This window comes from Halomonas sp. BC2 (genome assembly GCF_002078115.1).
GTDB lineage: Bacteria > Pseudomonadota > Gammaproteobacteria > Pseudomonadales > Halomonadaceae > Vreelandella > Vreelandella stevensii.
Map to the genome: position 1 here is coordinate 197,243 of NZ_LFGT01000009.1, position 42,042 is coordinate 239,284.

Annotated in this window: 38 protein-coding genes, 1 other RNA gene and 2 pseudogenes (1 of these 41 running past the window's edge); 32 read left to right on the forward strand and 9 right to left on the reverse strand. The window is 60.4% G+C overall.

Annotated elements, in window-relative coordinates:
* Positions 1–655, forward strand: partial view of a Nif3-like dinuclear metal center hexameric protein gene (locus tag B7L71_RS07335; RefSeq protein ID WP_081137029.1) — the 3' portion only. The gene continues 107 nt to the left of window position 1, outside the view; the window shows 655 of its 762 coding nt (coding positions 108–762); its start codon lies beyond the left edge, outside the window; it ends in the stop codon at positions 653–655.
* 56 nt (positions 656–711) lie between these two features.
* Here the strand turns inward: B7L71_RS07335 and B7L71_RS07340 are convergent, their stop codons facing one another.
* On the reverse strand, positions 712–1,155 hold the full coding sequence (locus B7L71_RS07340) for a ZapG family protein (RefSeq protein ID WP_081137031.1): 444 nt from the start codon (positions 1,153–1,155) through the stop codon (positions 712–714).
* Between the two features lie 237 nt (positions 1,156–1,392).
* Here B7L71_RS07340 and zapE point away from each other — a divergent pair, with 237 nt between their 5' ends.
* From zapE to B7L71_RS07380, 8 genes are all read left to right on the forward strand, one after another.
* The gene (zapE, locus tag B7L71_RS07345) at positions 1,393–2,574 is read left to right on the forward strand and encodes a cell division protein ZapE (RefSeq protein WP_016913498.1); all 1,182 of its coding nucleotides are present in this window, start codon (positions 1,393–1,395) and stop codon (positions 2,572–2,574) included.
* A gap of 201 nt (positions 2,575–2,775) precedes the next feature.
* Positions 2,776–3,204: a 50S ribosomal protein L13 gene (gene rplM, locus B7L71_RS07350; RefSeq protein ID WP_016913499.1), complete on the forward strand. Its 429-nt coding sequence runs from the start codon at positions 2,776–2,778 to the stop codon at positions 3,202–3,204.
* A 13-nt stretch (positions 3,205–3,217) separates the two neighbouring features.
* Positions 3,218–3,607 (forward strand): 30S ribosomal protein S9, encoded by a 390-nt coding sequence (gene rpsI / locus B7L71_RS07355; protein ID WP_016913500.1) that lies wholly within the window; start codon positions 3,218–3,220, stop codon positions 3,605–3,607.
* A 208-nt stretch (positions 3,608–3,815) separates the two neighbouring features.
* On the forward strand, positions 3,816–4,406 hold the full coding sequence (gene petA / locus B7L71_RS07360) for a ubiquinol-cytochrome c reductase iron-sulfur subunit (protein WP_016913501.1): 591 nt from the start codon (positions 3,816–3,818) through the stop codon (positions 4,404–4,406).
* On the forward strand, positions 4,406–5,665 hold the full coding sequence (locus tag B7L71_RS07365; RefSeq protein ID WP_016913502.1) for a cytochrome b: 1,260 nt from the start codon (positions 4,406–4,408) through the stop codon (positions 5,663–5,665). The genes petA and B7L71_RS07365 overlap by 1 nt, the downstream gene beginning before the upstream one ends.
* Positions 5,665–6,432 carry a cytochrome c1 gene (locus B7L71_RS07370; RefSeq protein WP_016913503.1) on the forward strand — a complete coding sequence of 256 codons (768 nt, stop codon included), beginning with the start codon at positions 5,665–5,667 and terminating at the stop codon, positions 6,430–6,432. The genes B7L71_RS07365 and B7L71_RS07370 overlap by 1 nt, the downstream gene beginning before the upstream one ends.
* A gap of 149 nt (positions 6,433–6,581) precedes the next feature.
* Positions 6,582–7,208 (forward strand): stringent starvation protein SspA, encoded by a 627-nt coding sequence (gene sspA / locus B7L71_RS07375; protein ID WP_026001643.1) that lies wholly within the window; start codon positions 6,582–6,584, stop codon positions 7,206–7,208.
* A 59-nt stretch (positions 7,209–7,267) separates the two neighbouring features.
* Complete coding sequence (locus B7L71_RS07380; protein WP_039177413.1) at positions 7,268–7,738, forward strand: ClpXP protease specificity-enhancing factor; 471 nt, start codon at positions 7,268–7,270, stop codon at positions 7,736–7,738.
* A 90-nt stretch (positions 7,739–7,828) separates the two neighbouring features.
* On the opposite strand, the gene B7L71_RS07385 is transcribed toward B7L71_RS07380, so the two are convergent.
* The 4 genes from B7L71_RS07385 to B7L71_RS07400 are packed head-to-tail and all read right to left on the reverse strand — an operon-like array spanning position 7,829 to position 10,934.
* Positions 7,829–8,401 (reverse strand): BON domain-containing protein, encoded by a 573-nt coding sequence (locus tag B7L71_RS07385; RefSeq protein ID WP_016913506.1) that lies wholly within the window; start codon positions 8,399–8,401, stop codon positions 7,829–7,831.
* A gap of 46 nt (positions 8,402–8,447) precedes the next feature.
* Complete coding sequence (locus tag B7L71_RS07390) at positions 8,448–9,041, reverse strand: phosphoheptose isomerase (protein ID WP_016913507.1); 594 nt, start codon at positions 9,039–9,041, stop codon at positions 8,448–8,450.
* Between the two features lie 23 nt (positions 9,042–9,064).
* A complete protein-coding gene (locus B7L71_RS07395) occupies positions 9,065–9,436 on the reverse strand; it encodes a YraN family protein (RefSeq protein WP_016913508.1) in 372 nt (123 codons plus the stop codon).
* Complete coding sequence (locus B7L71_RS07400) at positions 9,426–10,934, reverse strand: penicillin-binding protein activator (RefSeq protein ID WP_016913509.1); 1,509 nt, start codon at positions 10,932–10,934, stop codon at positions 9,426–9,428. The genes B7L71_RS07395 and B7L71_RS07400 overlap by 11 nt, the downstream gene beginning before the upstream one ends.
* 112 nt (positions 10,935–11,046) lie before the next feature.
* Between B7L71_RS07400 and rsmI the strand changes: the two are divergent.
* From rsmI to lpxC, 17 genes and pseudogenes are all read left to right on the forward strand, one after another.
* Positions 11,047–11,903: pseudogene (rsmI, locus tag B7L71_RS07405) on the forward strand (16S rRNA (cytidine(1402)-2'-O)-methyltransferase).
* A 32-nt stretch (positions 11,904–11,935) separates the two neighbouring features.
* Positions 11,936–12,307: RNase P RNA component class A (rnpB, locus tag B7L71_RS07410), an RNA gene on the forward strand.
* A 52-nt stretch (positions 12,308–12,359) separates the two neighbouring features.
* Positions 12,360–13,316 carry a 16S rRNA (cytosine(1402)-N(4))-methyltransferase RsmH gene (gene rsmH, locus B7L71_RS07415; RefSeq protein WP_170919456.1) on the forward strand — a complete coding sequence of 319 codons (957 nt, stop codon included), beginning with the start codon at positions 12,360–12,362 and terminating at the stop codon, positions 13,314–13,316.
* A 2-nt stretch (positions 13,317–13,318) separates the two neighbouring features.
* Positions 13,319–13,654, forward strand: coding sequence for a cell division protein FtsL (gene ftsL, locus B7L71_RS07420; RefSeq protein WP_016913512.1), 336 nt, complete (start codon positions 13,319–13,321; stop codon positions 13,652–13,654).
* Entirely contained in the window at positions 13,651–15,357 is a 1,707-nt protein-coding gene (locus B7L71_RS07425; protein WP_081137046.1) for a peptidoglycan D,D-transpeptidase FtsI family protein, read from the forward strand. The genes ftsL and B7L71_RS07425 overlap by 4 nt, the downstream gene beginning before the upstream one ends.
* Before the next feature lie 16 nt (positions 15,358–15,373).
* Positions 15,374–16,864 carry a UDP-N-acetylmuramoyl-L-alanyl-D-glutamate--2,6-diaminopimelate ligase gene (locus tag B7L71_RS07430; RefSeq protein WP_081137048.1) on the forward strand — a complete coding sequence of 497 codons (1,491 nt, stop codon included), beginning with the start codon at positions 15,374–15,376 and terminating at the stop codon, positions 16,862–16,864.
* The gene (locus tag B7L71_RS07435) at positions 16,861–18,219 is read left to right on the forward strand and encodes a UDP-N-acetylmuramoyl-tripeptide--D-alanyl-D-alanine ligase (protein WP_081137050.1); all 1,359 of its coding nucleotides are present in this window, start codon (positions 16,861–16,863) and stop codon (positions 18,217–18,219) included. The genes B7L71_RS07430 and B7L71_RS07435 overlap by 4 nt, the downstream gene beginning before the upstream one ends.
* 9 nt (positions 18,220–18,228) lie before the next feature.
* Positions 18,229–19,311 (forward strand): phospho-N-acetylmuramoyl-pentapeptide-transferase, encoded by a 1,083-nt coding sequence (gene mraY, locus B7L71_RS07440; RefSeq protein WP_016913516.1) that lies wholly within the window; start codon positions 18,229–18,231, stop codon positions 19,309–19,311.
* 74 nt (positions 19,312–19,385) lie between these two features.
* Positions 19,386–20,765: a UDP-N-acetylmuramoyl-L-alanine--D-glutamate ligase gene (murD, locus tag B7L71_RS07445; RefSeq protein WP_081137052.1), complete on the forward strand. Its 1,380-nt coding sequence runs from the start codon at positions 19,386–19,388 to the stop codon at positions 20,763–20,765.
* Positions 20,766–20,776: 11 nt separating this feature from the next.
* Positions 20,777–21,958 carry a putative lipid II flippase FtsW gene (gene ftsW, locus B7L71_RS07450; protein WP_039177381.1) on the forward strand — a complete coding sequence of 394 codons (1,182 nt, stop codon included), beginning with the start codon at positions 20,777–20,779 and terminating at the stop codon, positions 21,956–21,958.
* A gap of 18 nt (positions 21,959–21,976) precedes the next feature.
* Complete coding sequence (murG, locus tag B7L71_RS07455) at positions 21,977–23,074, forward strand: undecaprenyldiphospho-muramoylpentapeptide beta-N-acetylglucosaminyltransferase (protein ID WP_283160407.1); 1,098 nt, start codon at positions 21,977–21,979, stop codon at positions 23,072–23,074.
* Between the two features lie 53 nt (positions 23,075–23,127).
* On the forward strand, positions 23,128–24,540 hold the full coding sequence (murC, locus tag B7L71_RS07460) for a UDP-N-acetylmuramate--L-alanine ligase (protein WP_139790082.1): 1,413 nt from the start codon (positions 23,128–23,130) through the stop codon (positions 24,538–24,540).
* Positions 24,537–25,475, forward strand: a complete 939-nt coding sequence (locus B7L71_RS07465; protein WP_081137055.1) for a D-alanine--D-alanine ligase — start codon at positions 24,537–24,539, stop codon at positions 25,473–25,475. Before murC ends, B7L71_RS07465 begins: the two co-directional genes overlap by 4 nt.
* A 22-nt stretch (positions 25,476–25,497) precedes the next feature.
* The gene (locus B7L71_RS07470; protein WP_081137057.1) at positions 25,498–26,220 is read left to right on the forward strand and encodes a cell division protein FtsQ/DivIB; all 723 of its coding nucleotides are present in this window, start codon (positions 25,498–25,500) and stop codon (positions 26,218–26,220) included.
* A 303-nt stretch (positions 26,221–26,523) separates the two neighbouring features.
* Positions 26,524–27,813, forward strand: a complete 1,290-nt coding sequence (gene ftsA / locus B7L71_RS07475; RefSeq protein WP_081137058.1) for a cell division protein FtsA — start codon at positions 26,524–26,526, stop codon at positions 27,811–27,813.
* A gap of 33 nt (positions 27,814–27,846) precedes the next feature.
* On the forward strand, positions 27,847–29,028 hold the full coding sequence (ftsZ, locus tag B7L71_RS07480; protein WP_039177365.1) for a cell division protein FtsZ: 1,182 nt from the start codon (positions 27,847–27,849) through the stop codon (positions 29,026–29,028).
* Between the two features lie 155 nt (positions 29,029–29,183).
* Positions 29,184–30,095, forward strand: a complete 912-nt coding sequence (gene lpxC, locus B7L71_RS07485; protein WP_081137060.1) for a UDP-3-O-acyl-N-acetylglucosamine deacetylase — start codon at positions 29,184–29,186, stop codon at positions 30,093–30,095.
* 125 nt (positions 30,096–30,220) lie between these two features.
* Here the strand turns inward: lpxC and B7L71_RS07490 are convergent, their stop codons facing one another.
* On the reverse strand, positions 30,221–30,682 hold the full coding sequence (locus tag B7L71_RS07490; RefSeq protein WP_081137062.1) for a DUF721 domain-containing protein: 462 nt from the start codon (positions 30,680–30,682) through the stop codon (positions 30,221–30,223).
* A 554-nt stretch (positions 30,683–31,236) separates the two neighbouring features.
* Between B7L71_RS07490 and secA the strand changes: the two genes are divergently transcribed.
* The 3 genes and pseudogenes from secA (at position 31,237) to B7L71_RS07510 (ending at position 36,255) form a co-directional block, all read left to right on the forward strand.
* Positions 31,237–33,960: a preprotein translocase subunit SecA gene (secA, locus tag B7L71_RS07500; RefSeq protein ID WP_081137065.1), complete on the forward strand. Its 2,724-nt coding sequence runs from the start codon at positions 31,237–31,239 to the stop codon at positions 33,958–33,960.
* Positions 33,961–33,990: 30 nt separating this feature from the next.
* Positions 33,991–35,220, forward strand: coding sequence for a bifunctional glutamate N-acetyltransferase/amino-acid acetyltransferase ArgJ (gene argJ / locus B7L71_RS07505; protein WP_081137067.1), 1,230 nt, complete (start codon positions 33,991–33,993; stop codon positions 35,218–35,220).
* A gap of 86 nt (positions 35,221–35,306) precedes the next feature.
* Positions 35,307–36,255, forward strand: a pseudogene (locus tag B7L71_RS07510) (Nudix family hydrolase).
* A 146-nt stretch (positions 36,256–36,401) separates the two neighbouring features.
* Here the strand turns inward: B7L71_RS07510 and B7L71_RS07515 are convergent.
* Together B7L71_RS07515 and B7L71_RS07520 are read right to left on the reverse strand one after the other, a co-directional pair.
* Positions 36,402–37,304: a carbon-nitrogen hydrolase gene (locus B7L71_RS07515; RefSeq protein ID WP_081137068.1), complete on the reverse strand. Its 903-nt coding sequence runs from the start codon at positions 37,302–37,304 to the stop codon at positions 36,402–36,404.
* 52 nt (positions 37,305–37,356) lie between these two features.
* Positions 37,357–38,427, reverse strand: coding sequence for an agmatine deiminase family protein (locus tag B7L71_RS07520; RefSeq protein ID WP_170919457.1), 1,071 nt, complete (start codon positions 38,425–38,427; stop codon positions 37,357–37,359).
* A gap of 198 nt (positions 38,428–38,625) precedes the next feature.
* On the opposite strand from B7L71_RS07520, the gene B7L71_RS07525 reads away from it, so the two are divergent.
* Both B7L71_RS07525 and B7L71_RS07530 read left to right on the forward strand, forming a co-directional pair.
* On the forward strand, positions 38,626–39,867 hold the full coding sequence (locus tag B7L71_RS07525; protein WP_081137070.1) for a lipoprotein-releasing ABC transporter permease subunit: 1,242 nt from the start codon (positions 38,626–38,628) through the stop codon (positions 39,865–39,867).
* A 10-nt stretch (positions 39,868–39,877) separates the two neighbouring features.
* A complete protein-coding gene (locus B7L71_RS07530; RefSeq protein WP_039177339.1) occupies positions 39,878–40,588 on the forward strand; it encodes an ABC transporter ATP-binding protein in 711 nt (236 codons plus the stop codon).
* An 11-nt stretch (positions 40,589–40,599) separates the two neighbouring features.
* On the opposite strand, the gene B7L71_RS07535 is transcribed toward B7L71_RS07530, so the two are convergent.
* The gene (locus B7L71_RS07535) at positions 40,600–41,151 is read right to left on the reverse strand and encodes a DUF2062 domain-containing protein (RefSeq protein ID WP_081137071.1); all 552 of its coding nucleotides are present in this window, start codon (positions 41,149–41,151) and stop codon (positions 40,600–40,602) included.
* Positions 41,152–41,246: 95 nt separating this feature from the next.
* Between B7L71_RS07535 and B7L71_RS07540 the strand changes: the two genes are divergently transcribed.
* Positions 41,247–42,042, forward strand: a 796-nt coding sequence (locus tag B7L71_RS07540) for a ComEC/Rec2 family competence protein (RefSeq protein ID WP_139790083.1), incomplete at its 3' end; no start/stop codon positions are given.

Genomic DNA, 42,042 nt, shown 5'->3' on the forward strand with positions numbered 1-42,042 from the left:
TCGGCGGGTCATGACCGGCGTGACGGCCTGCCAGGCGTTGCTCGACGAGGCGGTGGCCTGGCAGGCGGATCTGGTGCTGGTACATCACGGCTATTTCTGGAAGAACGAGCCAATAGCGATTACCGGGATGAAGCAGAAGCGCATCAAGACGCTGATGGACCACGACATGAGTTTGCTGGCGTATCACCTGCCGCTGGATGCCCATGCAGAGCTGGGCAATAACGCCGAATTGGCGCGGCGCCTGGGATGGAAGGTCGAGGGGTGTCTGGACGGCGAGCTGGGCGAAGGGTTGCTGTGGTCCGGGCGTCTGGTGACGCCGCAGCCGCTGACCACGTTGGCCGATCAATTGAGCCACACCCTTCAGCGTCAGGCGCTGGTCGTCGAGGCGCCGCTAGCGGAGCCGGTGGAGCGAATTGCCTGGTGCACGGGTGGGGCCCAGGACATGATCACGGCTGCCCACGAGGCGGGTGCTCAGGTCTTCGTATCAGGGGAGATTTCCGAACGCACTACGCATCTGGCGCGTGAGCTGGGTATTCACTACATCGCGGCAGGGCACCATGCTACCGAGCGTTATGGGGTGCAGGCCTTGGGCGAGTGGTTGGCGAGCCAGTTCGATGTCGAGCATCGTTTCGTGGATATCGACAACCCGGCCTGACTCGGAGAAAAGTGACGTGCGACCAGGGCGCTCAGGGGCGCCCTGGTGAGCGTAGATCAGTAGCGTGGAGGTTGCGCAAGCGTATCGCTGTCTGATTTCTGATGCTCTTTCAGCCCGAAGTCTTCGGAAAGCGTGCCGTTCTTGCCAGCCGCGTAATCGCGGGGCATGGCAAGGTCGGCATCGTTTTCTGCCGTGGCCGCTGCTTTGTGATGGGAGGCTTTGACGCTGGTGAGCTGCCATTGAGCCGCCTCGTCGGCGATCTGGGCTTCGATTTGGTCCGCCTCCTGACGAATGCTGTCAAGACGTTGCTGGATGCCCGTCAGGCTGCTGCCCATGGCTTTTTTAAGTTCCGCGATCTTGTGCTCGCGCTCCAGTAGCGTTTGCTTCAGCGCAGCCATGTCTTTCTCGCTCTTGCTGAACAGGCGATAGCAGGCAAGGCCAATGAGAAAGCCAACGACGAGACCTACAACGGCAAAAATGATTGGCGAGCTTGCTTCCACGGTATTCTCCCTGATAGTGGTGCGCGCCATGTCATCGATGGCATGGCGTCACCGATCGCATGGCTGCATGGTCAGCCCCATTATAGGCGCGTCACGGCTGGTTGGGTCAATCCGCTCATGCGCTTAGCGCTCAGTCGGCGTATAATTAGGCTCTTTTTATCGGTCAGGCCGGTGCTCGGCGGATGTGCAGGTGCGCGTCGATGCATACGCCTGGCTACGCGCTGCGGGAGCATTTTAATGTCATCAGTATCTGCACGTCAGGCGTCTGAACACCCCCATCGCTTGACGCCACTGGAGCGTTATCAGCAGGATTTGACGCGCAGTGACTTTCAATACGACCCGGCTCAGGAGCAGGCGGTCAAGCATCTTCAGCGTCTTTACGATGACCTGCTGTCGACCACCACCACCGTGCCCAAAGCAGTGGTCGCCAGTAAAGGCTTGAAGGCGAAGATGGCGGGGCTGCTGGGCAAGCGCAGCGAGCCAGACAAGCCCCCGGTGCCCCAGGTGAAGGGGCTCTACTTTTGGGGTGGGGTCGGACGTGGCAAGACCTACCTGGTGGATACGTTTTATGACGCCTTGCCCTTCCCTGAAAAAATGCGCACGCACTTTCATCGGTTCATGCAGCGGGTGCATAACGAGCTGACGCACTACAAGGGCGAGAAGAACCCGCTGACGCTGATTGCCGGCAAGTTTGCAACCGAAGCCAGGGTGATCTGCTTCGACGAATTTTTCGTCAAGGACATCACGGATGCCATGATCCTGGCCAATCTCATGGAGGCGCTGTTCGAGCGTGGTGTCGTGCTGGTGGCGACCTCCAATATCGTGCCCGACGATCTCTACAAGGATGGTCTGCAGCGCGCTCGGTTCCTGCCCGCCATCGAACTGGTCAATCGCCACTGTGACGTCGTGAATGTAGACTCCGGCATCGATTATCGGTTACGGGCGCTGGAGCGTGCGGAGATCTTCCATGCGCCGCTGGATGAGGCTGCCGACCAGGAGCTGGCGCGCAGCTTCAAGGAGATTGCCGGTCATGCGGGAGAAGAGGGCGCGCCGCTGGAAATCAACCATCGAGTATTGAAGACGCGTCGACTTCATGAGGATGTCGTCTGGTTCGAATTTGCCGAACTGTGCGATGGGCCGCGTAGCCAGAACGACTATATCGAGCTTGCTCGAGAGTTTCATAGCGTGCTGGTGGCCAATGTGCCGCGCATGGATGCCAAGAGCGACGATCAGGCGCGCCGCTTCATCAATATGGTGGACGAGTTTTATGATCGGGGCGTCAAGCTCTTGATGTCGGCAGAAGTGCCCGTCGAGTCGCTTTACAGTGATGGCAAGCTAACGTTTGAATTTCAGCGGACGCTGTCGCGCTTGCAGGAGATGCAGTCGCGGGAGTATCTGGCGCTGCCGCACAAACCCTGAGCGCCTCTGTTGCCTGAGTGCGATGCCAGGGGCGTGCGAGAAAAGTAAAGATGGCACTTAACTTGTCCACTCTCTTACTGTAGAATGCCGCCTCGCTGTACGTTGTAGCTGTTTTCTGGCTGCAACCAAAAAGAATAGGGATGGTGCTTCGCTACTGTATAGCGTTAGCTACCCAACACACTTAATCTGGTGATTTCATCCATGAAGACGTTCAGTGCTAAGCCGCAGTCCGTCCAGCGCGACTGGTATGTTGTCGACGCTACGGACAAAACGCTCGGTCGTCTGGCAACCGAGATTGCTCGCCGCCTGCGTGGCAAGCATAAGCCCGAATTTACCCCTCACGTTGATACCGGCGACTACATCGTTGTCATCAATGCCGAGAAAGTCCAGGTGACCGGTAACAAGGCGAAGGCCAAGACCTACTACCGCCACACTGGCTACCCGGGCGGTCTGCGCTCCATGACCTTCGACAAGATGCTGGATCACGCTCCCGAGCGCATCATCGAGTCTGCTGTCAAGGGCATGCTGCCGAAAGGCCCGCTGGGTCGCGCCATGTATTCCAAGTTGAAAGTGTACGCCGGTGCCGAGCATCCGCATGCTGCCCAGCAGCCGCTTGAACTGAACATCTGAGGAAATCTTCGCCATGACACAGCAGTATTACGGTACCGGGCGCCGCAAGACTTCCACCGCTCGTGTGTTCCTGAAGCCGGGCTCCGGCAAAATCACCGTCAACAACCGTGAGCTCGACGAGTACTTCGGTCGCGTTACCGGTCGCATGGTTGTTCGTCAGCCCCTCGAGCTGACCGAGACTCTCAACCAGTTCGACGTGTATGTGACCGTCGAAGGTGGTGGTGGCTCTTCACAAGCTGGCGCCATCCGTCACGGCATCACGCGTGCTCTGATGAACTACAACGAAGACCTGCGCCCGACTCTGCGCGCCGCTGGCTACGTCACCCGTGACGCACGTCAGGTAGAGCGTAAGAAAGTCGGTCTGCGCAAGGCGCGTCGTCGTCCGCAGTTCTCCAAGCGTTAATTTTACGCTATGCGGCAAAAACGCCCAGGTCCAGGACCTGGGCGTTTTTTATTGGAATATCAAAAAATTATAGTACCTGTACCACCATGGTCCGGGGCGGTTGTTCTTGTGCAGAGCGCTTTGTTTTTTTAACATAGAGCGTATTTGATATTCGTCGCCGCAAGACGCCTTTGCGGCGAAACGGGTAAGCTGATGGGAGAAACCAGAAATGGCAGATAACGGCGTAAACAAAGGCCGGCGCCGTTTCCTCGTGGGCGCCACCTCCGTTGTGGGGGCGGTGGGCGCTGTCGGGGTTGCGGTCCCCTTTGTGGCATCCTGGCAGCCTAGTGCCAGTGCGTTGGCGGCCGGTGCGCCGGTTCGAGCTAACTTTTCCAAGCTCGAACCGGGGCAGCGTGTCACCATCGAGTGGCGCGGGCGGCCGGTATGGATCATCAACCGTACGCCTGAGATGATTGAGCGTACAGAGAGTCTGGACCCGTCTCGCTTGCGGGACCCGGATTCCGAGGAGGAGCAGCAGCCTGCTTATATCACCGGTCCGTTGCGCTCTGTGCGCCCCGAGGTCGGTGTCATGGTTGGTGTATGTACCCACCTGGGTTGTTCTCCGCTGTACCGTCCCGAGCCCGAGGCCGCAGTCACAGACAACTGGCCGGGCGGTTTCTTCTGTCCTTGCCATGGTTCGTACTTCGATCTCGCCGGACGCGTCTTCAATAACGTACCTGCACCCACCAACCTTGAAGTGCCGCCCTATCGTTTCGAGGGTGAGGACATCATCGTTGGTGAAGACGAGGAGGCCGCGTAATGGGTAATCCTAATCGAGTCAAGGCTGAACGCGGCATCATGCGCTGGGTGGACGACCGCTTCCCCGCAACGCAAATGATGCAAGACCACCTCACCAAGTACTACGCACCGAAGAACTTCAACTTCCTCTACATCTTTGGTGTATTGGCGTTGCTGGTGCTGGTCAACCAGATTCTGACCGGTGTCTGGCTGACCATGAGCTACAACCCCACGGCGGAAGGCGCTTTCCGCTCCGTTGAGTACATCATGCGTGACGTCGAGTACGGCTGGATCATCCGCTATATGCACTCGACTGGCGCCTCTGCTTTCTTTGTCGTCATTTACATGCATATGTTCCGTGCATTGATGTACGGATCTTACAAGGCTCCGCGTGAGCTGGTCTGGATCTTCGGCATGGCCATCTATCTGCTGCTGATGGCAGAGGCCTTCATGGGTTATCTATTGCCCTGGGGTCAGATGTCCTACTGGGGTGCTCAGGTCATCATCTCGCTGTTCGCGACCATTCCCGGCATTGGCCCGGATCTGGCGCAGTGGATCCGCGGTGACTTCCTGATTTCCGGTATCACGTTGAACCGCTTCTTTGCCCTGCATGTGGTGGCGCTGCCTATCGTGATTCTGGCGCTGGTCGTGCTGCATATCATTGCCCTGCATGAAGTTGGCTCCAACAACCCTGATGGCATCGAGATCAAGGATAAGAAAGACGAAACCGGCAAACCGCTGGATGGCATTCCTTTCCATCCGTACTACACCGTGAAGGATCTGGTGGGTGTGGCGGTCTTCCTGTTCGTCTTTGCGGTGGTGCTGTTCTACTTCCCGGAAGGGGGTGGTTACTTCATCGAGCGTCCCAACTTCGAGCCAGCCAACCCGATGGTAACGCCTGATCACATTGCGCCGGTGTGGTACTTCACGCCGTTCTATGCCATCTTGCGGGCCATTACCTTCGACTTCCTGGGATTGCGTGCCGAGTTCCTGGGCGTGCTGGCCATGGGTGGCGCCATCGCCATTCTGTTCGTACTGCCCTGGTTGGATCGTAGCCCGGTCAAGTCCATGCGTTACAAAGGCTGGTTGTCACGTATTGCGCTCATCATCTTTGCGATCAGCTTTGTGATCCTGGGTGTTCTGGGTGCCATTCCGGCGACTCCGCTGCGTACGCTGGTGGCCCAGATCTGTACGGTGCTCTACTTCGCCTTCTTCATTCTGATGCCGGTGTACACCAGTATCGAGAAGACTAAACCCGTTCCTGAAAGGGTGACTGGCTAATGAAAAAGCAACTGTTCGCACTGATGTTCGCGCTGCTGCCTTTGATGGCGGTCGCAGCGCCAGGGCCCGACGTGCCTTACTCCATGACGCCGGATCTGCGTGACCAGGAGTCTCTGCAGCGTGGTATGCAGCTCTACGTCAACTACTGCATGGGATGTCACTCGCTGGAGCATCAGCGCTTCTCCCGTGCAGCAAATGATCTGGGCATGCCGCAGGACCTGGTCGAAGAGAACCTGATTTTCTCTTCATCGCTGGGTTACAACGACCTGATGCACATCGCCATGCTGCCGGAAGATGGTGAAAGCTGGTTCGGCGCTGCGCCGCCCGATCTGACGCTGCATGGTCGTCTGCGCGGTCCCGACTGGATCTACTCCTACCTGCTGAGCTTCTACCGTGACCCGAGCCGTCCACTGGGCGTCAATAACGCGGTATTTGATCTGGTGGCCATGCCCAACGTGCTGGAGCCGCTGCAGGGTGTTCAGGAGATGGTCTGCTCGGAAACCGACCAGCCGGTAGCAGGGCAGTCGCCCGACCCGCTGTCTGGCAAGTACCAGTCTTGTGAAGTGCTGCAAGTCACTCAGCCAGGTTCCATGGAGCCTGCCGAGTTCGAGGAAGCCGTCTATGACCTGACCAACTTCCTGGCCTACGTCGGTGAGCCTTCCAAGCTGCAGGCTCAGGCACTGGCGCCCAAGGTGCTGATCTTCATCTTTATCTTTGGTGTGATCGCCTACCTGCTCAAGCGTGAGTACTGGCGGGATGTTCACTAAGCATTAGCCTATGCTTGGTGGGCGGGGCGCACGGCGAAAGCCGTGCGCCCTTTGTTTGTTTATGTGCCCCCAGGGGCTTTGCGTCGCTTTACCATAAAAGGCGGCGGGCGTGTTACTATCGTCTATTGTTTTGATGCGAGGATGCTTTCATGGGTGTTGTGGCCAAGCGGTCGTCAATGATCTTTTACTCAGGTAATGATGATCATTTCAGTCATCGTGTACGCATTGTTCTGGCTGAAAAGGGAGTGGCGGTCGATATCGTCGATGTTGCTGAGGAACAGCCACCTGAAGAGTTAGCGGACCTCAACCCGTACAATAGTGTTCCCACGCTGCTGGATCGTGATCTGGTGCTCTATGAGTCCAAGGTCATGATGGAGTATCTGGATGAGCGCTTTCCTCATCCGCCGCTGTTGCCCGTCTACCCAGTGGCACGTGCTCAAAGTCGGCTGTGGATGCACCGTATCGAACGCGAATGGTGCCCGATGCTCGAGCTGATCCGCACGGGTGGCAAGAAAGAGGCAGACAAGGCGCGTAAAGAGCTGCGCGAAAGCCTGATCGGCATTTCGCCCATCTTCGAAGATATGCCGTATTTCATGAGCGAAGAGTTTACGCTGGTGGATTGCTGTCTGGCGCCCATCCTTTGGCGTCTGCCCGAGCTCAATATCGAGCTGCCGGAGAAGCAGGTGAAGCCGCTGCTGAACTACATGTCGCGCGTATTCGAGCGTGAAGCGTTCAAGGCCTCCTTGAACGAGCGTGAAAAAGAGATGCGCGCCTGAATTCATATGGCCCCTAGCCTGATGGGCAGGGGCCTCACTTGTCAGGAGGAGGGAGACTTATGAAGTCGAGCCGTCCCTATCTCGCCCGAGCCTTGTACGAATGGCTTCTGGATAACGACCTAACGCCTTACCTGGTGGTGGATGCTACGCAGCCGGGCGTAGAAGTGCCGCGCCAGTTCGTTCAGAACGGTCAGATCGTACTCAATGCCGCGCCAACGGCGGTACGCGATCTGTTCATGGAGAACCAGGCAATTGGTTTCAGCGCTCGCTTTGGGGGTCAGCCCATGCAGGTGATGATCCCCATCCCTGCGTTGATCGCTATCTACGCTCGTGAAAACGGGGCAGGCATGGTCTTTGGCCATGAGCCGGAACTGGATGCCGACGAGCTAGAGGGGGGTGAGGAGTCCTCAGCTGATGAAGCTGCACGACCCGAGCTGACCTTGACGGAAGCACCTTCCAAAGAGGCGTCGGATGCATCGACTGCGTCTGAAAAGCCCAAGAAGAAACCGGCTCTCAGAGTGGTCAAGTAGCCGGGCTTTTAGCCTGATTATGGCTAAATGGTTATATTAAAAAAGCCTCGCCAGTCACGCTGGCGAGGCTTTTTGTTGCCAGGACGAAGCTCAGTTCAGGTAATCGAAGACCTTGACGATGCGCTGAATGCCGGCCACGCCGGACGCAGCATTGACGATTCGGTCGGCTTCCTCACGAGTGACCATGCCCATCAGGTACACGGTGGCATTCTCGGTGGTGACTTTCAGCTTGGAAGAGTCGATCTGATCATTGGTGGCAAGGTGGCTGATGACATTGGTGGTCAACCAGGTGTCGGCCAGACGCTGGCTGGCGGGCAGGTTGGCGGCAATGGTCAGTTCGTTGTGCAGCTGATTGACGCCGCGCAGGTTGGAGGCCACGTTGCCTGCCATGCTTTTCAGCTCGTCGCTGGGTACCTGCCCAACCAGAAGCAGGGTGCCGTTGTAGCTATGGGCGCGAATCCGCGCATCACCCAGCCGAGCATCGGCGCGTGACAGGGAGCGCTCCGCTTCGCGTTCGATGGTGGCATCCACGGCTTGGACATCGCTGCTGCGCTGGCCGTAGTTGGAGGGGTTGGAGCCGCTGTTGTTGGCACAGCCGCTGAGCAGCACCGCGCCGCACAGCGTAGCGACCAGAAGGGAGCGAGAAGCAAAACGTAGGGCCATTGAGATGACTCCTTTATCGATATATTCCGTTGACCTGAATGCGCTGTCAGGCAGCGCCGCCAAACAGCTGTTCGTCAATTAAATCACACAGGCAGTGAATCACCAGCAAGTGGACTTCCTGGATGCGAGCCGTCGAGGTGGCGGGGACGCGAATTTCACAGTCGTCCTGGCCGAGCAGCGACGCCATGTTGCCACCGTCACGGCCTGTCAGAGCCACCACCGTCATGTCGCGATCATGGGCGGCCTGGATGGCTTGCACGATATTGGCTGAGTTGCCGCTGGTCGAGATGGCCAGCAGGACATCGCCCGGTTGCCCCAGCGCACGAATCTGTTTGGAAAATACTTCGTTGTAGCTGTAGTCGTTGGCGATGGAGGTAAGCGTCGACGTATCGGTAGTCAACGCCAGCGCAGGCAGGCTGGGGCGCTCGCGTTCGAAGCGGTTGAGCAGTTCTGAAGAGAAGTGCTGGCTGTCGCCTGCGCTGCCGCCATTGCCGCAGGCCAGGATCTTGCCTTCATTGACCAGGCACTGAACCATCATTTGGCTGGCCACTTCGATAAACGGTGGTAGCACCTCGCTGGCATAGGTTTTGGTGTCAATGCTGGCATTGAAGTGGTTGAGAATGCGAGATTGAAAGTCCATCAGGGCTTCCCGGTTATAGAGTATTAATAAGCGTCAAATGCCGCTTGTTCCCATTCGAACGTCAGCGCGGGCGGCATGCCTGTGATCGCTAGAATATCAAAGCGGCAGGGGCAGTCGAGGTCGTGCCTTGCAAGATAGAGCATGGCGGCGCGTACCAGTCGGCGACGTTTCTGTGCCGTCACGGTCTCCAGCGGGTGCCCGTGCTCCGTGGTGGCGCGATGTTTGACCTCGATAAACACCAAAGTATCCCGATCATACATCACCAGGTCCAGTTCGCCGCCCTTCACATGGTGGTTGCTGCTCACCAGTCGAAGGCCTTGCTCCTGCAGCCATTGAGCGGCGATTCGCTCAATGGCTGCTCCTCGGTAGCGTGCGCTTTGCGGGCTACGGCTCATTGCCCAAGAGGCCTGGGATCAGGATGGGGGCGGGAGTGCCGTTCTGGAATTTTGCCCAAGGGAGTTCACGGTGAATGCGGCCGTCGCTGGCCAATGACATGCGACCGGTGCTGCCGTTAAGGCCATTGATGTCCGAGAGGTCCGACATGCGTTTGGCCAGCTCGTAGGCATCGACGCCCATGGCCATGAGGCGGAACATGGAGGCGTCGGACTCGTCGCGCAGCTGCTGGTAGGTAGCGTAGAAAGGCAGGACTTCTTCTCCGCCGACAGCCGCATCAGGAATCTGCCAGGGGATGTCCATGAACATGACGTCGTTGAGGTCCTGGTCCAGACGAGTCTGTCGGCGGCCTTCATGCAGGTGCGAGGTGGCGTAGATCGGCAGGTCAGGGGCGTAATAGTAATCCATGGTGGGCGGTACCTGGCGTGCATAGTCAGGTAGGGCGAGCAGGAACAGGGCGTCGATGTTACCCAGACGAGCCCGTTCGCCGCTGACATTCAGCGCTGTTTGTACCGCATTGGACACCGGGCTGCTCGGGTTGTAGCGCACGGCATTGGTGACTTCTCCGCCCAGACGCTGGTACTCGTTCCAGAAGGCTTCGCCTACTCGGCGGCCCCAGTCATTATCCGGCACCATGACGGCTACCTGGCGGTGCCCGTCCTGATAAGCACGGCGAGCTGCCTGGCGCGCTTCGTCTTCCGCTGACAGCCCATACTGCAGCAGGCGCTGGGCCTGGTTACTAGAGTTGTGCCCGTAGTTGAGCGCCAGCGTAGGAAGTGGAACGCTGTCGCGCTCCTCCAACTGGGTCACCTGCTCCTTGTCGAGTGGGCCGATCAGCAGCTGTGCGTTCATCTGCTCGGCACGGCTGTAGATTTCATCCAGAGAGTACTGAGAGGCGTCGATGAAGGTCAGCTGTACGCCATCATTACTAATTTCATTGTGGCGACGCATGGCCGTGGTCAGCGTGCTGGCCACGCTGCTCAGAGGGCCGGATTCCGGCAGGGCCACGGCAATGCGTCGCACATCGGTGCCTTCCAGCTCCGGCAGTGCGACCTGTACCTCGTCAGGACGCTGATCCAGCGCTTCCTGGGCCCATTGACGGCGCTCTGCCAGCGTTTGCTGCTGGTTGGCTTGCATGGGCAGCTCATCATCCAGCACTTGCGTGGCGCGCAGGACCGCTTGCGGGTCGTTCATGCCGCGGGCCAGTTCCGAAAACAGCATGGCCCAGCGTAAACGGTCAGTATCGCCCAGCTGGGCTTCGTCGATGCTGCTGGCGGCTTCGAAGGCACTTTCTCGCTGGCCCTGGCGGGCCAGGATGTTGGCCGCTTCCAGGCGCGTTTGGGCAGCCTGTTCGGGAGCCTGCTGCTCTGCCTGGCTGAGCAGTCGTCCTGCGTCCTGATCGGGGGCTCGGTCAACGACGCTGGGCGGCTGCATGGCACACCCGGTGATGAGAAGTGCCATGAAGGCAGTGGCCAACAGGCCACGAAGTGACTGTTTCATGTATCCTTCCTTAGTTTCCATTTGCGCTGTCGCGGCCTATGAGCAGGTTGATCTCACGTTGAGTAAGCATAGCGCACCGTCAGGGCAAGCTATTAATAAATCGGGAGTCACGATGACACACCAACCTCCGGGCACATTGTACGTGGTTGCTACGCCAATTGGGAATTTGGACGATCTGTCGCCTCGCGCCGCTCGGATACTTGCCAGTGTGGCGCGCATCGCCGCCGAGGATACGCGCCATAGCGGACGTTTGTTGGCCCATCTGGGGGTCAATACCCCCATGATATCACTGCATGAGCATAACGAAGTGCAGCGCGTGGATAGCCTGGATCGTTATCTTGTGGCAGGGGAAGACATCGCTCTGATCAGTGATGCCGGCACGCCGCTGATCTGTGATCCGGGATTCGTGCTGGTGCGCGAGCTGCGTGCGCGTGGGCGTCATGTGGTGCCCTTGCCCGGTCCTTGTGCCTTGATCGCGGCGCTGTCGGCGGCTGGCCTGCCCACGGATCGCTTCACCTTTGGCGGTTTTTTGCCTGCCAAGTCCAGTGGCAGGCGCCAGGCGCTGGAGCGGTGGGTGGCCCGGGAGGAGACGCTGGTGTTTTACGAGTCGCCTCATCGTATCCTGGCGACGTTGGAGGCGCTGGCAGAGCAGATGCCCGAGCGCAGCGTGGTGCTGGCCAGGGAGCTGACCAAGACTTTCGAGACGTTTTTGCAGGGAACGCCTGCGCAGCTGCTGGAACAGATGGAGCAGGATGCCAATCAGACGCGTGGTGAGTTCGTGATCGTCATTGCCGGAGCGGCGCCCGTCGAGCAGGGTGACGAGCAGGCTGTAGAGGCGGATGCTCTGCTGGCGGCGCTATTGGCCGAGGGTATAGGGGTCAAGCAGGGAGCGGCGGTGGCGGCGCGATTGATGGGGGGCGCAAGCAGCACTGGTATGCCAGATTGCAGGCAATCAAAGGCGAGCATTGAGGCCAGGGCGGGGCGCTGGTATGCTTGCCGCCGGAGTTGGCCAGACAGTCGCCGCTAATATGCTCGCAAGAGCCGTTGGGGGAGGAAAGTCCGGGCTCCATAGGGCAGAGTGCCAGGTAACGCCTGGGCGGCGAGAGCCGACGGAAAGTGCAGCAGAGAGTAGACCGCCTAAGCTTCTGACATCAACCTCAGGAGCCGGTAAGGGTGAAAGGGTGCGGTAAGAGCGCACCGCGCGCCTGGCAACAGTGCGTGGCATGGTAAACCCCACTCGGAGCAAGACCAAATAGGGACCCAATGGCGTGGCCCGCGCTGGGTCCGGGTAGGTTGCTTGAGCGCTGTGGTGACGCAGCGCCTAGAGGAATGACTGTCCACGACAGAACCCGGCTTATCGGCCGACTCCCCATTTCCATGAAAGGCGTGCTGGGCACGCCTTCCCAAATCTTGTGTGAGAGTAACATGCCTTCTGCCGACGCCGATCAGGTCGCTTCCCGTTTTCGTCACACCAGTGTGTTATTGGACGGGGCCGTCGATGCGTTGATCCATGATCCCGACGGTGTCTATCTGGACGGCACGTTCGGCCGCGGGGGGCACTCGCGTCTCATCCTGTCGCGGTTGAGTGAACAGGGCCGCTTGTTGGCCATGGACCGCGACCCACAGGCCATTGCCGCCGCTGCGGAAATCACCGACTCGCGTTTTGAGATCACTCGGCGTGAATTTGCGCGGTTGGCGGAATTCGCCCAAGAGCAGGGCGTCCATGGTCGGTTGTCGGGCATCCTGCTGGATATCGGCGTGTCGTCGCCGCAGTTGGACGATCCCGAGCGTGGTTTCAGCTTCATGCGCAATGGCCCGTTGGACATGCGCATGGACCCCACGCAAGGCGAGAGTGCAGCAAGCTTTCTGGCCCGTGCCAGCGAATCCGAGATAGCCAGCGTCTTCAAGACCTACGGCGAAGAGCGCTACGCCAAGCGGCTGGCCAATGCGGTGGTCAAGCGGCGCGTTGAGCAACCCTTTACCCATACCGTGGATCTGGCCGAGGTCCTCAAGGCAGCCCACCCCGCCTGGGAGAAGGGCCGACATCCGGCAACCAAAGCGTTTCAGGGGCTGCGCATTTACCTCAACGGCGAACTGGAGCAGCTGGATAGCGCGTTGGACGCAGCCCTGGAGGCCTTGGCGCCGGGGGGGCATCTGGTGGTCATCAGCTTTCATTCGCTGGAAGACCGCCGTGTCAAACGCTTCATCCGCCACCATGTCCGGGGAGATACCCACTTGCCGCGCGGCGTTCCCATCCGTGATGATCAGTTGAATCGCCGTCTCGAGGCCTTGGGCAAGGGGAGCCGTCCCAGCGATGAAGAGGTGGATGCCAATCCCCGGGCCCGCAGTGCCGTCATGCGTGCCGCCCGTAAGCGAGCGTGATCATGAGTCTCGAGCGCTTCGAACGATGGCTATCCACGTTGCAGGCCGAGTGGCCATTTCAAGTGCGCCTGCGTCTCTGGCCGCTGGTGTTGATCGCGCTGTTTGTATTATGCCTGTTGACCGCCTTGTCGGTGGTGATGACCACCCACATGACTCGGGTACAGTTTGCCGAGTTGCAGCGTCTGGAGCAGGAGAAGAATCAGCTGCAAACCGAGTGGGGGCAGCTGTTATTGGAAGAGGGTGCCTGGTCGACACCGGCACGCATCGAGCAAATTGCCACGGAACGGCTAGAAATGCGTATTCCAGACGTCAACGATGTTGAGGTTATTCGTCCATGAGACGCGAAGGTCGGGGAGGGAAGTCCCGTCAATATCCCATTGCACCGCCCTTGGCTGGCGGTCGTTTCTTTTTCATATTGCTGGTGGTAGGGCTGGCCTCTGCCATTCTGATTGGTCGTATCACGCTGCTCCAGGTCATCGACCGGCCCTTTTTGCAAAGCCAAGGTGACGCGCGCACCCTGCGTCATGAAGCCATTCCGGCACACCGCGGCATGATCACCGACCGCAATGGGGAGCCATTGGCCATCTCGACGCCTGTGGTGACCCTGTGGGCCAATCCGCAAGAGCTGCCTGGCGATGCCATTCAGCGGGTCATGCTGGCCCAGGCGCTGGGGATGTCGCTGGATGACTTCGATGCCCGGGTCGCACGCTTTGCCAGTCGAGAGTTCATGTACCTGCGTCGCCATATGACCCCGGAAGCTGCCCAGCGAGTGCTGGATCTGCGCACCCCCGGGGTGTATCCGCAGCGGGAGTACAAGCGCTATTACCCGGCAGGGGAAGTGGTGGCCCAACTGCTGGGCGTCACCAACGTCGATGACGTGGGCCAGGAGGGGCTGGAGCTTGCCTACCAGCCTTACCTGGCAGGTCACCCCGGCCAGCGGCGCGTCATCAAGGATCGGCGGGGTCGTTTGGTGCGTGAGCTGGGGGTGATCCGTGATGCCCAGCCAGGGGGCGAGCTGACGCTTTCCATCGACCAGCGCATTCAGTACATGGCCTATCGTGAGCTGCGCGCTGCCGTGACCGAACATGAGGCAGACGGCGGCGTGCTGGTCATGATGGATGCACGCACGGGCGAGGTGCTGGCCATGGCCAATCTGCCCTCCTACAATCCCAATAACCGCGCCGGACTCGACCCTCGGGGGCTGCGTAATCAGGCCCTGGTGGATGTGTTCGAGCCTGGCTCGGTCATGAAGCCACTGGCCATGGCAGCCATTCTCGAAAGCGGCGTGTTCGACCGCGATGTGGTGGTCGATACCTCACCGGGCTGGATGCGCATCGACCAGTTCACCATCCGTGATATCCGTAATTACGGGCAGTTGGATCTGGCGGGTATTCTGGAAAAGTCCTCCAATATCGGCATGTCGCGGCTGGCGCTTCAGCTCAGCGATACGGCGATCTGGGAAAAGTACAATCAGTTGGGCTTTGGGCAGGGACCGGGCACCGGTTTTCCTGGCGAGTCCACGGGTAGTCTCCCGGCGCCGGTGCGGTGGTCGCGCAGTGAGCGTGCGGCGCTCTCCTATGGCTATGGCTTATCGACTTCTGCGCTGCAGATTGCCAGTGCTTACACGGCATTGGCCAACGGCGGCGAGCGCCTGCCGCCCTCGCTATTGAGGTTGTCCGAACCTCCCCCTGGTATTCCGGCTATTTCGCCCAGCGTTGCAGATGATCTTCTGGACGTGCTGGAAACGTCCGTGGGAGCCTACTCTGGTGGGCGTCGTGCGCGGGTCGAGGGCTACCGGGTAGGTGGCAAGACCGGTACGGTGCGCAAGAGCGGTCAGCAGGGTTACGCCACGGATGCCTACCGCAGCGTCTTTGCTGGCATTGCCCCTATCTCTGATCCGCGCATCGTCACGGTGGTGATGATCGATAACCCCCAGGCGGGGCAGTTTTATGGCGGGGCAGTGGCGGCCCCCGTATTTTCCAGCGTCACCGGCAACGCGCTACGTTTGCTGGATGTGCCGCCCGATCATGACGTTGAATAGCTTTCAAGGAGTAGGCATGACTGTGAGCCTCGACCAGTTTCGGGCCGCCCTGAAGGCGGTGTGGCCGGGTGCCGACTTGCCCGAGCTGCCACCGCTGCCCGTGTCGCTCGATCTGGTGACCGATTCGCGCAAGGTGGCAGAAGGGAGTGTCTTCGTGGCGGTGCCCGGTAGCCAAGGGGATGGCCGTGAGTATATCGACCAGGCGCTGGAGGGCGGTGCCTCGCTGGTGCTGGCGCATACGCGGCAGGCCGAGCTGACGCTGCAGGGCAAGGTGCTTTCACTACCTCATCTGGCACGGCGGCTGGGTGAGCTGGGCCGCTCACTTTATCAAGTGCCTGACGACCTGGAAGTGATTGCGGTCACGGGAACCAACGGCAAGAGTTCGGTCACGCACTATGTGGCGGTATTGAGCGAACTACTGGGCATCCCGGCTGGAGTGATAGGTACCCTGGGCGTTGGACGCCCGGGGCAGCTAATGGATACCGGGCTGACCACGCCCGGGCCGCTGGCGTTGCAGGCTACTCTGGGGCAGTTAGGGCGCCAAGGTGTCCAGCGCGTGGCGCTGGAGGCTTCCTCCCACGCGCTGGACCAGCACCGTCTGGAGTCAGTGAACGTGACGGTCGGCGTGTTCACCAATCTGACCCGAGATCATCTGGACTATCACGGCAGCATGGCGGCCTATGCTGCCGCCAAGGCCAAGCTGTTTCGTCGTTCCGAGCTGACCCTGGCAGTGGTCAACGGTGACGATCCTCTGGCTCGGCTGATGCTGGCGGGGTGTGAGCCCCACGTGCGCGTGCTGGCCACGGGTAGCGATGAGGCGGTGACGCTGCGTATTCTCGATTGGCATCCGTTGGAAACCGGTCAACAGGCTCTGGTTGCCACGCCCGAAGGCGAAAAAGCACTTGAGTTGCCGTTGATGGGGCGTTTTAACCTGGATAACGTGCTGCTGGCCATTAGCGTGTTGTACGGGCTGGGTGAGTCGCTGGATGCGCTGTTTGAGGCGGCGGCGAAGTTAAGCCCGGTGCCGGGTCGTATGACGCGCTTTGGCGGTGGCGAAGCGCCTTGTGTGGTGGTGGACTATGCCCACACTCCTGACGCGCTACAAAATGCGCTGGAAGCCCTGCGCGACCATTTGGGGGGGCAGGGAAAACTGTGGTGCCTGTTTGGCTGTGGTGGTGAGCGCGATACCGGCAAGCGTTCGGAAATGGCCAAAGTGGCCGAACGTCTGGCTGACTGTGTGGTGGTGACCGATGACAACCCCCGCCGTGAATCTGCCGCCCAGATTCGTCAGCAAATTTTGGCGGGTTTTCACGAGCCGCAGCGGGTGAAAGAGATTGGTGATCGGCGTCAGGCCATCCTGCATGCCGTGGCTCAGGCAGGTCCTCAGGATGTGGTGCTGGTGGCTGGCAAGGGCCATGAAGCATATCAGGAAATCGAGGGCGTTCGACACGCCTACCAGGATGATGAGCAGGTGCAGCAGGCCATTCGGGCGCGAGGTGGCTGCTGATGTGGACCCTTGGCGGAGTGGCTGCGGCGATGGGTATTCCGTTGGCAGACGATGCGACTGACGTGTCGATCAGCCAGGTAGTGACGGACACTCGCCAGATCGTGCCGGGTTGCCTGTTCATTGCCTTGAAAGGCCCACGCTTCGATGGCCACGATTTCGTCGAGCAAGCCCGAGAGCAGGGCGCCGTAGCGGCACTGGTGGAGCATCCCGTGGATAGCCCGCTGCCGCAATTGTGCTGCCCGGATACTCGGCTGGGATTAGGGCTGTTGGCGGGCGCATGGCGGCGACGCTTTACGCTGCCGCTGGTGGCGGTCACGGGGAATAGCGGAAAAACCACGGTCAAGGAGATGGTGTCTGCCCTGTTGGCGCCACTCGGTGAGGTGTTGGCGACCATCGGCAACCTCAATAACGATATTGGGGCGCCGCTGACGCTGTTGCGTCTTGGGCCGCAGCACCAGGCGGGTGTCATCGAACTGGGGGCCAATCATTTGGGTGAAATCGCCTGGACGGCCGGGTTGGCGGCCCCCAGGGTGGTCATCATCACCAACGTGACGGGCGCTCATGTAGGTGAGTTTGGTGGCATGGGGCAGATTGCCCAGGCCAAGAGCGAAATTTTGTCCGGGCTCGATCAGGATGGCGTGGCCATCATCAATGCCGATGATCGCTACTTTCCTTTCTGGGCGGCCTGTGCGGCCCCCCGCCGAGTGGTCAGCTACGGGGTGCAGGGCAATGCGGACGTAAACGCTTCGGCTCTTTCCTGCGACTCACAGGGGCGTTATGCTTTCACGCTCGTTGTCGACGGTGAGCCGTTGGGGCGCGTAGCGCTACCTCTGATCGGCAAGCATAATGTCAGTAACGCCCTGGCTGCCGCCGCTGCCGCACTGGCGTTGAATGTCCCCGCTCCGCAGGTCGTGGCTGGGCTGAATCGGTTGTCGGCATTGCAGGGCCGCATGAACGTGGTGCCCGGTATTCGTGGCACGACGCTGTTGGACGACACTTACAACGCCAACCCTGGCGCGGTCAAGGCAGCTCTGGATGCCCTGGCGAGCTTTCCTGCCCCTCGCTGGTGCGCCCTGGGCGCGATGGGGGAGCTGGGGGATGAGTCCGACCGGCTACATGCTGACGTGGGCGCTTATGCTGCGTCGCTGGGGCTGGACATGCTGTTGACGGTTGGCGAGGCAGCCAGGGCTGCCTCGGATGCCTTTGGTCGCGGGCTGCACTTCGACGACCACGAGACGCTAGTGCGTCATGTTATTAATTCTCTGCCACCCGACGCCACGCTGCTGGCGAAAGGATCGCGCAGTGCCGGCATGGAAAGAGTCATTGCTGCGCTGCGTGCGGATGACACAAGGTAAGCGCCGTTCATGTTACTTCATTTGGCGAATTTTCTAGCTCAATTTCAATCTGCGTTTCAGGTGTTCAATTATTTGACGCTACGCGTCATTCTCGCCGCGCTCACCGCGCTGATGCTGTGCCTTTGGCTGGGGCCCTGGGTGATACGCCGACTGGTTGAAGGGCAGATTGGCCAGGCCGTTCGCGACGACGGCCCACAGTCGCATCTTTCCAAGGCAGGTACGCCGACCATGGGCGGCGCCATGATCCTGCTGGCGATTGCGATCAGCACCTTGCTGTGGGGTGACCTGACCAACTATTACGTCTGGATCGTGCTGCTGGTGACGCTGGGCTTTGGCGCCATCGGGTGGGTCGACGATTATCGCAAAGTGGTCGAAAAGAATCCCCGCGGGCTGCCAGCACGTTGGAAATATTTCTGGCAGTCGGTGGTCGGCCTAGGAGCCGCCATCATTCTGTACGCCACGGCCACCACGCCCGCCGAAACCAGCCTGCTCATTCCGCTGTTCAAGGACGTTGCGCTGCCGTTGGGCTTGTTCTACATCGTGTTGAGCTATTTTGTGATTGTCGGTAGCTCCAATGCCGTCAACCTGACCGATGGCCTGGATGGTCTGGCCATCATGCCCACCGTGCTGGTAGCCATGGGGCTGGCGGTGTTTGCCTATGCCAGCGGCAATGCCGTATTTGCCAACTACCTGCATATTCCCTTCATTCAGGGAACCGGCGAGCTGGCCATTTTCTGTGCCACGATTGCCGGTGCTGGCCTGGGCTTTCTGTGGTTCAACACCTATCCCGCCCAGGTGTTCATGGGCGATGTGGGTGCGCTGGCGTTAGGGGCCGCCCTGGGCGTGGTGGCGGTCATCGTGCGCCAGGAGATCGTGCTGTTCATCATGGGCGGTATTTTCGTGCTGGAAACCGTATCGGTCATTCTGCAGGTCGGCTCCTACAAGCTGACGGGGCGCCGTATCTTCCGCATGGCTCCGCTGCATCACCATTACGAACTCAAGGGATGGCCTGAGCCGCGCGTGATCGTGCGTTTCTGGATCATCACCGTTGTCCTCGTTCTGCTGGGACTGGCCACACTGAAAGTGCGTTAGTCATTGGGTAGTCGTGTCAGGGTAGTCGTGTCACGGTGGCCAAGGCCGCTCTAGCCCGGGCCAAGGAGTCGTTCATGGTGAAGGTACCTCAGGGTGTTACCGTTGTTGTTGGACTGGGCATTTCCGGTCAGGCGATCTGTCGCCATTTGGACCGCCATGGAGTGCCTTTCATGGTGGCCGATACCCGCGAGATGCCGCCTGGACTCGCCGCGTTCCAGCAGCGTTATCCGGCGATTGATTGCCACTGTGGGCCGCTGAATGAGCTGGATTTCAGCGATGCGTACGAGGTGGTGGTCAGTCCGGGGGTCGACCCGCATTTGGCAGGCCTCGACGGGCTGTTGGAGCGAGTCAACCCTGCCACCGGCGAGCCGATGCTGGTGGGTGAAACGGCACTGTTCAGGCGTCTGGTGCGTGCCCCGGTGGCGGCGATTACGGGCTCCAATGCCAAGTCCACGGTGACCACGCTATTAGGTGCAATGGCCAAGGCCTCGGGGGTGAATGCCGCCGTGGGGGGCAATCTGGGCACGGCGGCTCTGGATCTGTTGGCCGACCATCCCGGTGCCGAGCTCTTCATCCTCGAACTCTCCAGCTTTCAACTGGAAACGACGCCTCGCCTCGGAGCGGCGTCGGCTGCGTTTCTCAATTTATGCGATGATCATCTGGACCGTCATGGCGATTTGGCGGGTTACCGTCAGGCCAAGCAGCGCATTTTCATGGGCGCCGAGCACGCGGTGGTCAACGCCGATGACCCCATGACCTGGCCTCTGGATGCCCTCGACCGTGTCGAGCGTTTTGGTGTGGGTGTTCCGGCCGGTAGTGACTGGGGGCTGGCCGATATCGATGGACGCCGCTATTTGATGCACGGCGAGACGCCGTGGCTGGCGGTGGATGAGCTGGCCATTACTGGTCAGCACAATCAGTTGAACGCGCTGGCAGCGTTGGCCATGGGCCGGGCGCTGGGGTTTGATCGTCAGGCCATGTGTGAGGTGTTGACCACGTTCAAGGGGCTGCCGCACCGTAGCGAAACCGTTGCTGAGGTGAACGGGGTTCGCTGGGTCAACGACTCCAAAGGGACCAACGTGGGTGCGACCCTGGCCGCCATCAATGGTATTGGCGTCGCGCTCACTGGCAAGATCATTCTGTTGGCGGGAGGCGTGGGTAAGGGAGCCGACTTTACGCCGCTGGCCGGGCCGTTGGCGGACCATGGAAAAGCCGCGCTGCTCTACGGCGCAGACGCCGAGCGTCTCGACAACGTGCTTGGCCCTTGCCTTCACACTCAGCGTGTCGAAACGCTGACACAGGCGATGGAAGCAGCATGGCACCTGGCCGAGCCAGGGGATTGTGTGTTGCTCTCGCCAGCGTGTGCCAGCCTGGACCAATTCGCCAACTACCAGGCGCGGGGCGACCTGTTTCGCGACTGGATCGAGCAGAAACAGCGTGAGAGTGCCCCATGAGCGACGAATCAATGAGTAGGGTGCAACGACTGCGTGAAGCGCTGGCAACCCGCCACCTGCCTTGCGATGTCTGGCTGATTGTCGCGGCGGTCGCGCTGGCGGGGCTGGGCTGGGTCATGGTCAGCTCCGCGTCGATAGGGCTACTGGAAAATAGCTATCACTATGCCCGCCAGCACGGCATTTTTCTGGTGCTGGCCATCATGGCATGCCTGTTCATGGTGTGTGTGCCGCTGGAGCTGTGGCGTCAGAACGCGGCATTGCTGCTGCTGTTCAGCATCTTCATGCTGGTCGTGGTACTGGCCGTGGGTCAAGAAGTCAACGGCAGCAAGCGCTGGATTGCCCTGCCGGGGCCGCTTCCCAGCCTGCAAGTCTCGGAATTCGGCAAGCTGGGGCTGATCTTTTACATGGCAGCGTTCATGTCGCGCTTCACTTACGAATTGCGCCAGCGTGCTTTTACCATGTGGCGCCCCTTGGCAGTACTGGCTATTCCTGCCTTCCTGCTGTTTCTTGCCCCGGATTTCGGCGGCATGGTGGTATATGCCGTCTGTGTAATCGGCATGCTGATGATGAGTGGCGCTTCGCTGACGCTGTTGCTGGGCAGTGGGGGGGTACTGGGGTTTGGTGCCGTGATGATGGTCGTCATGGAGCCGTATCGACTGGCGCGCTGGACCAGCTTCCTGGACCCCTGGGCCGACCAGTTCGCCACCGGGTATCAGCTGACGCAGGCATTGATCGCGTTTGGACGTGGCCATGTGACTGGCACCGGATTGGGCAACAGCGTGCAGAAGCTGCACTATCTTCCCGAAGCCCATACGGACTTCATTTTTGCGGTGGTGGCCGAAGAGCTGGGCATGATTGGAGCGATAGCCGTGGTGCTGCTGTTCACCCTGTTCATCGTGCGGGCCATGTGGGTGGGTCGACGGGCAGAGCTGGCTGGGCATCTGTTCGGTGCCTACGTGAGCTACGGGATCGGCTTTATCGTGGCGGCTCAGGCGTTTATCAATATGGCGGTGAGTGCTGGCTTGCTGCCGACCAAAGGGCTGACCCTGCCGCTGATCAGCTACGGAGGCTCCAGTCTGCTGGTCACTGGCATGATGGTGGGGCTGTTGCTCCGGGTGGATGCAGAAACTCGGCATCGCCCGCGTCGTTTGTCGACGCCTTATCGTGCTCGCCGAGAGCCGCGGTTGACGTAATTATTCAAGGAGCTGTTTGTGGCGATACATGCGGGTCGACGGGTTTTGGTCATGGCGGGAGGAACGGGAGGGCACGTCATTCCTGCGCTCTCGCTGGCGCGTGCTCTCCAGTCCCAAGGGGTTGCCGTGGAGTGGCTGGGCAGCCCGCGGGGAATTGAAAACCGGCTGGTGCCCGAGGCGGGCATTCTGCTGCATACCATTGCGATCAGTGGGTTGCGCGGCAATGGTGCCGCTGGTTGGCTCAAGGCACCGCTCAACCTGTCGCGCGCGGTGCTCCAGGCACGTGGTGTCATCAAGCGTTTCAAGCCGGATGTCGTGGTAGGGCTGGGTGGATTTGCCAGCGGGCCTGGCGGTCTGGCGGCTCGGCTATCCGGTATTCCGCTGGTCATTCATGAACAGAATGCCGTGGCAGGGCTGACCAACAAGGTGCTGTCGCGCCTGGCCACGCGTACCTATGCCGCGTTCGAAAATGCGTTTGGCACGCGTGCCGAGGTGATCGGCAACCCGGTGCGTGATGATATCGCCGCGCTGGGCGAGCAGCCCCGCCAGGTGGCCGACATGCAGGGCAGGCCGCTGCGCCTGTTGGTGGTAGGCGGCTCCCTGGGCGCGGTAGCGTTGAACGAGCGCCTGCCTGTGGCCTTGGCTGCGCTGCCGCCGGAGCGACGTCCCGAGGTGCGTCATCAGGCAGGCAAGGAGCGCGATATCGCCACGGCAGACGCCTATGCTCAGCAGGCGGTGGTCGCCGAGGTTTCGCCTTTCATCGATGATATGGCCGCGGCCTATGCCTGGGCGGATCTGGTCGTTTGCCGAGCCGGTGCGCTGACGATTGCCGAACTGGCAGCGGCGGCCAAGCCCGCCCTGCTGGTGCCGTTTCCTTTTGCTGTGGATGACCATCAGCGGGTGAATGCCGAGGTGCTGGTTCAGGCGGGCGCGGCCCTATGTATCGTTCAGGCCGAGCTGACGGCTGACTATTTAAGTAACCTTTTGGAACAATTACTCCACCCAGAGACCCTGGCAGAGATGGCCGCCAAGGCGCGTCAAGCGGCGTCCTTGAACGCGACCGAGCGCCTGGCCGAAGGCTGTCTCTCGCTGGTGAAGCAAGGAGAAACTGCGTGACCGAGTCAGTCAACCATACGTCGCCGCAGCTGAGTGGCCCGAGCGGCCCGGGTATGCGCCGTATCCAGCGGCTTCATTTCGTCGGTATTGGCGGTGCCGGCATGTGCGGCATTGCCGAGGTGCTCGCTAACCAGGGGTACCAGGTCAGCGGCAGTGACATGAAAGCGTCCAGTGTGGTGGAGCGTTTGCGTCAGTGCGGCGTCGACGTGTTCATTGGGCACGCCAGGGAGAACGTGGAAGGCGCGGACGTCGTCGTCGTCTCCAGTGCCATCGATGAAACCAATCCTGAAATTCGCTGGGCGCACGACCACCGCGTGCCGGTAGTGCGTCGTGCGGAAATGCTCGCCGAGCTGATGCGCTTTCGTCACGGCATTGCCGTGGCCGGTACCCACGGCAAAACCACCACGACCAGCCTGACGGCTACTCTGCTGGCAGAAGGCGGCCTGGATCCCACCTTCGTGATTGGTGGCAAGCTCACCAGCGCAGGGGCCAATGCTCGCCTGGGGGAGGGTGACTATCTGGTGGCCGAGGCCGACGAATCCGATGCGTCGTTTCTTCACCTTCAGCCCATGGTGTCGATCGTCACCAATATCGATGCTGACCACATGGCCACTTATGGGGGTGACTTCGAGCGTTTGAAAAACACCTTCATCGAGTTCTTGCACAATCTGCCTTTCTACGGCCTGGCGGTGCTGTGTATCGATGATCCCCACGTGCGCGGGCTGTGCGAGCGTATCAAGCGCCAGTTCGTGACCTACGGCTTCGATGAAGACGCTGACTATCGCATCGTGGATTTTAGTCAGCAGGCCGGGGAAGTCTCCTTCACGGCACTGCGGCCCGGTGGCGTGCCTCCGCTGGCCATTCGACTGGCCATGCCGGGCCGCCACAATGCCTTGAACGCAATGGCGGCCATCGTGGTGGCGACCGACGCCGGGGTCAGTGATGACGCCATCCAGCGCGGTCTCATGGGGTTTGCAGGCGTAGGGCGGCGCTTTCAGGTGCATGGCCACTATCCGGCACCGGTCGGCGAAGGCGAGATCATGCTGGTCGACGATTACGGCCACCACCCGCGGGAAGTGGATATGGTCATTCAGGCGGTGCGTGCCGGCTGGCCCGATCGCCGCCTGGTGATGCTCTATCAGCCCCACCGCTACAGCCGGACCCGCGATCTCTACGAAGACTTCGTGCGCGTACTGTCTCAGGTGGATACGCTGGTGCTGCTCGACGTGTACAGCGCTGGCGAGGCGGTGGTGCCGGGTGCTGAAGGCAAGACCCTGGCAGGCTCCATCCGTCAACGTGGCGATGTCGATCCGCTGTTCGTGGAGCACAAGCACGAGCTGCCTGCCCTGCTCAACAACGTGCTGCGTCCAGGCGATATTCTGATTACCCAGGGCGCGGGCGATGTGGGTGGTATTTCACTGCGCCTTGCCCAAGCCAAGCTGGTCATGAAAGAGGTGGTGCTATGACATCAGGGCAAACGCAGCAGGCAGGCCTGGAGCGTGTCGTCGTGGTCTACGGCGGCATGTCGGCCGAGCGCGAGGTGTCGCTCAAGAGTGGTGCTGCAGTACTGAATGCCTTGCAGCGTCAAGGCGTGAAGGCGCAGGGGTACGATCTCAAGGAGGGTGGGCTAGCGGGCCTCGAGCGCCTCGACCCCACCGCGGTGTTCATCGCACTGCATGGGCGTGGCGGTGAAGATGGTGCGCTGCAGGGGGCATTGGAGTTGCTTGGTTTGCCTTACACCGGCAGTGGCGTGCTGGCCTCGGCGTTGGGCATGGACAAGCAGCGTACCAAGCAGGTGTGGCAAGCCGTCGACCTGCCCACGCCGGCGTGCATCATGCTGAATGCCGGTTCGGACTGGGAGGCGGTGGTAGCCCAGTTAGGGCTACCCATGATGGTCAAGCCGGTACACGAAGGCTCGACTCTGGGTATCAGTATCGTCCGCAGTCTCGATGAGCTGAAAGCCGCCTATGCCCAGGCTGCTACCTTCGATGCCAGGGTCATGGCCGAGCGCTTTATTACCGGTGATGAATACACCGTCGCACTATTGGGCGATGACGTGTTGCCTGCTATCCGTGTCGAGGTGCCCGGTGGGTTTTATGACTATGAAGCCAAGTATCTGACCAATACCACCCAGTACCACTTGCCCTGTGGCCTGTCTGCACAAGACGAGCAGACGTTGGCTGCGCTGTGCAAGGAGGCCTTCCTTGCCGTGGGTGGCGAAGGCTGGGGGCGTATCGATGTCATGCGTGATGCTGCAGGCAACTTCTGGCTGATCGAAGTGAATACCGTGCCCGGGATGACCGATCATAGCCTCGTGCCACAGGCAGCAGCCCACGCTGGCATCGATTTCGACCAGCTGGTGATGCGTATTTTGACCACTGCACTGGCGCGCGATTCGTGACGGGGCATGGCATGAGTTCCTTATGAAGAAGCGCAATGCGTGGCTCGGTATCGTTCTACTGGCATTGCTGCTGGGGGCGGGGAGCCGAGCGCTATGGCTTTGGTTGGATCGCCCTATCGAGCGCGTCTCCATTCGAGGCGAGTGGGAATACGTGAGCGCCGACTATTTGCGTTCACAGCTGGCCCCGCTGGTTCAGGACATTACCTGGTTATCGGCGGACTTGGGCGAGCTGCGCCGCAATGCGCTGGAGATTGGTTGGCTGGATGAAGTGCGAATCTCCAGAGAGTGGCCCAATGCGCTGGTCTTCGAATTGATAGAACAGACGCCGGTAGCCCGCTGGAATGACGACTTCCTGCTTAACCCGCGAGGCGAACCTTTCTCCTATGCGCCTCTTGCCGTGCCCCCTGGATTGCCCGATCTGGCGGGCCCCCAGGAAAGCAGTGCGGAAGTGCTGGCCTATTATCAGCGCTTGACGCCGCACTTTGCCGGACTGTCGTTGACGCTGGCTCAGCTCCGCCTGGAGCCTCGTGGTGCCTGGCGACTTCAACTTGATCAAGGCACCTGGGTAATGTTGGGGCGTCGTCACCATGGCGAACGACTTGCCCGGCTGTCGGCCTCCTGGCAGCGTGAGCTGGGTAGCGTGGGCGAGCATATTCGCTATATCGACTTGCGCTATCCCAATGGTGTGGCGGTGGCGTGGCACGGTGAAACCGAGGTTCCGGAGGAGGAGGGCGAGTCACTATAAGACGCAATGTGCAAAAAATCGGGTAAATGGGCAGGTCGGCCCGCTAAAAAACCCTTTTATGGGGTTTAAAATGCTTTCCAAGCCAATTATCGTTGGTTTGGGCTAGTCGTATTGTGGCTATTGTTTCTATACTATGTCCCAGGCGATGCTGTGGGTCAGTTTTTATTATTCGGTCAGCGGTTAGCGGCGTCACACAGTTTTAGTCAGATTATTTATTTTATCTTTGGGTTTCGCCTGCTTTTGCTTAAGCATTAAAAGCGATCCCCGTTCTTATAAAACGACGACAAGGAGATTTACCGACTCATGGCAGGCTCACCCAACGCATCCAATATGGTTGTCGGGCTGGACATTGGAACGTCCAAGGTCGTCGCGATAGTCGGTCAACCCACCGATGATGGTGGGATTGAAATCGCCGGTATCGGTTCTCACCCTTCTCGCGGCATGAAGCGGGGAGTGGTCATCAATATCGAATCCACCGTTCAGTCGATTCAGCGTGCAGTAGAAGAAGCCGAGCTGATGGCGGGTTGCGACATCCATTCCGTCTATGTCGGTGTGGCAGGCAGCCATATCAGCTCCATGAATTCCGACGGCGTGGTGGCCATCAAGGAGCGCGAAGTCACTCCTTACGATATCGAACGGGTCATCGATTCCGCGCGGGCACGGGCCATTTCCGAAGGGCAGCGAGTGCTGCATGTATTGCCCCAGGAGTTTTCCATCGACGCCCAAGGGGGCATCCGCGAACCGTTGGGTATGTCCGGGGTTCGTCTGGAAGCTCAGGTGCACCTGGTCACGGCTGCCATGAATGCCGTGCAGAACATCGAAAAGTGCGTGCGGCGGTGCGGTCTGGATGTGGATGCTATTATTCTGGAACAGCTGGCATCCAGCATGGCGGTACTGACCGAAGACGAGCGCGAGCTCGGTGTCTGTATGGTCGATATCGGTGGGGGAACCACAGACATGGCTATCTTCAGCGAAGGTGCCATACGCCATACGGCGGTGATTCCGATCGCGGGTGATCAGGTCACCAACGATATCGCCATGGCGTTGCGCACGCCCACTCAGCACGCAGAAGAAATCAAGGTAAAATACGCTTGCGCGTTGACGCAGCTGGCCGCCAGCGATGAAATGATCAAAGTACCCAGCGTGGGCGATCGAGCGGCACGAGATCTGTCGCGTCAAGCGTTGGCAGAAGTCGTGGAGCCTCGCTATGAAGAGCTCTTCACGCTGGTCAGAGACGAATTACGCCGCAGTGGCTATGAAGATATGGTGGCGGCGGGAGTGGTGCTTACCGGCGGCACTTCACGCATGGAAGGTGTCAGCGAATTGGCCGAAGAAATTTTTCACATGCCGGTTCGTATTGCCTGCCCACAAAATGTCAGAGGCCTGGCAGATGTGGTTCGTAATCCTATCTATGCGACGGGCGTTGGCTTGCTGCACTATGCACTGCAGGAAACGCGTCATGGGCAAGGCCTAGAAAGCCACGGGGGAAGCGCTGCGGGACACAAAGGACGCAGTGAATTTGCCCGGCGTGATATCAAGGATGGCCATTCGGCGCTGGCAAGAATCAAAGGCTGGTTCAAAGGAAATTTCTGATAGGGCCGCGACGCGGTTCAGGAGACGGGGCTTATGTTCGAATTGGTAGATAACGCACCCTCGAGCAGTGCGGTCATTAAAGTCGTCGGTGTTGGCGGCGGCGGCGGTAATGCTGTCAACCACATGGTCGAGAGCAACATCGAAGGCGTCGAATTCATTTGCGCCAACACCGATGCACAGGCGCTCAAGCGAGTGTCGGCAAAAACGGTGCTTCAGCTGGGGGGGGAAATCACCAAAGGGCTGGGCGCAGGCGCCAACCCTGAGGTGGGTCGCCAGGCCGCGATGGAAGATCGAGATCGCATTGCCGAGCTGCTCAGTGGCGCCGACATGGTCTTCATCACTGCCGGTATGGGCGGCGGCACGGGGACGGGAGGCGCGCCTGTGGTTGCCCAGGTCGCCAAGGAGCTGGGCATCCTGACGGTTGCCGTGGTCACCCGTCCCTTCCCGTTCGAAGGGCCAAAGCGTATGCGAGCGGCCGAGGAGGGCATGAAAGAGCTTTCCGAGCATGTCGACTCGTTGATCACCATCCCCAACGAAAAACTGTTGTCGGTGCTGGGCAAGAACGCGACCCTGCTGACGGCATTCAGCGCTGCCAATGACGTGCTGCTGGGGGCGGTGCAAGGCATTGCCGAGCTGATCACCAGCCCGGGCATCATCAACGTCGACTTTGCCGACGTGCGTACTGTCATGTCCGAAATGGGCATGGCGATGATGGGCACTGGCGGCGCCACTGGTGAGAACCGTGCCCGTGAAGCTGCAGAGAAAGCCATCCGCAGCCCGCTGCTGGAAGATATCGACCTGCACGGTGCCCGCGGTATTCTGGTCAATATCACGGCTGGCCCCGACCTATCCATTGGCGAGTTCAATGACGTCGGTGCCACGGTGCAGGAGTTCGCCTCTCAGGAAGCCACCATCGTCGTGGGTACTTCCATCGATATGGAAATGTCCGACGAGCTGCGCGTGACCGTTGTGGCGGCTGGCCTGGATGGCAGCAAGGCCAAGGCCGTGTCTCGCGAACCGGCACGCCGCTCCGCTGCAGATGCCGGTGGCTCCGACTACCGTAAATTGCAGCAGCCCACCGTCATGCGGCAACAGGCTACCGCGCGTGCCGAAGCGCCGGAAGCAGCAGCCAAGCCACGCCCTGAAAAACGTCGTTCGGCCGATGCCGATGACTATCTGGATATCCCCGCGTTCCTGCGCCGCCAGGCAGATTGATCTGCGCTATCAGGTTTATTGAGGCAGCAAACGAGAGTTTTATTGGTAAAACGCTCGTTTGCTGTTAAAGTGAACACTGTTTGATAACTTTTCTCCCCCTGCGGCTGGGTAGCGACTCGTTACACGCCGCCGATATTAGAGCTTGACCACTGCCCATGATCAGACAACGCACACTACAAAACGTCATCCGCGCCACTGGAGTGGGTCTGCACTCTGGCAAGAAAGTCCATCTGGCTTTGCGCCCGGCACCGGCCAACACGGGTATTGTGTTTGTCAGAACCGATCTGGACCCAGTGGTTCACGTTCCTGCCCGCGCCGAGCTGGTGGAAGACACTACCTTGTGCACGGCACTTTCCCATGAAGGCGTCAAGGTAGCCACCGTCGAGCACCTCATGTCTGCCTTTGCGGGCTTGGGAATCGACAATGCCTACGTCGATATCAGTGCCGCGGAAGTGCCGATCATGGACGGTAGCGCTAGCCCGTTCGTTTTTCTGATTCAGTCTGCGGGTATTCTCGAGCAGGACGCGGCCAAGAAATTCATTCGCATCAAGCGTCGTGTGGCGGTCAGTGATGGTGACAAGGAGGCCGTATTCCTGCCCCATCAAGGCTTCAAGGTGTCGTTTGCCATCGACTTCGACCACCCTGTCTTCGAGCAGCAGAAGCAGACGGCATTGATCGACTTTTCCACGACCTCGTTTGTCAAGGAAGTCTCTCGGGCCAGAACCTTTGGCTTCATACGTGACCTTGAGTACCTGCGCTCGAACAATCTGGCGCTGGGTGGCAGTCTCGACAACGCCATCGTGGTGGATGACTACCGTATCGTGAATGAAGGTGGTCTGCGCTACGAGGACGAATTCGTGAAGCACAAGGTGCTCGACGCCATCGGCGATCTCTATCAGCTTGGCTATAGCCTGATTGGCGAGTTCCGTGGCGTGAAATCCGGCCATGCCCTCAACAATCGTCTGTGTCGCGAACTCATGGCGCAGCCCGATGCCTACGAAATCGTGACCTTCGAAGAAGAGAAGGCTGTTGCGCCGATCTCCTACGCGGCACCTGCCATGGCCTGAGGTGGTTTTTAAGGGTCGTCGCTTGAAAATCGGGGAGTGTCCCCTCACTAAAGATAAAGCACCGCCATGCGGTGCTTTATTGCGTTTGGCCTAATGGTGGGCGAGCGGCCTGTTTTGCGTAGGTTTCATGACGTACGCTGGGCGTGCGAAGCAAGGCGCTCCAGGGCCTGCTTTAGCCTGGGGTGTTCGGTATCTTCGGCGCACTCCTTGAGCGTTGTGCCAGCACTGCTGGAAAGGGTGCGTGCATAGCGTGCTGGTGGCGCCACGGTGCGTACCGGGCGCACTTTTAACGTGAACCCCGTTACCCTTGTAAAGCCGGGGAGCTGGTGCAGCAGGCTCAACAAATGCGGTTGCTCATAGCGTAACCAGGTCAACCAGCTGGCTTGGCTGCTGATCAGGGTTAGCCGCCCGTTGCTGAAGCCGCCTACGAAGACATGCTCGCGCATCTCTTCAGGCAGATGGGCGCGCAGATGGGTCTGGGCTTGATCGATCAGGCGCGATTGGCGCATCAGGTGGCCGGCGCCAGCGGAGGTGTTCAGCAATTGGGTAATGGGCTGTGCGCGGGAACGCTTAACCTTTATACTCATTCACCTGATTCCTGGGGTGTTGCGGATAGTTTCGTGCTGACGAGTGCGCGCAGCACCCATGTTTTTTGTCTATCGACAGAGCCTAACACGCTCAGGAGCCACGCCACAGCATGCCATCAACGCTCGATACATTATCTGCTCTGCCACGGCGGCATCGTCGCCATGGGCTGGCGCGTTGGTGGCTTGCGGGCCTGCTGGTGAGCTGTCTGCTGCCCGCCAGTTTACACCCTTCTGATCTGCGCAGCAGCGACCGGAGCGTGTGTATCTGCTTTTGGGTGCCCGCCATGCTGCGTGCCCAGTCGCAGTGGATCGCCAAAAAGCGCCGCGCGTTAAGGCGCTGGGTAGCACGCCAGCAGCGTCAACTTCCTGTTCTGAAAAGCTTTATCTCTTTCTTTTCCGTCATGCCCCGCCAGACGGTCGCTCTGGATGTATGCTCTCCTCGAGGGCCGCCAGCCCGTTGACCTGCTGCTAGCGGTACGTTCATTTACCCGACGTTAATTGACCCTATGAAAGAGTGCGCCTGAAGAGGTCGCTCCTGTTGATGTGGATATTTCATGATTAATTCCTTGTTACGCAAAGTCGTTGGCTCCAAGAACGACCGTGAAGTCAAACGCATGCTCAAGAGCGTGCAGAGTATCAACGTGCTGGAAGAGACCCTGGTCGGCTTGAGCGATGGCGAGCTGCAGGCCAAGACGGCCGAGCTGCGCCAGCGTCTGGAGTCTGGGGAAAGCCTGGATAAACTGCTGCCTGAGGCCTTTGCGGTAGTGCGCGAAGCCAGCAAGCGAGTCATGGGCATGCGTCACTTCGATGTGCAGATGGTCGGTGGCATGACACTGCACCGCGGGCGTATCGCCGAAATGAAAACCGGCGAGGGCAAGACCCTGGTGGGCACGCTGGCGGTATACCTGAATGCCTTGACGGGCAAAGGGGTACACGTGGTCACGGTGAACGATTATCTGGCCCGCCGTGATGCCGAGTGGATGCGCCCGCTGTATGAGTTCCTGGGGCTGTCGATAGGGGTGATTTTTGCTGGCCAGACCGTTGAAGAGAAGCGTCACGCCTACCAATGTGACATCACCTACGGCACCAACAACGAGTTTGGCTTCGACTACCTGCGCGACAACATGGCGTTCTCGCTGGAGGACAAGGTGCAGCGCGGTTTGCACTATGCCATTGTCGACGAAGTGGACTCCATCCTGATCGACGAAGCACGTACGCCGCTGATCATTTCCGGTGCGGTGGACGAGAACACCGAGCTGTACACCATCGTCAACCGTCTGGCCCAGCAGCTGGAGCAGGCGGAAGTATCCGAAGACGAAGACGCTCCTGTCGAAGGCGACTTCGTGCTGGACGAGAAGCAGAAGCAGGTCGAGCTCACCGAGCAAGGCCATAACAAGGTCGAGGAGTTGATGCGCGCCGAAGGCTTGCTGGGCGAAGGCGATTCGCTCTATGCGGCGCAAAACCTCAACCTGTTGCAGCACATGCACTCGGCGCTGCGGGCGCGGCACCTCTATCATCTTGACGTCGACTACATCGTCGCCGACGGGCAAGTGGTCATCGTCGATGAGCACACTGGGCGCACCATGCCTGGCCGCCGCTGGTCGGAAGGCCTGCACCAGGCGGTCGAGGCCAAAGAGGGTGTTACCGTTCAGCGTGAAAGCCAGACCCTGGCATCGACCACCTTCCAGAATTACTTCCGCCTTTATGAAAAACTGGCGGGCATGACCGGTACGGCAGATACCGAGGCCTTCGAGTTTCGTCAGATCTACGGCCTCGACGTTATCGTCATTCCCACCAACCGGCCTCTGGCCCGTAAGGATCTCAACGATCTCGTCTACCTGAGTGCCGAAGAGAAGTACGAAGCCATCATCAAGGACGTCTCTGCCGAGACCGCGGCGGGTCGACCGGTGCTGGTCGGTACGGCTTCTATCGAGACCTCCGAATATCTGGCACGCCTGATGCGTGACGCGGGCCTCAAATTCAGCGTGCTCAATGCCAAGCAGCACCAGAGCGAAGCCGAAATCATTGCCCAGGCCGGGCGCCCTGGCGCCATCACCATTGCCACCAACATGGCCGGTCGTGGTACCGATATCATGCTGGGCGGCAACTGGGAAGCCGATGCCGCCAAGCTGCAGAACCCGACCCAGGCCCAGCTCGATGCCCTGAAAGCCGAGTGGCAGGAGCGTCATGATGCGGTACTGGCAGCTGGCGGGCTGCACGTGATCGGTTCCGAACGCCACGAATCGCGTCGTATCGACAATCAGCTGCGTGGCCGTGCGGGCCGTCAGGGCGACCCTGACTCCACGCGCTTCTTCCTCTCGCTGGAAGACAGCCTGATGCGACTGTTCGGCTCGGACCGAGTGAAGCGCTTGATGCAGGCGCTGGGTCTGGAGCGTGGCGAGGCCATCGAGCACAAGATGGTGTCCAACGCCGTCGAGCGTGCCCAGAAGAAAGTCGAGGGGCGCAACTTCGATATTCGTAAGCAGCTGCTCGAGTACGATGACGTCGCCAACGACCAGCGCCGCGTCATTTACGAGCAGCGTAACGAAATTCTCGCCTCTGACGACGTATCGAGCGCCGTGCTGGGTATTCGTGAGGAGGTGATGGAAGAGGCCATCAGCGCCTACGTGCCGCCGCAGAGCCTGGCCGAGCAGTGGGATCTGCATGGCCTGGAGTCGCATCTGAAAACCGAGTTTAATCTGGACGCACCGGTGGTTCAGTGGGCGGAAGAGGATGAGCGCTTCAGTGAAGAGAAGCTGCGTGAGCGCCTGCAGACCATGCATCGTGAAGCTTATGAAGCCAAGATTGCTACGGCGGGCGCGGCACTGATTCGTCGCTTCGAGAAGCAGGTCATGCTGCAGGTGTTGGATACACGCTGGAAAGAACACCTGCAATCCATGGACCACCTGCGTCGCGGTATCCATCTGCGTGGCTACGCCCAGAAGAACCCCAAGCAGGAGTACAAGCGCGAGTCCTTCGAACTGTTCCAGCATCTGCTGACCAACATCAAGGCCGATGTCACCCGCATCCTGAGTCATGTCCAGGTGCGCCAACCAGAAGAAGTGGATGCGCTGGAGCAGAAGCGCCGCGAAGAGCTGGCGCGTGAGAAGGCCACGGCGGCCAGCCGCCACGATGCGCCCAGCGAAAGTGGTGAGGCAGCCGCGCCTGGTGCCGATGGGCGCCCGCTGCGCCGTGAGGGGCCGAAAGTCGGCCGTAACGATCCGTGTATCTGTGGTTCCGGCAAGAAATACAAGCAGTGCTGCGGCAAACTAAGCTGATTATCGTTAGCGCACGTTAAGGAGAGAAACATGGCGGTGGGTAACCTTCCCTTTCCGGAGTTGCCACCCCTTGAAGGGGTGCGTCTGGGCACTGCAATGGCGGGCATCAAGAAACCGGGCCGCCGCGATATGGTGGTGATCGAGCTGCCCGAAAGCGCCAGTGTGGCGGGTGTGTTTACCCGCAATGCGTTCTGCGCAGCGCCGGTCATCGTGGCCAAGGAGCATATGGCACAGTGTCAGGCGGCGGGGAAGGCACCTCGTTACTGGCTGATCAATACCGGTAATGCCAATGCGGGTACCGGCGACTTGGGACTGCAGGATGCGCGTGAGAGCTGCGCGGCACTGGCCGCGCAGGCAGGCGTTTCGGCGGAGCAGGTGCTGCCGTTTTCGACCGGTGTGATCGGTGAGCCGCTGCCCATGGCGCGGCTGTTGGCGGGTCTGCCGCCAGCGCTGGACACCCTGGCGGCCAGTAGTCAGGCTTGGCAACACGCCGGCGAAGGTATACTGACCACGGACACCCGCGCCAAAGGGGCAACGGTGACGCTAGCGCTGGGGGACCAGCAGGTCACCATCAACGGCATTACCAAAGGGTCGGGCATGATCAAGCCCAACATGGCTACCATGCTGGGGTTCGTGGTCACCGATGCGGCCATCGAGCAAGCGCTGTTGGCAACCCTGCTGCGCGAGGCCGTCGACCGGTCGTTCAACTGCATCACGGTGGATAGCGACACCTCCACCAACGACGCCTGCATGCTGGCGGCCACGGGAACCGGCGCTCGCATCGAAAGCGATGAGCAGGTGGCGGTTTTCCGCAACGGCCTGCAGCGCGTGATGACCGAGCTGGCACAGGCCATCATTCGTGATGGCGAAGGAGCGACCAAGTTCGTCACTCTGCAGGTCGATGAGGCGCGTAGCCGCCAGGAAGCACTGGATGTCGCCTTCACCGTTGCCCACTCACCGCTGGTGAAAACCGCGCTGTATGCCTCGGATGCCAACTGGGGGCGTATTCTGGCCGCAGTGGGCCGTGCGCCAGTTGAGGCCTTCGACGTCAGCCGAGTGGTCATCGACCTCGGGGACGTGCGGCTGGTGGAGCAGGGCGGTCGCGCCAGCAGCTATACCGAGGCCGCTGGCAGTGCGGTCATGGCGCAGGAGGAGATCACCATTCGGATCACGCTGGGTCGTGGTGAGGAGGGGGCCACCGTATGGACCTCCGATCTTTCCCATGACTATGTGTCCATCAATGCGGATTACCGCAGCTAGGCTGTGGCATCGTGCTCAACAAAGCCAGATAGCGCCGTACCTGTCCCGTGCGGCGCGCACAGAGTGGATTAGACGTAATGAGTGTAATGGTAAAACGACGGGTTCATGTCGCGGCAGCGGCCATCATCAGCGCTGATCAGAAACACGTGTTGATTGCGCGTCGGCCGTCCAATGTCGATCATGGCGGCTTGTGGGAGTTTCCTGGCGGCAAGCTGGCGCCCTATGAAACGGGCCTGGAAGGTCTGAAGCGTGAGCTGCATGAAGAGCTGGGGGTGGAGATCGTGCGCGCCCAGCCTCTGATTCGTGTGCACCACGAGTACCCGGACAAGCACATTCTGCTGGACGTGTGGCAAGTGCATGAGTTTGCCGGTGAACCTTTCGGGCGTGAAGGTCAGGCCGTGCGCTGGGTACCCATGGACGAGCTGGTGAACTACCCGTTCCCCGCCGCCAATCTGCCCATCCTGCGCGCAGTGATGCTGCCTACCGAATACCTCATTACCGGTGAAGAGGCCGATGATGAGCGGTTTGCAGCGCTGCTGGAACGTGCCCTGCGTGAGGATAGTATTCGGCTGGTGCAGCTGCGGGCCAAGTCGCTGGATAAAGCGGCCTACCTGACGCGGGCAGAGCGTGCGTTGGCGCTGTGCCGCCAGTACGGCGCCAAGCTGCTGCTCAATGCTGAACCGGAAGTGCTGGAGCAGGTGGATGCCGACGGTATTCATCTCACCAGTGCCCGTTTGATGTCGCTGGACCGCCGCCCCATTGCCGAAAACAAGTGGCTCTCTGCCTCGACCCATGACCAGACACAGCTGTCTCAAGCCGCCGTGCTGGGTTGCGATTTCGTGACGCTGTCACCCCTGCGTACCACGCCCTCCCACCCGGAAGTGGCCCCCCATGGGGTGGCACGACTTCCAGCAGTTGGTCGAGCGGGCGCGCATGCCGGTGTTCGCGCTGGGTGGCATGACGCGCTTCGATGCCAACCATGCCCGGGCCGTGGGGGCTCAGGGGATCGCGTCGATCCGCGATTTCTGGAAGTGAGCCCGTGACGTCCGGCCCTGCTTGCTGGCAAGCGACGGGCGACATGGCGTGAGGAAGGGGCGCCTCGTGGTGCAAATGAAAACGCCTGCTCGGGTTGGCCGGGCAGGCGTTTTTTTACGATGGCGGTGGTTGAAAGGACGCTTGGTTCAATCCCGGTAGCGGCGCGTCAGGTCACCGTAGGCATCGATACGGCGGTCGCGCAGATAAGGCCAGATGCGTCGCGTGTTTTCACTGCGCGCCATGTCCAGGGTCACCACCAGCTGCTCGCGCTGCTCGCCAGCGTGGGCCAGCAGTTCCCCTTGGGGGCCGCAGATGAAGCTGCCTCCCCAGAATTCGATACCAGCGCCGACGCCCGAGTGGTCGGCTTCGAAGCCCACCCGGTTGGCGACCAGTACCGGCAGGCCATTGGCGACGCCGTGGGCACGCTGAATCAGCGTCCAGGCTTCCTTCTGGCGAGCTTTTTCGGCAGGGTCGTCGCTGGGGTCCCAGCCAATCGCCGTGGGGTAGAGCAGTAGCTCCGCGCCCGCCAGGGCCATGAGTCGTGCGGCTTCCGGATACCACTGATCCCAACACACCAGGATGCCCAGGCGTCCCACCGAGGTGTCGATGGGGGTGAAACCATCGCCACGGGCGGCATCGGCGTCGCCGGGGGTGAAGTAGAATTTCTCGTAGAAGCCGGGATCGTCGGGAATGTGCATCTTGCGATACTGGCCCACGCGACCCTGGGCGCGGTCATATACCACGGCGGTATTGTGGTAGAGGCCTGCGGCGCGCTTCTCGAACAGCGAACCCACCAGCACGATATCCAGCTCTTTTGCCAGGTCGGCCAGGCGCTGCCCGGTGGGGCCATCCAGCGGCTCGGCCAGATCGAACAGCGCCGGGTCTTCGTATTGGCAGAAGTAGTGGGTAGCATGCAGCTCCTGCAGTAGTACCAGCTGGGCACCTTGACGGACTGCTTCGCGAATACCGGCTTCGCTCTCTGCCAGGCTGCGTGCCTTGTCAGGCCAGGCAGCCTGTTGAATGACCGCAACGTTCAGCGTGTGTGACATGCCGTTCTCCTCAAGACGTTAGTTTGAAGACATTATCTTCAAGACATTATCTTCAAGACATGGAAACAATCGGGGCGAGTGTGCCTTTGGGTAGCTGCATGGTCAGGCAGTGCAGGCTGCCGTGCTGGCGAATCACGCTGACGCACTCGATCGGGATCAGTGTGTGCTCCGGAAACGCCGTGGCCAGGGCTTGCAGGGCAACCACGTCGGCGGGGTCACCATAGGTGGGCACCAGCACCGCTTCGTTGATGATCAGGAAGTTGGCGTAGGTAGCCGGCAGCCGGTGGCCATCCTCCGGATCGAAGCAGGCCTGTGGCCAGGGCAGGGCGATCAGGCGGTAGGGCTCGCCATTGCGCTGGCGGAATGCCCTGAGCTCCTGCTCCATGGCCTGCAGTGCCGGATAATGCGGATCTGTTGGATCGTCGCAGCGCACGTAGGCAATGGTGGTGGGGTCGCAAAAGCGTGCCAGCGTGTCCACATGGCTGTCGGTATCGTCGCCTTCCAGGTGGCCATGAGCCAGCCACAGAAAGCGGTCCACGCCGAAATCGTCTGCCAGCCGGGCTTCCACGTCGGCGCGGCTGAGGGTCGGGTTGCGGTTGGGGTTCAGCAGGCAGGCTTCGGTCGTCAACAGCGTGCCTTCGCCGTCGGTCTCGATGCCACCCCCTTCCAGTACCATGGCCCGAGAGGCGACGGGGCAGGCCCATACTCCAGCGTCCGCCAGCCATTGGGTGAGCTGGTTGTCGTGCTCGGCAGGAAATTTGCCACCCCAGCCGGTAAAGGTATAGTCCAGCAGCAGGGGCTGATCCTCTTCGTCCAGCACCGTGATGGGGCCGTGATCGCGCGCCCAGGTATCATCGGTGGGTGCGACAATCAGCTGCAGCTGCGCGTCGGGGATGCCAGAAGCGCTGAACGTGGCGAGCAGGCGTTGCCGAGTCGCCTCATCCGGCACGCTGATGATGACGCGTTGATAGCGTGCGGTGGCCAACACAATGCGCTCAAGGGTTGCTTCGATCCGCGATAGCATGGGCGCCCAGTCGCCGTCTGGGCGGGGCCAGGTCAACTGTAGGCCATCCTGTGGATGCCATTCGGGGAGCAAGCGATACGTCTTGATAGCCAATGTCACGGGTACTCGTGTCGAGGTAAGAGAGCTCGCCCAGCGGGCAAGAGGAACGGGCGCAATTTAGGGGGTTACCACGCAACTTGCAAGCGTTACCGTGTGCCAGGGAACAGCCGCTGCTTTCGCTACTCTAAGGCTGCGTTTGTACATGCAGCCATGCTGAAAAAACCGTACCATGGACGCTCATTATTAAGGAATGAAGCCATGCTTGATCGTTTGCCTTTCCTGGTGGGGCTGCGCTATGTGCGCGCTAAACGCCGGAACCATTTTATTTCGTTCATTTCACTGACCTCGATGCTCGGATTGATGCTCGGCGTGGCGGTGTTGATTCTGGTGTTGTCGGTCATGAACGGCTTCGATCATGAGCTGCGTACGCGCATCCTCGGCATGGTGCCACACACCAAGATCGAAGCGCAGGAGGGTCTGGTCGAATGGGAGGCCTTGGCCAACCGGCTGACGCAGCGCGAGCGAGTGATTGGCGCGGCGCCTTATGTCGAACAGCAGGGCATGTTTTCGTCGGGTGGGCGTAATCAGGGGGCCATGGTGAACGGCATCCACCCCGACTGGGAAGGCCAGGTATCGATCATTGGCCAGCACATGCGGGAAGGTGAGCTGGCCGATCTGGTGCCCGGCGAGTGGAATGTGGTGCTGGGCTCCATGCTGGCCAGGCGTCTTGGCGTCGGGGTGGGTGACCGCGTCACGCTGCTGGTGCCCGAAGCGTCGATTACGCCCGCTGGGGTCTTTCCCCGGCTGAAGCGTTTCACGGTTAGTGGAATCTTCAGCGTGGGCGCGGATCTGGATGCCAATCTGGCCTATGCCAACATCGAAGACATGCAGACCCTGGCGCGCATGGGCGACGCCGTAGGTGGGCTGCGACTCGAGCTGGATGACCTGTTCGTGGCCGGGAGCGAAACCCAGGCCATCGTCAGGGAGTTGGGCTCGGGTTATCGTGGCACCGACTGGACGTTCTCCCACGGCAACCTGTTCCAGGCCATCCAGATGGAGAAGCGCATGATTGCGCTGCTGCTGACGGTGATCATTGCGGTGGCGGCGTTCAACATCGTGTCCACCCTGGTCATGGTAGTGACCGACAAGCGTGCCGACATTGCCATCTTGCGCACCATCGGTGCCACGCCGCGCTCGATCATGGGTATTTTCATCGTCCAAGGGTTGGCCATCGGCTTGATCGGCATTGCCGTCGGCGTAGCGGTCGGCATTGCGCTGGCGCTGACCATTTCCGACATCATCGCCTGGTTCGAGAGTGCTTTCGGCATCCAGTTCCTCGATGCCGGGGTCTACTTCATCAGCGACTTGCCCTCGCGCTTGCAGTGGAGCGATGTGCGGGACATCGTGCTGGCCGCCTTCGGCCTGACGTTCCTCTCGACACTTTACCCTGCCTGGCGAGCAGCTCGGGTTCAACCGGCTGACGTACTGCGCTATGAATAAGGATGCTCCGATGACTTCGACGATTACTCAACCACCCGCCGTCATGCTGGAATGCCGTGGCCTGACACGGGTGTATAGCGAAGGGCCGCAGGATTTGACGGTGCTGGACCAGCTGGACCTTCAGGTACATGCTGGGGAGCGCGTGGCCATCGTGGGCAGCTCCGGTTCCGGCAAGACCACGCTGTTGAACCTGCTGGGAGGGTTGGATCGCCCCAGCGAAGGCAGCGTGGTGATCGCTGGCGAACCGCTGTCGGAGCTGAACGAAGCCGCACTTGGCAAATTTCGCAACCGCTACATTGGCTTCGTTTACCAGTTCCACCACCTGCTGGCCGAGTTCACTGCGCTGGAAAATGCCGCGCTGCCGCTGATCATTCGCGGCCAGGCGAAAAAGGTCGCCGAACAGCGCGCCTTGCAACTGCTCGACCGGGTGGGCATGAAGGCGCGTGCCGACCACAAGCCTGGTGAGCTTTCGGGCGGCGAGCGCCAGCGTGTGGCCATTGCCAGGGCGCTGGTGACCGACCCGAGCCTGGTGTTGATGGATGAACCCACTGGCAATCTCGATCAGACCACCGCCAGCACCATTCTGGACTTGATGGATGAGCTGGCCAAGGAGAGCGCCTGTGCCTTCGTGATCGTGACTCACGATGTGAGCCTGGCAGCTCATCAGGATCGGGTCATGAAGCTGGATGGTGGGCGGCTCGTCGAGCAGCTCCAGAGTTAATCGCTCAGGGGTTAATCGTCGAACTGCGATTCGATGCAGGCTCTGCGCCGTCGCCTTTTCAGGCGGCGGCGTTTCCAGTTATGGGAGACGTGCCAGCGCCAGATGAGCCGAATTGCGACGTTGGCGATGAGGGCCAGTGCGATGGCAGTAATCAGTGAGCCCAGCAGGAGGGGCGGCAGGATGTCGTGCATCTGCTCGGCTATCCAGTGGGTCGAAATGCGTGATGGCGCCTCGCGTACCGGAGCGCCCAGCAAAAAAGTACCGATCCGGTAATTGATGTAGAAGATCAGCGGCATGGTCAGCGGATTGGTGACCCACACCAGGCCTATCGAGAGCGCCAGATTGCAGCGAGCCAGCCGTGCCCCCAGCGCGGCCACGACCATTTGAAAAGGAATGGGCAGCATGGCACAAAAAAGCCCGACACTGAATGCGTTGGCAACGCTGCGTCGAGTGAGTAGCCACAAACCTGGGTCGGCAATCAACGGCGCCATGAAACGTAGCGATCGTTGGCGTCGGATGGTGTCCGGTTTAGGCATGTAGCGCTGCAGGAAACGGCGCGGCATGTCAGGTACTCTTGCTATTGGTGCAGGCTATTATCCACATAGCGCAGGGCTTAGGCTACGCTACTGAGGCGAAGGGTTTCGGCCAGGGAGGTGGAATGGGGCGAGGGAGTGCGGTGCCAGCGGCCTTGGCTGCGCTGTTGGGCGGTGCGCTGGCGGGTTGGCTGGGGGCCGAGCGGGACGCCACCCTAACGCTGGCACTGCTGATGGTGGCTGCCGTGATCGTGGCGACGATGCGCCCACGCTGGTCGATATGGCTGGCGCTGGTGGCACTGATGGTGCTGACCCTTCAGCAGGAGTGGGGCAAGCGACTGCCTGAAGGCTTGAGCGGCCAGGACCTGACCCTGGAAGCCCGCGTGCTCCACGTGCAAAGAGAGGACGGCGGCAGCCAGCGCTTGAGGCTGGCGGTAGAAGCGTGCCGCTCGCCGGAGCCCCTGCTGCCCTGTGATCGGCTGAAGCAAGTGCGGGTCAGCGCCTACTCGGCTTTTCCCTCGTCTGCCACCCAGTCCAGTGCGGTTTACGCCGTTGGCGAGCGCTGGCAGCTGACCGTTCGGCTGCGTCCACCCAGAGGCTTTGCCAACCCCAACAGCTTTGACTATGCCCAGTGGCTGTGGCGTGAAGGTATTCATGCCACTGGCTATGTACGCAACGACCCTGCGCCCGAACGTTTGTCGGAGGCGCCTTTCCAACTACGTCAGCAGGCGGTGGCCTACCTGGAGAGTAATGCGCCAGAGGCGCGTACCCAGCGCTGGCTGGCCGCGCTGACGCTGGGCGATAGCGACCAGCTGACGCAGCAGGACTGGGCGCTGTTGAATGCCACCGGGACCACGCACCTGGTGGTGATTTCCGGTTTGCACGTTGGCCTGGTAGCGTCCTTTGCGCTGCTGTTGGCCC

Coding starts and splice junctions, on each gene's coding strand:
- zapE (WP_016913498.1), top strand. CDS start 1,393: ATGTCATCAGTATCTGCACGTCAGGCGTCTGAACACCCCCATCGCTTG.
- rplM (WP_016913499.1), top strand. CDS start 2,776: ATGAAGACGTTCAGTGCTAAGCCGCAGTCCGTCCAGCGCGACTGGTAT.
- rpsI (WP_016913500.1), top strand. CDS start 3,218: ATGACACAGCAGTATTACGGTACCGGGCGCCGCAAGACTTCCACCGCT.
- petA (WP_016913501.1), top strand. CDS start 3,816: ATGGCAGATAACGGCGTAAACAAAGGCCGGCGCCGTTTCCTCGTGGGC.
- B7L71_RS07365 (WP_016913502.1), top strand. CDS start 4,406: ATGGGTAATCCTAATCGAGTCAAGGCTGAACGCGGCATCATGCGCTGG.
- B7L71_RS07370 (WP_016913503.1), top strand. CDS start 5,665: ATGAAAAAGCAACTGTTCGCACTGATGTTCGCGCTGCTGCCTTTGATG.
- sspA (WP_026001643.1), top strand. CDS start 6,582: ATGGGTGTTGTGGCCAAGCGGTCGTCAATGATCTTTTACTCAGGTAAT.
- B7L71_RS07380 (WP_039177413.1), top strand. CDS start 7,268: ATGAAGTCGAGCCGTCCCTATCTCGCCCGAGCCTTGTACGAATGGCTT.
- B7L71_RS07385 (WP_016913506.1), bottom strand. CDS start 8,401: ATGGCCCTACGTTTTGCTTCTCGCTCCCTTCTGGTCGCTACGCTGTGC.
- B7L71_RS07390 (WP_016913507.1), bottom strand. CDS start 9,041: ATGGACTTTCAATCTCGCATTCTCAACCACTTCAATGCCAGCATTGAC.
- B7L71_RS07395 (WP_016913508.1), bottom strand. CDS start 9,436: ATGAGCCGTAGCCCGCAAAGCGCACGCTACCGAGGAGCAGCCATTGAG.
- B7L71_RS07400 (WP_016913509.1), bottom strand. CDS start 10,934: ATGAAACAGTCACTTCGTGGCCTGTTGGCCACTGCCTTCATGGCACTT.
- rsmH (WP_170919456.1), top strand. CDS start 12,360: ATGCCTTCTGCCGACGCCGATCAGGTCGCTTCCCGTTTTCGTCACACC.
- ftsL (WP_016913512.1), top strand. CDS start 13,319: ATGAGTCTCGAGCGCTTCGAACGATGGCTATCCACGTTGCAGGCCGAG.
- B7L71_RS07425 (WP_081137046.1), top strand. CDS start 13,651: ATGAGACGCGAAGGTCGGGGAGGGAAGTCCCGTCAATATCCCATTGCA.
- B7L71_RS07430 (WP_081137048.1), top strand. CDS start 15,374: ATGACTGTGAGCCTCGACCAGTTTCGGGCCGCCCTGAAGGCGGTGTGG.
- mraY (WP_016913516.1), top strand. CDS start 18,229: ATGTTACTTCATTTGGCGAATTTTCTAGCTCAATTTCAATCTGCGTTT.
- murD (WP_081137052.1), top strand. CDS start 19,386: ATGGTGAAGGTACCTCAGGGTGTTACCGTTGTTGTTGGACTGGGCATT.
- ftsW (WP_039177381.1), top strand. CDS start 20,777: ATGAGTAGGGTGCAACGACTGCGTGAAGCGCTGGCAACCCGCCACCTG.
- murC (WP_139790082.1), top strand. CDS start 23,128: ATGCGCCGTATCCAGCGGCTTCATTTCGTCGGTATTGGCGGTGCCGGC.
- B7L71_RS07465 (WP_081137055.1), top strand. CDS start 24,537: ATGACATCAGGGCAAACGCAGCAGGCAGGCCTGGAGCGTGTCGTCGTG.
- B7L71_RS07470 (WP_081137057.1), top strand. CDS start 25,498: ATGAAGAAGCGCAATGCGTGGCTCGGTATCGTTCTACTGGCATTGCTG.
- ftsA (WP_081137058.1), top strand. CDS start 26,524: ATGGCAGGCTCACCCAACGCATCCAATATGGTTGTCGGGCTGGACATT.
- ftsZ (WP_039177365.1), top strand. CDS start 27,847: ATGTTCGAATTGGTAGATAACGCACCCTCGAGCAGTGCGGTCATTAAA.
- lpxC (WP_081137060.1), top strand. CDS start 29,184: ATGATCAGACAACGCACACTACAAAACGTCATCCGCGCCACTGGAGTG.
- B7L71_RS07490 (WP_081137062.1), bottom strand. CDS start 30,682: ATGAGTATAAAGGTTAAGCGTTCCCGCGCACAGCCCATTACCCAATTG.
- secA (WP_081137065.1), top strand. CDS start 31,237: ATGATTAATTCCTTGTTACGCAAAGTCGTTGGCTCCAAGAACGACCGT.
- argJ (WP_081137067.1), top strand. CDS start 33,991: ATGGCGGTGGGTAACCTTCCCTTTCCGGAGTTGCCACCCCTTGAAGGG.
- B7L71_RS07515 (WP_081137068.1), bottom strand. CDS start 37,304: ATGTCACACACGCTGAACGTTGCGGTCATTCAACAGGCTGCCTGGCCT.
- B7L71_RS07525 (WP_081137070.1), top strand. CDS start 38,626: ATGCTTGATCGTTTGCCTTTCCTGGTGGGGCTGCGCTATGTGCGCGCT.
- B7L71_RS07530 (WP_039177339.1), top strand. CDS start 39,878: ATGACTTCGACGATTACTCAACCACCCGCCGTCATGCTGGAATGCCGT.
- B7L71_RS07535 (WP_081137071.1), bottom strand. CDS start 41,151: ATGCCGCGCCGTTTCCTGCAGCGCTACATGCCTAAACCGGACACCATC.